This is a genomic window from Stenotrophomonas beteli (assembly GCF_001431665.1).
Lineage (GTDB): Bacteria > Pseudomonadota > Gammaproteobacteria > Xanthomonadales > Xanthomonadaceae > Stenotrophomonas > Stenotrophomonas beteli.
Map to the genome: position 1 here is coordinate 1 of NZ_LLXV01000018.1, position 45,762 is coordinate 45,762.

Below are 45,762 nucleotides of genomic sequence, written 5' to 3' on the forward strand. Positions count from 1 at the left end.
TCCCAGCGCGGAAGGCTGCCGGCGGGTAGCGCGGCGGATTCATGGCCTTCGAGGAGATGTCCACGCTGCCTCGATCGAGGTCGCCGGGGCCGGCGGCGCCGGAGGCGACGGCGGGGGGACGATGTCGTTCGGGCGCGGGTCCGGCACGTCCACGACCGGCGGCGGCGGGGGCGGCGGGGCATCGACGATGGTCACCATGACGTTGCGCTCCTTCTCCGCGACGGCCTTGGGAGCCACGGCGGGAATGAGGAGCATCATGAAGGCGGCCAGATGCAGGGCAATTACAAACGCGATGCCGACGATGCGAGGCCAGCTCAGCCCCTTGTCATCGGGTTGTTCGTACCGGTGAACGACTAGTTGTTCCGTCATGCGCCAAGAGCTCAATAGTGGGGCCGGGATGCCGGGGGCGGAATCCCTGATCAGCGGTGCATGACACCGCAGGAACCTCCAAGCTTATACCAATCCTGAGCGCCTGCGCATCAACTGAGCAGGCGTTCAGGCGTTATTCCTACTTACTTCAGGTTGATGATTTTTTTGGCATCAGCCTGGTTCTTCACGCCCTTCGCCAGCGCCTGCTGGGCGGCCTGCTTGGCCTCGGGGACGCGACCTTCGGCATGCAGGACGCGTGCCAGGTTCAGGTAGGTCTCACCGTCCTTGGACAGCGGGGCAGCCTTCTGCCACGCCTCGATCGCCTGCGGCACCTGGTCGGAGTAGTAGTAGGACTGGGCCAGCGCCAGGTAGACCTGGTAATCCGGCTTCAGGATGCCCTTCTGCAACCCCTCGTTGATGACCGCGATGACGTCCTTTTCCTTGTTCTCGGTGTTGGCATAGATCGAGTACAGCTGCTTGTACTCGCGCTCTTCGGTGAGCTGGCCGCTGCTGCGCAGCTTGTCCATCACCGCGGCAGCCTTGGGCATCTGGTCGGCCTGCATATACATATTGGCCAGGTTCAGCTGCGCCTTCTTGTCGCCCGGATTCTTCGCCGCCAGTGCTTCTGCGGTCTTCAGTGCCTCGCCGGTCTGGCCGGACTCGGACAGCGCCGCCATCAGCAGCTGGTTCCAGCTGTCCTTCGGCTCGGTGGCGCCGGCAATCGCCTGCTGCAGCACCGGCACCGCTTCCTGGTAGCGCTCCAGCTGGTACAGCGCCTGGCCCTTGGCGACCAGTTCTTCCGGCTTGGTCGACTTGCTCTCGGCGAAGTACTTGTCCAGGGTGGCCAAGCCTTCGGCGGTCTGGTCTTCCTGCAGCTGCAGCTGGCCCAGCATCAGCATCGACTGGAAGTGGCCGTTGTTGTCCAGGCCGTTGAACTGCAGGACCTGCTTCAGGTAGGCAATGGCACCCGGGGTATCGTCGGTCTGGTAGGCGGCCTGCGAGGCCAGCTGCGCGGCCAGCGACTTGTCGTATTCGTTCGCGGCGCTGTCAGCCAGGATCGCGTCAGCCTGCGTACGCGTCTCCGGGAACTTTTCGTTGTTGTAGCTGTCGATCATTTTCTGCAGCTTGCTGCCCATCTTGGCCGAGGCCTTGACGGTCGGCTCCTGGCGGGTCGCGTTCGGGTAGAGCGCTTCGGCCTTGGCCTGCTTGCTGCTGCCGCCACGGTTGCTGCGGTCGGAGGAGCGCGAGGACTGCGCGAAGGCATCGGTGACCACGGCGCCGGTCAGGGCGGTCGCGACGAGGACGGAAAGCACAGCTTTGTGGTTACGGAAAATCATCGTTCACCTCGATCGAACCGCCGGATAGCGGCAAAGTCGGACTGTCAGAAAAATCTGAGCCGCCAAACGTATCAGAAACAGATGGCGTGAGAAATCGTTTTATGTGCTGCACTACAGCATGAAACTGCGCACTCATCCGCACTTTGGCCGCAGTCCGGCCGCCTGCGCCTGCTGGTAGACCGGGGTCAGGCCCGGCGCATCACGGCGCAGCTCCTGGATCCGGTTGGCTGGATCGGGGTGGGTGGACAGCCATTGCGGGCTGCGGCCACCGCTGGCGGCCATCATGTTCTGCCACAGATCCACGGCCTGGGCGGGGTTGAAACCGGCCTGGGCCATGAGTCGCTGGCCGATCACGTCGGCCTCGCTTTCCTGGGTCCGCGAGCCAGGCAACAGGAAGGCGGTCTGCGCCCCCATGCCACCGAGCTGATTGACCGTGCTGGCGGCGCCTTCACCGTAGGCGGCCCCGGCCAGCGCGCCGAGCACGGCCAGGCCGGTCTGCGCGCCCATCTGGCGGGTGATACGCTCTTCGTGGTGGCGGGCGATGACGTGGCCGATCTCATGGCCGATCACGGCGGCCAGCTGGTCCTGGTTCTTCGCCACGGTGAAGATGCCGGTGTTCACGCCCACCTTGCCGCCGGGCAGGGCAAAGGCATTGGGTTCCTTGTCCACGAACACCGCCGTCTCCCACCGTACGCCACGGTACTGAGGCGGCAGCTGGGCGACCAGTGCATTGACCACGCACTGGACGTAGCCGTTCTGGCGGCCATCGGTGCTGATCTTTTCCTTCTGTTTGGTTTCGGCGAACGCCTGCGCGCCCAGCTGGTCCAGCTGCGCCTGCGACACGCCGCCGACCATCTGCCGGCGTCCGGTCGGGGATGTGGTCGTTGCGCAGGCGCTGACCAGGGTGGTGATGACAAGGGCCAACAGCAGTTGCTTCATGGAAAGATCCCCCGTGTTCATGTGCGCAGTGTCCAACGTGGCGGCTTAATCTTTCGTCAAGCGGACACGGCGTTACGTTGACCCCAGCAATACCATCGCGGCAAGCGCGACGGCATTGTTCAGCGCATGCGCCACGATGGCCGCCCACAGCGTGCCGGTGCGGCGATACAGCCAGCAGAAGGCCGCGCCCATGCTGCCGTAGACCAGCCACAACTGCGCCATGCCCAGCCAGGAATTCTTGCTCACGCCCGGGACTTCGTGGACCAGGGCGAAGGCCAGGCTGCTGAGGATGAGCCCCAGCCACGGCCGGCCGGCCTGCCACAGGCGCCCGAACAGGACGCGGCGGAACAGCAGTTCTTCGTAGGCCGGCGCCAGCACCACGGCAAACAGCACCAGGAACAGGGGGAATCGCGCGATCGCGCTCTGCATCAGTTCCACGTTGGTCGGCACCGGTTCGATGCCGAACTGCCGGGCCAGGAAGGCAATGCCGTTGCTGCCCAGCACGATCAGGGTGGCCACCAGCAGGGTCCAGCCCCAGGTCGACGGCCGCCGCAGCGCCTGCCGCGATGCCAGGCGTTCGGCCGCGTCGGCCGGACGGCGCCAGAAGTACAGCAGCAGCGCCGCGCCACCGGTGGCGATCAATGCCATCAGGATCTGCGCCAGCGCGCCGGGCTGGCCGACGGCCGTGGTGGCCGCGGCCGCCGTCATGGCACCACCGTTGGCCTCGGCATTCGCATAGCCGACCACGATGGCCCGGTAGAAGCCCCAGAACAGGCCGGTCACCATGCTCAGGCCGACCAGCGCCACGGCGGCGATGCCGAGATCGATGAAGAAACCTGCCAGCGGTGGCACGGCACGCGGGGCGGCAGAGGCCGGGGGAACCGGCGGCGGGGCGGAGACCGGGGCGGAAGCGGACATCAGGTACCTGTGTTCAAGGATGAAGGCCGGCACACCTCCCCGTGCACCGGCCATGCCCGATTGTGTCAGATATCCAGGTTGGCGACCTTCAGCGCATTGTCTTCGATGAAGTCGCGACGCGGTTCGACGACATCGCCCATCAGGGTGCTGAAGATCTGGTCGGCAGCGACTGCATCTTCAATACGCACCTGCAGCAGGCGACGGGTCTCCGGGTTCACCGTGGTATCCCACAACTGCTCCGGATTCATTTCACCCAGACCCTTGAATCGCTGGATCTGACGGCCGCGCTTGGCCTCCTCGAGCAGCCAGTTCTGCGCCTTGGCGAAGCTGTCGACTTCGATCGACTTGGCGCCACGGGAGATGGTGGCGCCTTCGCGCACCAGGCCGTGCAGCAGTTTGGAGGCCTGGTGGATCGCACGCAGTTCACCGCTTTCGAACGCCGACATCGGCAGCACCTGGATGTGCTGTTCGCCCATATGGCGACGGGTCACCAGCACGGCGGCCGGGCGCTCGTCGTTGGGTTCCTGCAGTTCCAGGCTGAAGCGCGGGCTGCCCAGGCTGCCCTGGTTGAGGCGCTTGGCCAGCGCATCCAGGCCTTCGCCTTCGCCGGCATTGCGCAGGCTGTCCAGGTCCATCGGTACGAAATCAACCAGCGCTTCAAGCAGGTTGCGGTCGTAACGGTGGGCGTTGCGCTCGATCGAATCCAGCGCTGCAGCGTAGGCCAGCAGCAGCTTTTCCAGGGCCAGGCCTTCGATGCCCGGCTCGCCGGTGGCCGGCACCAGCGCTGCGTTTTCCACTGCACTGCTGGCCAGGTAGCTGTCCAGCGCCGGGTCGTCCTTCAGGTACAGCTCCTGCTTGCCCTGCTTGATCTTGTAGAGCGGCGGCAGGCCGATGTAGACGTAGCCACGCTCGATCAGCTCCGGCATCTGACGGTAGAAGAACGTCAGCAGCAGGGTGCGGATGTGGGCGCCGTCGACGTCGGCGTCGGTCATGATGATGATCTTGTGGTAGCGCAGCTTGTCCGGGTTGTACTCGTCGCGGCCGATGCCGGTACCCAGTGCGGTGATCAGCGTACCGACCTGGTCGGAGGACAGCATGCGGTCGAAGCGCGCGCGTTCCACGTTGAGAATCTTGCCGCGCAGCGGCAGCACCGCCTGGTTCTTGCGGTTGCGGCCCTGCTTGGCCGAGCCACCTGCCGAGTCACCCTCGACGATGAACAGTTCGGACAGCGCCGGGTCCTTTTCCTGGCAGTCGGCCAGCTTGCCCGGCAGGCCGGCGATGTCCAGCGCGCCCTTGCGGCGGGTCAGGTCGCGGGCCTTGCGCGCGGCTTCACGTGCACGCGCGGCATCAACGATCTTGCCGGCGATCGCCTTGGCTTCGTTGGGGTTTTCCTGCAGGAACTCTTCCAGGCGCGCGCCGAAGGCGTTTTCCACTGCCGGGCGCACGTCGGAGCTGACCAGCTTTTCCTTGGTCTGGCTGGAGAAGCTCGGGTCCGGCACTTTCACCGACAGCACTGCGATCATGCCTTCGCGCATGTCGTCGCCGGTCAGGTTGATCTTGGCCTGCTTGGCGATGCCGTTCTGCTCGATGTAGTTGTTGAGCACGCGGGTCAGCGCACCGCGGAAACCGGCCAGGTGGGTGCCGCCGTCCTTCTGCGGAATGTTGTTGGTGAAGCAGTACATCGTCTCCTGGTAGGAGTCGGTCCACTGCAGCGCCACGTCCACCACGATGCCGTTGTGCTCGCCGGTGACCGAAATCACGTTCGGGTGCAGCGGGGTCTTCAGCTGCGCCAGATGCTCCACGAAGCTGCGGATGCCGCCTTCGTAATGGAAGTCATCGCGACGGCCTTCGCCGCGCTCGTCGGCCAGGACAATCTTGACCCCGGAGTTCAGGAACGACAGTTCGCGCAGGCGACGGGCCAGGATGTCGTAGTGGAACTCCACGTTGTCGTGGAACGCAACGGTCGACGGCCAGAAGCGCACGGTGGTGCCGCGCTTGGTGGTGGCTTCCAGCTTTGCCAGCGCGGTTACGGCGGCGCCATTGCTGAATTCCTGCTGGTAGTGGAACCCGTTCTGGAACACATCCACCAGCAGCTTCTGCGACAGTGCGTTGACCACGCTGACGCCGACGCCGTGCAGGCCACCGGAAACCTTGTAGCTGTTGTCGTCGAACTTGCCGCCTGCATGCAGGACGGTCATCACCACCTCGGCGGCGGACACTTCGCGGCCGAGCTTGGCGCTCATCTGCTCGTGCTTACCGGTCGGGATACCGCGGCCGTTGTCGGATACCGAGACCGAGCCATCGACGTGGATCGTCACCGCCACGTGATCGGCATGGCCGGCCAGCGCTTCGTCGATCGAGTTGTCGACGACCTCGAACACCATGTGGTGCAGACCGGTGCCGTCATGCACGTCACCGATGTACATGCCGGGACGCTTGCGGACAGCCTCCAGGCCTTCCAGGGCGGTAATGCTGTTGGCGTCGTAATTGCCGTTGTTTGCCGGGGTGTTCTGTTCGTCGCTCATTGCGCTTGCCGTAGGCTCCGCAGGTCGGCCACCACTGGGAGTGGTGCGCCGAGAATGAAAGGATTCCAACCCGAATTATACCAGCCGGGGTCGAGCGGCCCTGGTGTGCCCACTATGGCACAGCCACGATCTGTGCATGTTCCACGTGGAACCGGGCGATGTGCGTCAAATCCTGCAGCGCTGCCGGCGTTTCGGTGGCAGTGATGAAGATCTGCGCCGGGCCAGTGAGCAGGCGCTCCAGTACCCGGCCCTGGTGGGTGCGATCCAGCTCGGATGCCAGATCATCCAGCGCGATCACCGGCCATTCGCCCCGTTGCTCCGCATAGTCTTCGGCCTGGGCCAGCAGGCAGGCCAAGGCCGTCAGCTTGGCCTGGCCACGGGACAGCGCGTCGCGGCCGGGAATGCTGTGGAAATCGACGCTCCAGTCCGCTCGGTGCGGACCCACCGAGGTATAGCCGGCCTGACGGTCGCGTTCCCGCGCCAGCAGCAGGGCATCGGCCAGAGGCAGTTCATGCCGGCGCCACCCGGGGCTCAGTTGCATGCCCTGGATGCCGAGTTGTGGTGCCAGGCTGGCAGCCAATGCGACAGTGCGCTGCTGCAGGCGCTCCAGGTAGTGCTGGCGTCGACTGGTCAGCGGCTCGCCGGCTTCAGCCAGCTCGTGATCCCATGTGTCCAGCATCCGCGAGGGCCCGCCCTGCTTGAGCAGGGCGTTGCGCTGCTTCAGTGCCCGCGAGTACCGGCGCCATAGGGAAAGAAAATCAGGTTCCACGTGGAACAAGCCCCAATCGAGGAAGCGGCGGCGCGGTTCGCCGCCACCGCTGACCAGCGCGTGGCTGCCAGGCTCGAAAGTCACCACGGCCAGCGCGGCACAGAGATTGCCGAGCTGAGCCACGTCTTCGCCATCCAGACGCCCCTTCCAGTCCTGCCCGCTGTGGCGCAAACCGGCCTTTCGACGGTGCGGCGGATGATTGGCCCGTTGCTCGTCCCATTCCACGAAGACCTCCAACGCCTCCTGGCCCTGACGGACCAGGCCATCGCGCACCCGTCCGCGGAAGCTGCGGCCATAGGCCATCAGATGCAGGGCCTCAAGCACACTGGTCTTTCCGGCGCCGTTGTCGCCAGTCAGCAGGTTCAAACCCGGCTGGGGCGACAGGTCCACCGCACTGAAACGACGCAGGTGATGCAAGGCGAGGCGGCGGATCTGCATGGGGCGCGAAAGACCATCCGCACGGAGCGGTCGAAGGGCAGGGAATCCATCAGCTTACTGCATCGGTCAAGCCGGACGCGGCGGTGCCGTCCTCCAGAGTGAACGCCTGCGTTCGCGGGTTCCACGTGGCACGCGGCCGCCGTCTTGGCCCGCCCGGGCTTGGAAGTGCGCGAAATTCCTTCAAATCTACCAAGGGGAGCGGGGTCCTGGCCCTCAGATTTCGCCGATTTCATTGGCCGTTTGACGATCTCATCGGCCGGTGTGGAGGTGCTGGGGCGGCCGAGGAGCCATCAAATTCTTCAAATCTGCGACCCCATCTACTGCGGGGTTCCACAGATTTCAAAGAATTCAAACCAGTCGTTCCACGCAGTCCACAGGAGGCCTGTATGACTTATACACAAGGTATGGGCAATCTGTGGATAAAAAAGGCCTTTTGCTTGGCCGGTGAAACTATCCACAGGTTCCCCCCCAGCCTGAGGGGTCTCTATACAGGGGGTTTCAGCTACATAAAACCCTTACAAATCATACACATAAATGGTTTTTCCACGAAATCTGGCCTTACCATCACCACCAGGCTTTAGATTTATACCCAGATTTAGAAGCTAGGCTCGGCTCGATTCGGCGCAGACCTGGGCTGTGGACAGACACGTTTGCACACACCGGGCCTCTGCAGCAGATACGTCAATCTGATCGGACACACAGCGACCGGACGTGCCTCCCGGACAACCAACGACGTATGCGATGGGATGAGACGAAGTCCGCGCCCACACCGACGTCCAACGCCCAAGCCAATACTGTCCGATAACGCGGCTGCAATCGGTTGGGATCCCTGCCCGGCAACCGATGCTCCACGTGGAACAAAAAAAACGCCCGGGAAATCCCGGGCGTCGTTCGGTTCCACGTGGAACAGCGCTGCTGTCAGAGGCGCAGCGGCATGACCACGTGACGCGACTTCTCACTGCTGGATTCACGCACCAGCGCCGACGAGTTGGAGTCGCGCAGCTGGATGATCACTTCCTCGTCGCGCAGAGCGGACAGGGCATCCAGCAGGTAGTTCACGTTGAAGCCGATGGCCAGGTCGCTGACCGTGGTGTCGGCTTCGATCTCTTCCTGGGCTTCTTCCTGCTCAGGGTTGTGCGCGCTGATCTTCAGGTTGCCCGGCGAAACTTCCACGCGGATACCGCGGTACTTCTCGTTGGACAGAATCGCGGCACGCTGCAACGAGGCGCGCAGCGCTTCGCGATCCACCTTCACCTCGCGATCGGCACCGATCGGGATTACCGCTTCGTAATCCGGGAAGCGACCGTCGATCAACTTCGAGGTGAAGGTGACATCGTCGCGCTTGACGCGGACGTGGCTGCGGCCAACTTCCAGCTCGATCTCGCGATCGCCGCTTTCCAGCAGGCGCTGCAGTTCGGTCACGCCCTTGCGCGGCACGATGATCTGGCGCTTCGAACCGCTGGGCTTGGCCAGGTCGGTTTCACACAGGGCCAGGCGGTGACCGTCGGTGGCGACGGTACGCAGCGCATCACCGCGCAGGTCGAACAGCAGGCCGTTGAGGTAGTAGCGCACGTCCTGCTGGGCCATCGCGAACGCGGTGCGCTCGATCAGTTCCTTCAGGGTCGCTTCGCCAATGGCCACGCGCTCGGTGGCTTCCACCTCGTCCACCGACGGGAAGTCGTTGGAGGGCAGGGTGGCCAGGGTGAAGCGGCTGCGGCCTGCTTGTACGGTGATCTTGTCACCGGTCTGCGAGACGGTGATCCGGCTGCCGTCGGGCAGGGCGCGGATGATCTCGAACAGCTTGCGGGCGGGAATGGTGGTTTCGCCGTCCTGGGCATCTTCAACCGCGATCCGCGACACCATCTCCACTTCCAGGTCGGTACCGGTCAGCGACAGCTGGCCGTTCTGCACCTGGACCAGGAAATTGGCCAGAACCGGAAGGGTCTGGCGGCGTTCGACCACGTTGACGACCTGTGCCAACGGCTTGAGAAAGGCTTCGCGCTGCAGTGTGAAACGCATGTGGTTCCGTGCCCCTATGCTTTAAAAAATGTGGAATAAATCAAAAGCTTGGTGGTGCTGGTAGAGACAGAATCGCTGGAAAACAACGCTAAGTCTTTGTAAATAAAAGAATTTCAGACCTCGAAACCCTCTGTATTACCGACCCCCAGGGGGTGGGGAAAGCTGTGGATAAAACCGACGCGATTTCAGACGCCATTTTTATCCACAACGTGTCCCGCGCTTGCTACCGGATTCTGCACCGTTTTGTGCGATGACGCCTCATCGGCATCCGTGCATCATTCGCTCAGCTTCCGGATCAGCTTGTCCCAGTCCTCGCGGAGCTTGCCGTCGGTTTCCATCAGGGTCCGGATCTGGCGGCAGGCATGCAGCACCGTGGTGTGATCGCGACCGGCAAAGGCATCGCCGATCTCGGGCAGGCTGTGCTCGGTCAGTTCCTTGGTCAGGGCCATGGCAACCTGGCGCGGGCGGGCCAGCGAGCGGGTCCGACGCTTCGACAACAGATCCTTGATCTGCAGGCCGTAGTAGTCGGCAACGGTTTTCTGGATGTTGGGAATGCTGATCGCCTGCTGCTGGGCGCGCAGCAGGTCGCGCAGGGTTTCCTGGGCGAATTCGGTGGTGATCGCGCGGCCGGTGAAATTGGCGCGGGCGGTCAGGGTATTCAGCGCACCCTCGAGGTCGCGCACGTTGGAGCGCATTTTCTTGGCGATCAGGAATGCAACATCATCGGGAATCTCGGCACCGCGTTCGCGCGCCTTGGCCAGCACGATCGCGGCGCGGGTCTCGAAGTCCGGCGGTTCGATCGCGACCGACAGGCCCCAGGCAAGCCGCGACTTCAGGCGCGCTTCCAGGCCTTCGACCTCGCGCGGATAGCGGTCGCAGGTCAGGATGATCTGCTGCTTGCCATCGAAGAGTGCGTTGAAGGTGTGGAAGAACTCTTCCTGGGTGCGGTCCTTGCCGGCGAAGAACTGGATGTCATCGATCAGCAGCGCGTCCACCTGCTGGAACTGGCGCTTGAACTGATCCATGGTCTTTTCCTGCAGGGCCCGGATCATCGCGCTGAAGAACTGCTCCGAACGCAGGTACAGCACCTTCGCGCCCGGATTGGCCTGGCGCATGGCATTGCCGGCGGCGAACATCAGGTGGGTCTTGCCCAGGCCGGTGCCTCCGTACAGCAGCAGCGGGTTGTGCGCGCGGTCGCCCGGCTTCTGCGCTGCCTGGAAGGCCGCGGCCAGGCCCAGCTGGTTACTGCGGCCTTCGACGAAGTTGGCGAAGGTGTAGTGGTTGTCCAGGTTGCCGGCAAAGGGCACCTGCGGTTCGCTGGAAACCTGCGCCGACGGCGTGGAAACCGGTGCGTTCTGCGCCTCCACGGGCCGCGGGCGCGAGCCGATTTCAAGAAAAACGTCGCTGAAACCGGCGAAATGGGCCAGCAGCTCGCGGATCCGCGCCAGGTACAGCTCGCGGACCTGATCGACGATGAAGGCATTCGGTGCATACAGCACCAGGCTGTCCACGCGCAGATCGGCCTGCAGCGGCTTCAACCAGGTGTGAACGTCTTCCGGCGGGAACTCCGCTTCGAGGCGCTCGAGACTACGGGACCAGGCATCCATCAGCAATAATCGTCCGGTGGCCGGGGCATGGACGCGACAAGGCGCCCAAACACAGGCCGGAAAGGGGGGAAATGGATGGCTCAGACTACCACCGAGCGCCCGCCTTCGGAATGCTTGTCCCCTACTTATTCACAAAAACATCCACAGCTATTGCACAGGCCGGTGAATTCGCGTAGCTGCCAGGGCTTGACGCGGGGTAGGGTACCTCTCTAGAATTTCCGGTTCTTTCCGTCCCATTCATACGAGAGGCCCCCAATGGCCACGAAGCGCACCTACCAGCCCAGCAACCTCAAGCGTAAGCGCGACCACGGCTTCCGTGCCCGTATGAAGACCGCTGACGGCCGCAAGATCCTGTCGCGTCGCCGCGCCAAGGGCCGCAAAGTCCTGAGCGCCTGATTGCCATGCCGCACCTTGCGGCAGACGCAATCCCTTCGACAGTGAATACTGCAGACCCGCGCAAGCGATTCCCTCGCTCTGCGCGGGTTCGCACGCGTGCCGAATACTCAACGGTCTTCAACGGCGCCCGCCGTGTGTCCGATCCGCTGATGACCCTGCACTGGCTGCCGGCCGACCGGCCGGCCAGGCTGGGTCTGGCGGTTTCCCGCAAGGTCGATCCGAACGCCGTGGGGCGTAACCGGATCAAGCGCGTCCTGCGCGACATCCTGCGTCAGACACGTACCGAAATCCAGCCAGGCGACTTCGTCGTCGTGGCCCGTAGTGCTGCGCGTTCCGCCAGCAACGACGAGATCCGCCAGGCCTTCCTGCGCCTGCTGCGGCGCCTGCGTGCATTGCCCGCGCCGGGCGTGGACGGCACAATGCCGCCGCCTGATGGCATCGCAATTCCTTCTTTGACCGAGCCGGCATCGCGTCCCGGCCCCGCCGAGCCTGTCCGCTGATGAACCAGACCCGCGTATTTCTCATTTTTGCCTGGCTGATGGTGGCCGTGCTGCTGTGGATGGAGTGGAGCCGTGAAAAGGCTGCTCCGACCCCGGCACCGACGACCACGTCGGCCCCGGCCGCCGCACAGAGTGTTCCGGGCGCCGCTCCGGGCGCGATCCCCAACGCCCAGGTACCGGGTGCTCCGGGCCAGGCCGCCACGCAGGCCCAGGCCAGCGCCACCCCCGCCGCCCAGCGCGTGACCGTCACCACCGACGTGCTGCGCCTGGTGCTTGATGGTGGCCGCGTGCTCGACGCCGAGCTGCTGCAGTTCCCGCAGACCAAGGACGAAGGCAGCCCGCCGGTCCGCCTGCTGACTGAAGATCCCGCACATCCGTACAGCGCGATCAGCGGCTGGGCCAGCGAAGACAAGAACACTCCGGTTCCCGGCGCCGACGGCTTCAAGCTGGTGGGTGACACCAAGGACTTCGTGCTGGCCAAGGGCCAGGACGAACTGCAGGTCCCGTTCGTGTGGACCGCCGACAACGGCGTGACCATCAAGCGCACCCTGACCGTCTCGCGCAATGAGTACGCCGTGCGCTTCAAGGATGAAGTCAGCAACGCCGGCACCGCACCGTGGAACGGCTACGTCTACCGCACCCTGGACCGCACCCCGACCATCCTGTCGCGGAGCATGACCAACCCGGATTCGTTCAGCTTCAACGGCGCCACCTGGTACGACAACGACAAGAAGTACCAGCGTCGTGCGTTCAAGGATTACCTGGAAGACGGCACGCTGAACCAGAACATCACCGGCGGCTGGCTGGCGATGCTGCAGCACCACTTCTTCACCGCCTGGATCCCGCAGAAGGACCAGACCTCGCACTATGTGCTGTCGCAGGTGGCCGGTCGTGACCTGATCGAAGCGCGTGGTCCGGCCTTCACCGTGGCCCCGGGCCAGTCCACCAGCACCGAAGCGCGCCTGTGGGTGGGCCCGAAGCTGGTGAACCTGATTGCCAAGGAAGACGTGCCGGGCCTGGACCGCGTGGTCGACTACAGCCGCTTCTCGATGATGGCGGTGATCGGCCAGGGCCTGTTCTGGGTGCTCAACCAGGTGCACAAGCTGGTCGGCAACTGGGGCTGGGCGATCGTCGGCCTGGTGGTGCTGCTGAAGCTGGTGCTGTACCCGCTGTCGGCCGTGCAGTACAAGAGCGGCGCCAAGATGCGTCGCTTCCAGCCGCGGATCGCGCAGTTGAAGGAACGCTATGGCGACGACCGCCAGAAGTTCCAGACCGCGATGATGGAGCTGTACAAGAAGGAAAAGATCAATCCGATGGGCGGCTGCCTGCCGATCCTCATCCAGATGCCGATCTTCTTCGCCCTGTACTGGGTGCTGGTGGAGTCGGTCGAGCTGCGCCAGGCGCCGTGGCTGGGCTGGATCCAGGATCTGACCGCGCGCGACCCGTACTTCATCCTGCCGGTGATCAACGTGGCGGTGATGTGGTTCACCCAGAAGCTGACCCCGGCACCGGGCATGGACCCGATGCAGCAGAAGATGATGCAGTTCATGCCGCTGGTGTTCGGCGTCATGATGGCCTTCATGCCGTCCGGCCTGGTCCTGTACTGGGTGGTCAACGGCGGCCTGGGCCTGCTGCAGCAGTGGTGGATGACCAAGCGTCATGGCGGCGAGCCGGTCCCGGCCACCACCGCTCCGGCCCCGGTCAAGAAGAAGTAACCGGTAGAGCCGGCCGCTGGCCGGCTGACCTCAGCAGAAGCCCGCCGCAAGGCGGGCTTTTCGCATGCGGCGTTAGAATCGCCGGCACACCGTTTCTCCCACCTCCGAGTCCGCCATGCCGCGTGCGTCGTCGTTCCGCTTGTTCCTGCCCTCGCTGCTGTTGACCCTGGCCGTAGCGGGCTGTGGCGACAAGGACGCGAAGGCGCCGGCGAGCACGGTCACCCAGCCCAGTGCGCAGGCCGCCGCCGCTGCCGATCCGGCCGCCGCGCCGTTGCTGGCCGCGCTGCAGAAGCAGCTCGACGGCTACCGCCGGATCATCGTGCTGCTGGCCGACGAAGCACAGCAGAGCGCCGCCGACCGCGGCACCTCCACGCGCGTGGGCCAGCAGCTGTTCCACGATGGCCTGGAACAGCGCGCGGCCATCGCCGCGCAGTTCGACACCTTGCTGCGCGGCGCCAGTCCGCAGCGCTTCGCCACCCTCGGCATCGTGCTGGACTACATCGAGTCGGCGCCGGAACTGTTCGACGCCGACCGCCTGGCCTTCCGCGAAGTGCTGCGTGACCTGCATGAGCGGGTCGGCACCGATTCGTCGCTGCCGGCGGTGAAGCTGCACCAGCGCATCGGTGAGGACCTGGAAGCGCTTGATGAGATCGAGCGCAACTACAACCAGGAGCTGACCCGTATCTTCAGCCGCTTCGAGCGCACCCGCGCCATCGAGTTGAAGCGTGAGAAGTGGGACGACTACATCGCCCACCTGCACAAGGACTACAGCCGCGAAGCGATCCTGCGCGACTACGGCGTGATCGAGCCATACCCGATGTCGATGAAGGACAGCGACCGCGAGATCTTCGGCCGCGACCTGCCGGCCAGGACCGTGGTGCTGACTTTCGACGATGGCCCGCACAAGGCCTATACCGATGAAGTGGTGGCCATCCTCAAGCGCTACGACGTGCCGGGCGTGTTCTTCGAAGTGGGCCGCAACCTGGGCACGGTCGAGGCCGATGGCAAGGTCAGCCTCGGCCCGATGGCGAAGATCAGCCGCAACCTGATGGAAGAAGGCTATGCGGTCGGCAACCACAGCCTGACCCACGCCCAGCTGTCGCGCACCACCGGTGACGCGCTGCGCCAGCAGGTGCTCGACACCGACACGCTGCTGAAGGATGTCGACAGCAAGCGCGCGCCGCTGTTCCGCTTCCCGTACGGTGCGCGCAACGCCGAAGGCCTGCAGCTGCTCAACGAGGCCGGGCTGAAGTCGATCATGTGGAACATCGACTCGATGGACTGGGCCGATCCGGTGCCGGAATCGATCGTGCAGCGCGTGCTCGACCAGGTGAACAAGGAACAGCGCGGCATCATCCTGTTCCACGACATCCACGACCGTGCGGTGAAGGCGCTGCCGCAGATCCTGGACCGGCTGATCGCCGAGGGTTACCAGTTCGCCGGCTGGAACGGCCGCGATTTCACCGTCGCCCGTGCGCGCAAGGGCGATGCCGGTGCCGCCACCGTCACCACCGGCTATGAAAAGTCGTGGGCGATCGTGGTCGGCATCGACACCTACGCCAAGTGGCCGAAGCTGGAATACGCCAGCCATGACGCGCAGGCGGTGGCCGATACGCTGACCGGGCAGTTCGGCTTCCCGTCCTCGCAGGTGATCGTGCTGAAGAACGAGCAGGCCACCCGCAACAACATCCTGGCCGCGTTCCACGACCGCTTGGCTGATGACCGCACCGGCAAGAACGACCGCGTGTTCGTGTTCTTCGCCGGCCATGGTGCGACCCGCCAGCTCGCGTCCGGGCGCGACCTCGGCTACATCATCCCCGTCGATTCGGACCCGAAGGAATTCGCCACCGACGCCATCGCAATGACCGACATCCAGAACATTGCCGAGAGCATGCAGGCCAAGCATGTGATGTTCGTGATGGATGCCTGCTACAGCGGCCTGGGCCTGACCCGCGGTGGCCCGTCGTCGTCCTCGTTCCTGCGCGAGAACGCGCGCCGCAGCGCGCGGCAGATGCTGACCGCTGGCGGTGCCGACCAGCAGGTGGCCGATGCCGGGCCCAATGGCCACTCGGTGTTCACCTGGGTGCTGCTGCAGGCATTGGCCGGCAAGGGCGACCTCAACGGCGATGGGCTGATCACCGGTACCGAATTGGCCGCCTACGTTGCGCCGGCCGTCTCAGCCGTTTCACACCAGACCCCGGCGTTCGGCAGCCTGCCCGGTTCGCAGGGCGGCGAGTTCGTGTTCCAGGTGCCGGACAGCCAGGAGTTCCTCAATGCCGATACGCGCCAGTTGACCGCCGATGCGATCGCACTGAACAACAAGGTTGAAGCCGCCAGCGAAGCCAAGGGCAGCCAGGCGCCGGTGACGGTGGCCGACCTGCAGGGCGGCAAGGCCAAGCTGGTGGTGCCCACTGCGGGCCCGGCGTCGGATCGCCAGCGCGCGCAGCAGGCCAACGACCGCGGCCTGCAGCTGTACCGCGAGAAGCAGTACGACGAGGCGGTGGCGCAGTTCACCGAGGCACTGAAGCTGCGTCCGGACTTCGCCCAGGCCGCCAACAACCTCGGCTTCGTCTACTACCGCCAGCAGCGCTATGCCGAAGCGGCGCGCTGGCTGGAGAACACGCTGAAGATCGACCCCTCGCGTGCAGTGGCCTATCTCAACCTGGGTGATGCCTACTTCAACGCCGGCGACAAGGCCAAGGCCAAGCAGGCCTACACCACCTACCTGGCCTTGCAGCCGCAGGGCAGTGGCGCGGCCCAGGCGCGCGCACAGCTGGAGAAGCTCTGAGCCATGAACGACGCGATCCGCACCGACACCATCGTCGCCATCGCCAGCGCCCCTGGTGCCGGCGGTGTCGGCCTGCTGCGCCTGTCCGGCCCGCGTGCTGCAGCCATCGCCAATGCACTGGGCGCACCTGCACTGCGTCCGCGCCACGCGCACTACGCGCGCCTGCGTGATGCCGACGGCGAGGTCATCGACGATGGCATCGTGCTGTGGTTCCCGGCACCGAACAGCTTCACCGGAGAGGAAGTGGTGGAACTGCAGGGCCATGGCAGCCCGGTGCTGCTGCAGCAGCTGGTCGCGCGCTGCATCGCGCTCGGCGCGCGCCAGGCGCGGCCGGGTGAGTTCAGTGAACGGGCATTCCTCAACGGCAAGCTCGACCTGGCCCAGGCCGAGGCCATCGCCGACCTGATCGCCGCGGGCGACAACCGCGCCGCGCGCGCAGCACGTCGCTCGCTGGATGGCGTGTTCTCGCGCCGCATCGACGCCGTGGTCGAGCAGCTGGTGCTGCTGCGCATCCACGTGGAAGCGGCCATCGATTTTGCCGACGAACCGCTGGATACGCTCGGTGGCGCGCAGGTGCGGCGTGGGCTGGAACAGGCGCGCAGCGATCTGGCCCTGCTGCGCCGCGATGCCGAACGCGGCCGTCGCCTGCGCGATGGCCTGCACGCGGTGCTGATCGGTCCGCCGAACGCCGGCAAGAGTTCACTGCTCAACGCGCTGGCCGGCAGCGAACGCGCCATCGTCACCGACATCGCCGGTACCACCCGCGACACCCTGCGCGAAACCATCCGCCTGGACGGCCTGGAGCTGACCCTGGTCGACACCGCTGGCCTGCGCGACGGCGGCGACGCCATCGAGCGCGAAGGCATGCGCCGCGCGCATGTGGAAATCGAGCGCACCGACCTGGCGTTGATCGTGCTGGATGCGCGCGATCCCGCCGCCGGTGAAGCTGCACTGGGCGATGCCGTGGCGGCGGTGCCGCACAAGGTCTACATCCACAACAAGTCGGATCTGCTGGATGCGCTGCCGTCGCTGGATGATCCGGATCGGGTGCATGTATCGGCCGCCACCGGCGCCGGGCTCGACGATCTGCACGCGCGCCTGCGCAACATCGCCAGCGCCGGGGCAGGGGAGCAGGTGGATGGCGAGTTCTCCGCCCGCACCCGCCACGTGGATGCGATCGAGCGCGCGCAGGAGCATGCGCAGCGCGCCGATGGCGAGCTGGCGCACGAGCACCTGGAACTGGCCGCCGAGGAACTACGGCTGGCGCATGACGCGCTGGGCGAGATCACCGGGCAGATGAGTGCCGATGACCTGCTGGGCAGGATCTTCTCCAGTTTCTGCATCGGCAAGTAACACGGGGTCAGATCCCCAAAGGGGCTCTGAACCTGCACGGTTCCGCCACGGGGTCGGAGCCCCTGCGCGGATCCGACCCCAGGTCCCCCACCTGTCACATTGCCGCCGCATACTGACGCCCATCACATACCGCTTGGGGAAGTCGCAGTGAAGTCGTGGGGTTGTGCGTTGCTGTTGTCGCTGGCCGTGGCACCATCGGTGGCCATGAGTGCTGAATCCTCCACCCCGGCCGCACCCAGGGTATCGGTCTACGGCCATCGCGGCGCAAGCGCGCTGCTGCCCGAGCACACCCTGGCGTCGTACGCGCAGGCGATCGCCGATGGCGCCGACTACATCGAACCGGACCTGGTGATGACCAAGGACGGGGTGATGGTGGCGCGCCATGAGAACGAGATCGGTGGCACCACCGACGTCGCCTCGCATCCGGAGTTCGCCAACCGCCGCACCCGCAAGGTCATTGATGGGCAGCAGGTCGAGGGCTGGTTCACCGAAGACTTCACCCTGGCCGAGCTGAAGACCCTGTACGCCCGTGAGCGCCTGCCGGAGCTGCGCAGCACCGCCTATGACGGGCAGTTCCGCATCGCCAGCCTGGACGAGATCCTGGCCTTCCTGGTGCAGCAGGCCGGACGTGCCAACCGCGGCATCGGCCTGGTGCCGGAGATCAAGCACCCGACCTACTTCCAGTCCATCGGCTTGCCGATGGAAGACAAACTGCTGGCCGCGCTGCGTGGCAATGCCTATACCAACGTCGGCCCGGTCACCGTCCAGTCCTTCGAGACCGCCAACCTGCGCTACCTGCGCGGCAAGATCGGCCGCGACAGCAACATCCGCCTGCTGCAGCTGCTGTGGAAGGGAGATACCCAGCCGGCCGACATCGCCAAGGCCGGCGGCACGCTGACCTACGCGCAGATGATGACCCCGGCGGGCCTGAAGGATATCGCCACCTACGCTGATGGCATCGGCCCGGAGCTGCGTTCGATCATTCCGCTCGATGCCAAGGGGGCGCTGGGCGTGCCGACCTCGCTGGTCGGTGATGCACACGCTGCCGGCCTGATGGTGATCCCGTACACGTTCCGCCCGGAGAACCACTTCCAGGCCAGCAACCTGCGCAACGGCGCCGACACCGTGCGCAATGCCGAGGGGTCGATTGCCGAGATGCGCGCCTATCTGGCCACCGGCATCGATGCGTTCTTCACCGATGACCCGGCGTTGGGCCGGCAGGCGGTGGATGGGATGGGCGCTGCGGGGAACGCGGCGGACTGATCTGCAGAGGTCCGCGCGCCCGGGTAGGTGCCAACCTTGGTTGGCATGCAGCAGGAGCGCCGACCAGGGTCGGCCACTACCGGTTCATGAGGTTGCCGGCCAGCGGCCGGCACCACCGTGACCTCAGCCGCGCGGCTCGTCCGGGCGGCGGAACGGAATCACCACGTAGTCCTGACCCTCGCGCGGCTGCCACAGCACCGGCACGCGCTGCGGTGACGGCGGCTCCAGCTCGTCGTCGGGCAGCGGCCCGATCGATTCTTCTTCATCTTCCCAGCTGTAGCGCTGGCGCGGCGGCAGCGGGTCGGCGTTGCGGAACAGCAGCGCGGCGATGATGCCGGCGAAGGCGCCGCCCATATGGGACTGCCAGGACACGCCATCGGCGTGCGGCAGGATGGTCATCAGCATGCCGCCATAGAACAGCATGCCGATCAGGCCGGTGGCGATGGCCGCGCGGTCGCGGCGCAGCAGGCCAAGGCTGGCCAGCAGGAACATCAGGCCATGGGTCACGCCGCTGGCGCCCAGATGCACGCTGCCGGGGTTGCCCAGCATCCATGCGCCGAGGCCCGAACCCAGCCACAGCAGGGGCAGGGCGCGCACGGTGGCCTTCGGGTAGACGCTGCCGGCCAGCGTGCCCAGGATCAGGATCGCGATGCTGTTGGCGGCGATGTGCTCGACCGAGGCATGCAGCAGCGGGCCACCGATCAGGCCGAGCAGGCCCTTGGCGTCCAGCGGCGCCACCGCCCAGGGGCGCCAGTCGAACGTGCCCTGCAGGGCGAACACGACCACCAGTACCAGCACGGCGGCCAGGCTGACGTTGAACGCCCGCAGGATGCGCGAGCGGTCATTGCGGGGGGCCGGCGCATCGCCGGCGGGCAGGGGCGCGTTGTTGTCCATACCTCAAGCAATGGCGGTGGCCGGCGCGAAACCAAGGCCACTGTTGCGGGAGAGTGGGTGCGGCCGACGGGACAATCCCGCCGGCCGCGTCTTCCCGCCGCCCAGGCTCAGGCGTGGCCCGAGCCTTCCTTCGGCGGGTACTTCAGGCTCAGCACCACGGTGGCGGCGATGATCACCGCGACCACGCCCAGCGAGACCGGAGTCGGGATCTTGAACAGGTCGATGATCATCATCTTGATGCCGATGAAGCCCAGCACCAGCGCCAGGCCGTACGGCAGCAGGTGGAAGCGGTCGGCCATGCCGGCCAGCAGGAAGAACATCGCACGCAGGCCCAGCACCGCGAACACGTTGGAGGTAAGCACGATGAACGGGTCGGTGGTGATCGCGAAAATCGCCGGGATGCTGTCCACCGCGAAGATCACGTCGGTGACTGCGATCAGGATCAGCACCGCGAACAGCGGGGTGAACCAGCGCACGCCATCACGCGTCACGCTCAGCGCGTTGCCTTCGTAGTTCGGCAGCAGGCGCAGGTGCTTGCGCATCCAGCGCAGGGCCGGGTTGCTCTCAAGATCCGGCTCCTGGCCGGCGGCGAACCACATCTTCCAGCCGGTGAACAGAAGGAAGGCGCCGAACACGTAGAGCAGCCAATGGAACTGGCTGATCAGCACGCTGCCAGCGAAGATCATGATCGTACGCAGCACGATCGCACCCAGGATGCCGATGATCAGCACCTTCTGGCGCTGCTCCTCCGGCACCGCGAAGTAGCTCATGATCATCAGGAAGACGAAGATGTTGTCTACCGCCAGTGCCTTCTCGACCAGGTAGCCGGTCAGGAACTCCAGGCCGACCTTGTTGGCCACCACCTGGCCGGCGGTCTCGTTGAGGTAGTACCAGAGACCGGCGTTGAACAGCAGGGCCAGCGCGACCCAGCCGATGGACCACCACAGGGCCTCCTTGAAAGTGACCTTGTGCGGGCCACCGTGGCGCATCAAGACGAGGTCGACCAGCAGGGCGATGACCACCACCGCTGCGAAGCCGCCCCACAACCACACGTTACCGATCGTCTGCATTGGGAATGTCCGTTGGAAAAGTGAATGCCAGGCCGGACGGCGAGGATCTGCAACGGAGGATCGGGAGGGGGATCCAGGGACAGAGCTTCGCCGGTACGGCGAAGGTCTCGCTCGCAGTTCCAGTCGGCTGGAACTGCCGTTGCACCGGAGCCTGCGGGCTCGAAATGACGGCGACAACGTCTGGGAGCTACTCCCCTTCTGGCGCCGATTCTGCCGTCTGCCCGGGCCGCCGTCAAATGGGGAGGCCAGGGGTCGGATCCCCAAAGGGGCTCCGACCCCATCGTCGCCACACTGGGGTCAGTGCCCCTGCGGGGATCTGACCCCGGCGCCCGGTTTACAATAGGTGGATGAATACCCCCCTTCCGATTGTCCGCCTCAAGAACGCGTGGCGTTCCAGCCACCCGTGGATATTCCAGAAACTGGTCGAGAAGCCGACCGTCCGGCCCAAGCCCGGTTCCATCGTCGACGTGGTCGGCATCGATGGCGAGTTCATTGGCCGGGGGTTCTACAACGGGCACTCGCGCATTGCCGTGCGCATCCTTGAAACCGATCAGCACGTGCCGGTCGATGCCGGCTGGTTCTCGCGCAAGATCGCCCAGGCGGTGTCGCTGCGCCGTGAGGTGCTCAAGCTCGATGCGGTCTCCGATGCCTGGCGCGTGGTGCACAGCGAAGGCGATGGCCTGTCCGGCCTGGTGGTGGATCGCTACGGCGACCTGGTGGTGGTGGAGTTCTTCGCCGCCGGCATGTTCCGCCACCGCGAGTGGATCTACGACGCGCTGCGCGAGCAGTTCCCGGGCTGCCGTTTCCACAGCTTCGCCGACGAGCACGTGCAGAAGCAGGAGAGCTTCGACTTCCACGGCAACACCACCACCGAAGCGGCGGTGATCACCGAGTACGGCATCAGGTTCCGTGCCGACCCGGCCGGCGCGCACAAGACCGGCTTCTTTGCCGACCAGCGCGAAAACCGCCAATGGCTGAGCCAGCAGGTGGAAGGCAAGAGCGTGCTGGACCTGTGCTGCAACACCGGCGGCTTCGCCGTGTACGCAGCAGCGCGTGGCGCTTCGGACGTGGTCGGCATCGACATCGATGAGGACGTCATCCAGATCGCCAAGGGCAATTCGCGCCTGAACAACGTGCGCCCGAAATTCGTCCAGTCCGACATCTTCCCGTGGCTGCGCGACGCTGCCAACCGTGGTGAGCAGTACGACGTGGTGATCCTGGACCCGGCGAAGATGACCCGCGACCGTGACCAGGTGATCACCGCGCTGAAGAAGTACCTGGACATGAACAAGCTGGCGCTGGGCGTGGTCAAGCCCGGTGGCCTGTTCGCCACGTTCTCCTGCACCGGCCTGGTGGCCGAGGATCAGTTCCTCGACATGCTGCGCCGCGCGGCGTACTTCTCCGGCCGCACGATCCAGATCCTGAAGGTGGCCGGTGCCGGTCCGGACCATCCGTTCATGGCCCACGTGCAGGAATCGCGTTACCTCAAGGCCGTGTTCTGCCGCGTGGTCGACTGATTCGCCGATACCTGTAGAGCCGAGCCCACGCTCGGCTGATCTGCCCGGCGGAGATGCGCCGGGCATGAATCATCTCCACTGCCCGGCGGCAAGCTTCCCGCGCATTGCGATGCGTAGGTGAAAATGGCGCCCCATTGATCAGGGGGCGCGGCTCGGCTCTACAAATTGGCCGGGCTCGGCGCTATGGTCGGCTCTTCCCAACACCGGTAAGAGCCCATGCCATCGTTGCGCCACCTGTCCGTCGTGCTTGCCGTGGCGCTGTGCGCACCGCTGTCGGCCCACGCCATCGAGTTCAGCACGCAGGAACTGGCCCGCGCCAAGTCCCTGCAGCAGCGCCTGGTCACGCTCGACAGCCATCTGGATACGCCGGCCAACTTCGGCCGCAGCGGCTTTGACATCGAGCAGCGTCACGACCGCAACGCCCTTTCGCAGGTGGATTACCCGCGCATGGTCGAAGGCGCGCTGGACGGCGGCTTCTGGGCGATCTACACCGATCAGGGCGACCGCAGCGCCGCCGCGCATCTGGCCGAGCGTGACCATGGCCTGCAGCGGCTGATGCAGATCCGCGAAATGCTGGCCGCCAACCCCGAGCGTTTCGCGCTGGCATTGACCGCCGATGATGCGGCGCGGATCAAGGCGGCTGGCAAGCGCGTGGTCTACATCAGCATGGAAAACGCCAGCCCGCTGGTGGCCGACCCCAGCCTGCTCTCGTTCTACCATCGCGCCGGCCTGCGCCTGCTCAGCACCGTGCACTTCGCCAACAACGAGTTCGCCGATTCGGCCACCGACCCCAAGGGGGCGGAGTGGAAAGGCTTGAGTCCGGCCGGAAAGGACCTGGTGCGGCAGGCGGTGAAGCTGGGCATCGTCATCGACCAGTCGCATGCCTCTGATGCGGTGTTCGATGACCTGCTGGCAATGATGCCGGTGCCGTTCGTGCTCTCGCACAGCTCGGCCAAGGCCATCTACGACCACCCGCGCAACCTCGACGATGCGCGCCTGCGCAAGCTGGCCAAGGCCGGTGGCGTGATCCAGGTCAATGCCTATGGGGGTTACCTGATCGACACGGCCAAGACCCCCGAGCGCAAGCAGGCCGAGGAAGCGCTCAGCAAGCAGCTGGGCGGCTGGGAAGGCATGGGCATCGAGCAGGGCGTCGCGCTGCTCAAGGCCGAGCAGGCGCTGGACCACGAGCACCCGGTGCGCCACGCCAGCCTGGACGACTTCTTCGCCCACTTCGAGCACATCCTCAAGGTGGCCGGCCCCGAACACGTGGGCATCGGCCTGGACTGGGATGGCGGCGGCGGCCTGAGCGATCTGCCTGATGTCAGCCAGCTGCCGAAGATTACCGCCTGGCTGCTGCGCAAGGGCTACACCGAGCAGCAGATTGCCGGCATCTGGGGCGGCAACCTGCTGCGGGTGATGCGTCAGGCGCAGGAGTACGCCGCTGCTCCGTAGAGTCGAGCCATGCTCGACTGCTTTCGATAGGCACCGCGTGAGTCGAGCATGGCTCGACTCCACAGAGGGGCGCCGGGCCATGCCCGGCGGCGCCCTTATTTCGCGATCAGCGCATGGCGGCGGCTGTACAGGAAATACAGCACCAGGCCGGCCAGGTTCCACAGCAGGAAGTACAGCTGGGTGCTGTGCGGCAGGCTGATGAACAGGTAGATGCAGCCCAGCGCGGCCAGCGGGCCGACCACGAAGGCCAGCGGCGTGCGGAAGGTGCGCTCGCGGTTCGGCTCGCGCAGGCGCAGCACCACCAGGCAGATGCCCACTGCGGTGAACGCGGCCAGGGTACCGGCGTTGGCCAGCGCGGCGATCTCGTCCAGGCGCGCCACACCGGCCAGCGCCGACACCACCACCGCGGTGAACAGCGTGGTCGCCACCGGCGTGCCGGTGCGTGCGTTGACCTTGGACAGGCCACGCGGCAGCAGGCCGTCGCGGCTCATCACGAAGAAGATGCGGCTCTGGCCGTACAGGAAGGCCAGCAGCACCGTCGGCAGCGCGATGATCGCGATCACGCCGATCACCATCGCGGCGGTCGGATGGCCCAGCTGGCGCATGATCAGCGCCAGCGGCTCGGCGCTGTGGCCGAACACGGCGTAGCTCATCGCACCCACGGCGGCCAGCGCCACCAGCACGTAGACGATGGTGCAGCCGATCATCGAACCGATGATGCCGATCGACAGGTCACGGCCCGGGTTCTTGGTTTCCTCGGCAGCGGTGGAGATCGCATCGAAGCCGTAGAAGGCGAAGAAGATGATCGCCGCCGCGGCCATCACGCCATGCTCGACGCCATCGGGGCCGATCGACTTGGCGAAGCCATAGGGCATGAACGGCTGCAGGTTGCTGCTGTCGAACGCCGGCAGGGCCACCGCCACGAAGATCGCCAGCGCGATCAGCTTGAACACCACCAGGATGGCATTGAGCGTCGCGCTTTCCTTGGTACCGGCCATCAGCATGCCGGCCACCAGCCAGGTGATGATGATGGCGGGCAGGTTGATCATGCCGCCTTCCACGTGCGGGCCGGCCGCAAGCCACGCCGGCAGGTGCACGTTCCAGCCGAACTGGGTGTGCACCCATTCAAGGAAGCCGACGAAATAGCCCGACCAGCCCACCGCCACCGTACTCACCACCAGCGAGTACTCCAGGATCAGGCTCCAGCCCACCACCCAGGCGAACACCTCGCCCAGCGCGCTGTAGCTGTAGGTGTAGGCACTGCCGGCGGCCGGCATCATGGTCGACAGCTCGGCGTAGGACAGCGCCGCGCAGGCACACACTGCGCCGGCGATGGCAAAGGAGATCAACACGGCCGGGCCGGCCAGGTTGGCACCGACGCCGATCAGCGTATAGATGCCGGTACCGACGATGGCGCCAATGCCCAGCGCGATCAGGTGCGGCCAGCTGAGCGTGGGAACCAGGCGCCTGCCGGCTTCATGGACGGTGACGGAATCTAGGGACTTGCGCCGGAGCAGGGACATGCAGGCCTCGGAAGGGGTGACTGAGAACGACAAGTCCCCGAGTGTGACCGAACGCAGCGCAGCATTGCCACTGACGGGTGTCATGCCCGACATGCCGCGCGCTGCACTGCGACCAGGCTGCCGGAATCGGCATAAAGCAGGCCGGACCCGTGCACCGGGCGAGGTCAGGGCGTGCCGGGCCAGTGGCAGCCGTCTTCCTGCCAGGCTTCGACGTCATCGTGGAAAGAGGTCCTGCGCCCGTCACGGGCACGCTCATAGCTCAGCTCCAGCACCAGCGCGCCCTGGGTACTCAGCAGATAGCGGCCGTTGAGGCGCCCGTCGATGCGCTCTTCCCACACGCTGTCGAACTGGTAGGGGCGATCTTCGGCCAGCACCGTGGTCTCCATCGAAACCTGGCGCAGCCTCAGGCGGTCACGTTGTCCTGCGTAGCGCACGTCGGCGCCGCCGCCCGCCAGCCAGCGCCATTCCAGATGGATGCGGTCATCGCGACCGCCGCTCAGGCAGCGATGGTCGTGCACGGGCGCGGCGGACGCAGCACCGGCCGTCAACAGCAACGCACCGAACGCCGCCTGCCGGGCCTTCATCCGTTCAGCCCCAGGCGGATGCCGAAGCCGACCAGGAACAGGCCGGCCACGCGGCGCAGCGCATCGCTGATCCGCGGGTGCTGGATCAACCGGCGACGGGCCAGGTTGCCCACGCCGATCAGCATCGAGCAGTAAGCGATGCTGACCACCAGGATGATGCCGGCCAGCGCGGCGAAGGTGGCGATGCCCTGGTGCGCCTTCGGGTCGATGAACAACGGCAGGAACGCCATGTAGAACAGGATGGCCTTCGGGTTGAGCAGGCTGACCAGGATCGCCTGCTGGAAGTAGCGGCCCGGCTGCATGCGGATCGGACCGGCGTCACCGCCCTCGTGCTTCGGCGTGCGCAGCAGGCTGATGCCCACCCACACCAGGTAGGCCGCACCGAGGTACTGCACGGCGTGGAACACCAGCGGGTTGGCCTTCAGCAGCGCCGCCACACCGGCCAGGGCCAGCCACATCAGGATCTGGTCGCCGACCAGCAGGCCGGCCAGTGCGGTGTAGCCACCGCGCACGCCGCCACGACCGGTGGCGGTCAGCAGAGTGAACGTGCCGGGGCCGGGCAGGGCGAGAAACACCAGCACGGCGACCAGAAACGTCCACAGATCCTGGATGCCCATCCACGGCATGGCGGCGTTCTCTGTTACGGGGGGCCGCCATTGTCGGTCAGCGCCGGGGTTGGCGACAGGGGGCCGGCAGGCCCTTCGGGCATGCCGGACAGCAGCGGTTGCAGGTGCTGGCGCAGCTGAGCGTGCAACTGCCGAACCGCGGGCGAGAACTGCTTGCGGTGCGGGCACACCAGCTGCAGCGGAATGTGGCTGCCGACGCCATCGAGCAGCAGCTGCAGGCGCCCGGCCAGCACGTCCTCGCGCAGGTCCAGCCAGGATTTGTAGGTGATGCCTTCGCCGGCTACGGCCCAGCGCCGCACCACATCGGCGTCATCGCAGACCAGGGGGCCGCGCACCGGGATCACCACCCGGCGCCCGTCGACGTCGAACGACCAGCGATCGTAGGCGCGGCCACTGAGCTGGTAGACCAGGCAATCCTGCTCGCGCAGATCGTCCAGGCGCGCAGGCGTGCCGCGCCGCCGCAGGTAATCGGGCGAGGCGGCCAGCACGCGGCGGTTGCCCTCCAGCAGTGGCAGGGCGACATAGCTGGCGTCATCGAAGTGGCCGATGCGGATCGCCACGTCCACCGGGTCGCGGAACACATCGGCCACTTCATCAGACAGGCGCAGGTGCAGGCGCAACCGCGGGTGCGCAGCACGGAACGCAGTCAGCCACGGCAGCAGCAGGTTGCGGCCGAAGTCCGACGGTGCCGACAGCTGCAGGGTGCCATGCAGTTCGGCGTCCTCGCCCTGCACCCGGGCCTGGCCTTCGCGCAGGGTGGCCAGCACCTCCTGCGCATAGGGCAGGTACAGCGCGCCCTCGCCGGTCAGGCGCAGGCTGCGGGTGGTGCGCACGAACAGGCGCAGGTCGAGTTCGCGTTCCAACCGCGCTACCGCAGCGGCCACCTGCCCGGGCAGCAGGTCGGCCTCGCGCGCGGCCTGCGAGAAGCTGCCCAGCGCAGCGGTGCGGACGAACAGCTGCAGGTCGTCGAAGCGGATCATCTTCATCGCCGGAGTGAAAGTGATGCCCGATTCTGCGCCTTTCTGAAGGTCTGTGCGTGGCGCAACCTGTCGCCTCCTCCCTACTGGACCGCCACCATGCGCGCCATTGCCTACACCCACGCCGGCCTGCCGATCGAAGATGCCCAGGCCCTGATCGACATCGAACTGGAACTGCCGCAGCCCGGCCCGCGCGACCTGCGCGTGGCGGTGCGCGCGGTGGCGGTGAACCCGGTCGACACCAAGGTCCGCCGCGGCGTGGCCACCGACGGCCCGCGCGTGCTGGGCTGGGATGCGGTGGGCATCGTCGACGCGGTGGGCAGCGAGGTGACCCTGTTCAAGCCCGGCGACGCGGTCTACTACGCCGGCGTCATTGATCGCCCGGGCAGCAATGCCGAGTACCAGCTGGTGGACGAGCGCAGCGTCGGCCGCAAGCCGGCCAGCCTCGACGATGCCGCCGCCGCCGCTTTGCCGCTGACCGCGATCACCGCCTGGGAGCTGCTGTTCGACCGCCTGCGCATCCCCGAAGGCGGTGGCGAGGGCCAGACCCTGCTGGTGATCGGCGCCGCTGGTGGGGTTGGTTCAATCCTGGTGCAGCTGGCGCGGAAGCTGACCAGGTTGACCGTGATCGGCACCGCCTCGCGTCCGGATACCCAGGACTGGGTGTACGCGATGGGCGCCCACCACGTCATCGACCACAGCCAGCCACTGGCCGAGGGCCTGGCACGGTTGGGCATCAGTGAGGTGCAGCACGTGGCCAGCCTGACCCATTCCGACCAGCACTACGCACAGATCGTGGAGCTGCTGGCGCCGCAGGGCCAGTTCGGTCTGATCGATGATCCGGGCCAGGTGGACGTGATGGCGCTCAAGCGCAAGGCGCTGTCGCTGCACTGGGAATCGATGTTCACCCGTCCGCTGTACAGGACGGCGGACATGCAGCGCCAGCACGACCTGCTGAACCGGGTGGCCGAGCTGATCGATGCCGGTGTGCTGCAGACCACCCTCGGCGAGCACTTCGGCCGCATCGACGCGGCCAACCTGCGGCGCGCGCACGCGCTGCTGGAGAGCCACCGCGCCAAGGGCAAGATCGTGCTGGAAGGCTGGTAAGCCCGGGTCGTTCCCGCGCACTTGGGGTCCGCGCCACTTGGGGTCAGATCCCTTTTCCCCGGGAAAAGGATCCGACCCCCGCCTCAGGCCACGCCATTGTCGACGTGGGTGGTGAAACCCGGCTGCTGTCGCAGGCGTTCGAACCACGCCGCGAGGTGTGGCAGCACGGGCTTGTTGCCGGGCGTGCTGCGCCAGCGTTGGGTCGACAGGCCAAGTACGATGTCGGCGAGGCTGAAGCCCGGACCGGAGACGTAGGCGTGGCCAGCGCCGAGATGGTCGTCTAGCACCGCCATCAGCCGGTTCCACTGCGCCAGGCTGGCCTCGGCACGGGCATCATCGGGGTAGTCCGGGTGCTGCCGCACGCGGGCCATGAACGCATGCCGCCAGGCGCTGTTGAGGTCGCTGGCCTGCCAATCCATCCACTGCTCCACCCGCGCACGCGCCTGCAGCGCAACCGGCAGCAGGTCATCGCGGCCGGCGCGGGTGGCCAGGTAGCGGCAGATGCTGTTGGATTCCCACAGCACGAAGTCGCCGTCGCGCAGCACCGGTACCTGCCGGTTCGGATTCAGCGCGGCCAGCAGGTCCGGTGGCGGTGCCGGTTCGTGCTGCACTGGCTGATCCAGCCCGGCGCACAGCCACAGCACCTTGCGCACGTTGATCGAGGTCGGCTTTCCGTACAGTTCCAGCATGGCCCGGCGCAGCGTTTGAGACGGTGCCAGCCTACACTTGTCCCATGCAAACCGAATCCCTGCTCATCGGCGGCCTTCTATTGGCCGTGCTCATCCTGCAGCTGGTCACCCTGCTGCGGCGCCCGCCCCATGACCGCCTGGAACAGGCGGTGCGCGAGGAGGCGCGGGCCGGGCGCAGCGAACTGCGCGAACAGCTGGACACCTTTGCGCGCGCGCTGACCGATCTGTCCACGCGTACCGACCAGCGGCTGGACCTGCTGCGCGAGGCCCTGGGCGAGGACGCCCGCAAGGCACGTACCGAGTCCGCCGAAAGCCAGCAGCGCGGCGCTGCGTTGATGGGCCAGCGCCTGCAGGAACTGCGTGGCCAGCTGGATACCTTTGGCCAGCAGCAGGAGGCGCGCATCCATGCCTTCGGCCAGCAGTTGCAGGAACTGACCACGCGCACCGACAGCCAGCTCGGTGCCCTGCGCCAGAGCCAGGTGGACGATGCACGCAAAGGCCGCGAGGAGGGGGCGCAGTCGCAGCAGCGCCTGACCGAGAACCTGGGCCAGCGGCTGCAGGAACTGACCCAGCGCAACGAGCAACGGATCGCCGAAATGCGCACCACGCTGGAAGAACAGCTGCGCGCCCTGCAGAGCGACAATGCCCAGAAGCTGGAACAGATGCGCGTGACCGTGGACGAGAAGCTGCAGTCCACCCTGGAAACCCGCCTGGGCCAGTCCTTCAAGCTGGTTTCCGAGCGCCTGGAGCAGGTCCAGCGTGGCCTCGGCGAGATGCAGCAGCTGGCCACCGGCGTGGGCGACCTCAAGCGCGTGCTGACCAACGTCAAGACGCGCGGCAGCTGGGGTGAAGTGCAGCTGGAGAACATCCTCGAGCAGACCCTGATCCAGGAGCAGTACGCGCGTGCGGTGAAGGTGCGCCCGGACAGCGGGGAAATGGTCGATATCGCCGTGCGCCTGCCGGGACGCAGCAGCGACGACACGCCGGTGTGGCTGCCGATCGACTCCAAGTTCCCGCGCGAAGACTATGAGCGGCTTCTGGACGCGCAGGAGCAGGGCGACGCAGAACTGGTGCGCGTGCAGGGCGCACAGCTGGAGCGCGCGGTGAAGGTGCAGGCCAAGTCCATCTGCGAGAAGTACATCGTGCCGCCGCATACCACCGATTTCGCGGTGATGTTCCTGCCGACCGAAGGGCTGTACGCCGAGGTGATCCGCCGCCCCGGCCTGGTGGACCTGCTGCAGCGCGACCACCGCGTGGTGGTCGCCGGGCCGACCACCATCACCGCGCTGCTCAACAGCCTGCAGATGGGATTCCGCACCCTGGCCATCGAGAAGCGGTCCAGCGAAGTGTGGAGCCTGCTGGGCGCGGTGAAGACCGAGTTCGGCAAGTTCGGCGACGTGCTCGACAATGTGAAGGCCAAGCTCGATCAGGCCAGCAAGCAGATCGACCAGACCGGCGTACGCACCCGCGCGATCGCCCGCAAGCTGCGCGATGTCGAATCGCTGCCGGTGGAGCAGAGCCGGCAGCTGCTGCCCGATGCGCTGTCGGCCGACGACAATGGCGACGGTGAAGAAACCTGAGCCACGCTGACACGCTGCCTGCATCGTCCATGCGTATGCTGGCGGCCTGTCCGTCGTGATCGGGTGCCCCATGCGTTCTCGCCTCTGTATCAGCCTGCTCCTGGCCGTAGTGCTCGCCGCCTGCAGCAGTGCACCCCCGGCCCCGCCCGCTGCGGTCGCAGCCGACAGCCCGCAGGCTGCCGAGGCCTACCAGGAGGCACGTGATGTCGACTGCCAGGCTGCAGGCGGTACGTTGCAACGGCTTGGCCGCCTGCAGCGGCTGCAGTGCGTGATGCCCTATGCCGACGCCGGCAAGGCCTGCAGCCGCAGGAGCGATTGCACGGGCCAGTGCCTGGCCACCGGCGAAGTGGCTGCGGGCACTTCCACCACCGGCACCTGCCAGCGCGATGCCAGCCAGAACTTCGGCTGCCGCCAGCGCATTGATGAGGGCAAAGCGCAGGGCACGATCTGCGTGGATTGACGGTGGCGCCGGTCGCTGGCTGGCAACCGCACGAACGTTCGCGACCGCGCGTGAATTCCGTCGAGCACGTTCGGCGCGACGGGCAGCGCACAGCGCTATGCTGGTGGACCATTCCCCGCCGTAGCCGGAGCCCCGCGTGAGCACCCCGATCCAGGACATTTCCCTCACCACCATCGACGGCCAGCCGTCCTCGCTTGCCGACTACCAGGGCAAGGTCCTGCTGCTGGTCAACGTCGCCTCCAAGTGCGGCCTGACCCCGCAGTACGAAGGCCTGCAGGCGCTGTATGCGGAAAAGCACGCGCAGGGCCTGGAAGTGCTGGGCTTCCCCGCCAACAACTTCCTGGGCCAGGAACCGGGCAGCGAGGCGGAGATCCAGCAGTTCTGCCAGCTTACCTACGATGTCACCTTCCCGATGTTCTCCAAGATCAGCGTGGCCGGCCAAGACACTCACCCGCTGTACCAGCAGCTGACCGCGGCGCAGCCGCAGTCGATCGGTGAAGGTCCGCTGCGCGAACGCCTGGCCAGCAAGGAGATTCCGATCCACGCCGCGCCGGCGGTGCTGTGGAACTTCGAGAAGTTCCTGGTCGGTCGCGATGGCAAGGTGATCGCCCGCTTCGCCCCGGACGTGGCCGCCGATGATGCGCGCCTGCGCGAGGCCATCGAGGCTGCGCTGGCCGCCTGAGCAATGCGTGCCAACCCAGGTTGGCGCGCACCCATGGCGCCAAAGAAAAACCCCGCCGAGGCGGGGTTTTTCATGTACCGATGAGTGGCCTCAGTGGGTCCACTGCGGCATCGGCATCGCATCGACCGGGATCGGCGAGTTGGCATCATCGTGGCCGCGCTCGCGCTTGCTGCGCAGATCGTTCTCGATCTGGTAATTGCGGCGCTGCATCCACGCATCGCGCACCAGCGAGTACTCGTCCACCGCAGTGTCGCGCAGATCGTCGATCGCCAGCAGCTGTGCGCGCGTATCGACCAGCTGCAGGCCCTGCAGGCCGATGCGCAGCTTGTCTTCCTCAATGCGGCGCATCGGCGACAACGGGATGTCACCGGCCAGGCCGAACACATCGCGCACGGTCCGCGGGCCGAAGAACGGCAGTTCCACGTAACGCGAACGACGCCAGCCCCAGGCACCCAGGGTCTGGCCGAAGTCTTCGTTGCGGCGCGGCACCATCGCCTTGCTGGCCGGATCGAACAGGCCGCCGATGCCCAGCGTGCTGTTCATCAGGAAGCGGCCCAGGCTGTCCCACGCATCGGCGCCACGGCCCTGCAGCAGCTGGTTGGTGATGGTCACCGGTGCGCGCAGGTTGCTGAAGAAGTTGCTGACGCCGGTACGCGCGAAGCGTGGCACCACGTGGGTGTAGGCCGTGGCCAGCGGGCGGGCGATGCCACGGTCGACTGCGTTGTTGAACTTGTGCACCTTGCGGTTGAACGGTTCCCACGGGTCATAGGCGGCCGCACTGCCGGTGTTGCTGGCACCACCGTACAGGGCATCGAAATCATCATCACCGCCCGGTGCAGTGGCCGCGGCAGTCTTGGCCGCTTCGGCATCGGCATCGGCACTGGCTGCGGGCGGGGTCGGCGCCGCAGCGGTGGCGATCGGCGGGTTAGCCACTGGGGCCACCTCGGTCACGCCGGTATCGGCGGGCGCCGCTTCGGCGGGAGCGCCGGCCGGGACCACGGTGCTGGCGGCCGGTGCATCGCTGCGTGCGGGCTTGCCGGCACAGGCGGTCAGCGCGGTGGCCAGGACGATCAGGGGAAGAGCGCGTACGACGTTCATGTCAGCTCGCAGCAGAAGTTGCATTGAAATCCAGGTCGGGCGACAGCCGGTAGGCCGCGCTCAGCTCGTTGAAGCCTGCCGGTGCGCCGGAAATCGCCAGCGGGTGCCCGGCCTTGCGTGCGCGCGCCGAAAGCTCGGCGAGCAGGGCCAGGCCGGCGCTGTCCACGCGCTCGACCTCGCCCAGCTCCAGCCGCGCCAGCTTCGCCGGCAGCGCCTGCAGCTGCGGCCACAGCGCGATCACCGCGGCACGGTCAAGCAGACCGCGCAGGCGCAGGGTATCGCCCTCCAGCAGCGCCAATGCGTTACTTGCCATTGCCCGTCGGCCCGGCCTGCATGCTGCCGCTGCGCAGGTCGCTGGCCACCTGCTTGATACCCTTCTGGCGCAGCGGGGTGTCGAACTGGTTGCGGAAGGTCTGCACGTAGGAAATCCCTTCGATGTTCACATCGAAGATCTTCCACTGGCCGTTCACGTTGCGCATCCAGTATTCGACCGGGGTCGGCTCGTTGGCTGCGCGCACCAGCTCGGTGCTCACGCGCACGCCGCGGTTGCCCGGCAGCGGGCTCTCACCCTTCAGGCGGAAGCTGGGCTTGCCCTGGATGTTGAGCAGGGTCGAGCCGTAGCGCTGCATCAGGCTGTCGGCCATCGCATCGGCAAACAGCTTGATGTCCGCGTCTGAAGCGCCGCGGGCATGCGGGCCCAGCACCAGGCGCGCGGCATAGTCGCGGTCGAAGGTGCGGGTCAGTTCGCTGTCGATGTAGCTGCGCAGGCTGGCCGGGTTGCTGCTGAACTCGCTCTTGCGCTGCTGCAGGGTGGCCAGGATGCGGCTGCTGGCATCGATCACCACCTTGCCGGCCTGGCCCTGGGTCGCGGCTGCGGCGGGCGCGGCCGCCTGGGCCTGGGCGAGGAACGGGGTAGCCACCAGCAGCGCCGAGGCGAGCAGGGCCGGGATCAGTTTCATCTTCATGGTTGCGGTTCCGTTGCAGGCGCCTGCGCGCCATCGTTGGGCTTCTGAGCAGCGCCGCCACCGGCGCCGCCACTGAACATGTACTTGCCGACCAGCTGGATCAGGTCGACCGCCGGCTGGGTGAAGACGATCTCGTCGCCGGCCTTCAGCACCTCCGGATCACCGCCCGGCTGCAGACCGATATAGCTCTCGCCGAGCAAACCACTGGTGAAGATGCCGGCCGAGGTATCCGCCGGCAGGTCCTTGACCTTGCTGTCCATGCGCAGGGTCACGATGGATTCGAACTTCACCGGGTCCAGGTCGATCGCGGCGACCTGGCCGACGGTGACACCGCCGATCTTGACCGGCGCCTGCTTGCGCAGCTGGCCGACCTGGGAAAAGCGAGCCTTCAGCTCATAGCCGTCGCTGCCCCAGCTCCAGCGCTGGTTGGTCGAGGCCACGGCCAGCACCATCAGCGAGGCCAGGGCCAGCAGCAGGAAGGCGCCGACGGAGAATTCGAGTCTGGGACCGCGGATGGCCATGTGGATTACCTGATCGAGTCGTTGTGGCCGCGCGCGCCTGCGCACCGCCGGTGGAGGGGGTTAGGTGAACAACATTGCCGACAGCACGAAGTTGAACATCAGCACCAGCAGCGAGGCGTTGACCACCGCCCGGGTGGTCGCCACCGAGGTGCCCTCGATGGTCGGCTCGGCGTGGAAACCGACGTAGGCGGCAACCAGTGCGGCGGTGCCGCCGAAGATCGCCGACTTCAGCATCGCCACGCCGAAGTCGTCCCAGAAGTCCACGCTGTTGCGCAGCGCCGACCAGAACACGCCGTTGTCCAGGCCCAGCACGTGCACCGCTTCGAAGTAGCTGGCACTGATCGCCAGCGAACAGAAGATGCCGGTCAGCAGCGGCACGGTCAGCACCGCCGCCCAGAAGCGCGGTGCCACGGCCTTGGCTACCGGGTCGATCGCCATCAGCTCCAGCGCCTTGATCTGGTCGGTGGCGCGCATCAGGCCCAGTTCGGCGGCGATCGAACTGCCGGCGCGGCCGATGAACAGCAGGGCGGTCAGCACCGGCGCCAGCTCGCGGTACAGCGACAGGCCGAGTAGGGTCGACAGCGCGTCGGCCGCACCGAAGGTGGTCAGCGTGCGGTAGCCCTGCAGGGTCAGTACCAGGCCGACGAAGGCACCGCCGACGGCGATGATCGGCAGCGAGCGCGCGCCGATCTTGTAGATCTCGCGGGTCAGCTCGGCCAGGAAGTCGCGCGTGGGCAAGGAACCCCGCAGGACGGTCAGCGAGAACAGGCCGGCGCGGCCCAGCGAGCGGGTGGCTTGCACGAACGGCATCAGGCAACCCTCGCACGCGGTGCGGCGTCGAACGGAATGGGACCATCGGGCTGGCCATGCAGGAACTGCCGCAGCAGCGGGTCCTGGCTGGACTGCAGCGCATCGGGGGTACCCTGGAACACGATGCCGCCATTGGCGATCGCGATCACCTGGTCGCAGATCGGCAGGGTCTCGTGCACGTGGTGGCTGACGATGATGCTGGTCAGGCCCAGGCTGTGGTTGAGGCGCTGGATCAGGCTCATGATCACCCCGGAGGCGATCGGGTCCAGCCCGGTCAGCGGCTCGTCGTAGATCATCAGCGGCGGGTCCAGGGCCAGTGCACGGGCCAGCGCCACGCGGCGCGCCATGCCGCCGGACAGCTCGCGTGGCCAGGCATCGGCGGCCGCCAGCAGGCCCACCGCATGCAGCTTCATCTCCACCAGCCGGCGCAGCACGGCCCTCGGCAGGCGGGTATGCGTGCGCAGCGGCAGCTCGACGTTCTCAGCCACGGTGAGGTCGGTCAGCAGGCCGTTGCCCTGCAGCAGCACGCCCACGCTCTTGCGCATCTCCAGCAGTGCGCCGCTGTCGTGCGGGATGGGCTTGCCGAACAGTGCGACCTCGCCGGCGACCGGGCGCAGCTCGCCGGTCAACGCAGCCAGCAGGGTCGACTTGCCGCTGCCGGACGGACCGAGCACAGCGGTGATGCTGCCCGCGGGCACCTGCAGCGACACGTCGCGCAGGATCGTGCGCCCGCTCCGGTCGATGCGGACGTTGGATAACTGCACCAGACTGGAGGCGGAAGCCGACATGGGCACCATTAACGTTTTTTAGACATCGAAGGATCAGGTCAGCCGGCTGAACAAAAGCAGACTGGACGGTGCAGTATTGTTGCACGACAAGGGCTCGCCCGGCCCGGGACAATCGGCGGGTGCGCCGGAACAATCCGTGCCGATGACAGCATCGGCCATTGAATACGGCCTGCGGTACTGCACACTGTGCACGATGAGTGACCCGGGCAGCGACTTCCGCCTCTACCATTCCAACTCCCTGGACGTGCTGGCTGCGCTGCTGGCGCGCAATGTGCGTGCGCCGGTTCCGGGCCAGTCGCTGCTCGCGCCGGAAGTGGTGCTGATCCCGCAGGTGGCGATGCGGCGTTGGCTGCAGGCGACACTGGCTGCCGAGTACGGCGTGGCCGCCAATCTTGAGTTCCTCACGCCCGGTGAGTTCGTTGCGCGTGCACTCAACGCCAATGTGCCGGGCGAGCACGATGACCTGGATGCCGCCGGCCTGCACTGGAAGCTGTACCAGGCGCTGCGCGATCGGTCCCTGCTGGCGCAACCGCCGATGCGCGCGCTGCAGAGCTACCTCGCCGGCGACGATGCACTCAAGCCCTGGGCGCTGGCCGGGGAGCTGGCGTCGGTGTTCGAGAAGTACCAGGCCTGGCGCCGCGACTGGCTGCTGCGCTGGGAGGCCGGCGCCGACCCCGCCGATCCGCAGGCGATCCTCTGGCGCACCATCGCCGAGGGGCGCGACTACCGCGCGCGCCGCATCCAGGCCTACCTGGACCGCTTTGAAGGGCCGGGGCAACCCCTGCCGCAGGGCTTGCCGCTGCGCATGTCCGCGTTCGCAACGCTCAACATCTCACCCGACGTGCTGCGGGTGATGGCGACCCAGGCACGGGTCGGTGAACTCCACTTCTACATGCCCACCCCCGTGCAGTCGTACTGGGGCGACCTGCAGACGCTGGCCGAGCGCCTGCGCAGCGGCGCGCCCGACCCCTTCGGCGAGGCCGCCGGCGAGAACCGCCTGCTGGAAGCCTGGGGCGCGGCAGGCCGCGACTTCATGGCCGTACTGGGCAGTTACGAGGTGGTGCACCCGGCCGGCGAGATCGCCGCCTATTCCGACCCGGAAGACGACACCCGGCCAGGCCTGGACGACGGCGGCCTGGCCGACAGCCTGCTGCACCGGCTGCAGCGCGACCTGTTCCACCGCCGTGCGCTGCCCTCGGGCGCGCTGCGCGACGGGCTGCGCAGCGACGACCCCAGCCTGCAGGTACACGCCTGCCACACCCGCCTGCGCGAACTGCAGGTGCTGCATGACCAGCTGCGCAGCCTGCTGCAGGACCCGCGCTTCGACCCGCCGCTGCAGGCACGCGAGATTGCGGTGCTGGCGCCGGATATCGACCCGTACGTGCCCTACCTGGAAGCGGTGTTCGGTGGTCGCGCCGGCGAGGACGAGCACATTCCGTATGCGTTGGCCGACAGCAGCCCGCTGGCCGGCGAGCCGCTGGCCGATGTGTTCGTGCACCTGCTGGGCCTGCCGGTCTCGCGCTTCGGCCTGAACGAGGTGCTGGACCTGCTGGCCAGCGCGCCACTGGCCGAAGCGGCCGGGCTGGAAGCGGTGGACTTCGACCGCCTGCATGGCTGGCTGCAGCAGGCCGGCGCGCGCTGGGGCCTGGATGCCAGGCACCGCCACCAGCACCAGGCGCCGGCCGACGATGCCTACACCTGGCAGTTCGCCCTGGACCGGTTGCTGCTGGGCCATGCCACCGGCAGCGAGGCCGACCTGGCCGGGGTGGCGCCGTGGATCGAGCTGGAAGGCGGCGCGCTGGAGGCGCTGGACCGGTTGCTGCGGCTGCTGCGCGTGCTGGCCGTGTACCAGCGACGCCTCGGCGAACGGCTGACCCCGGCGCAGTGGCGGCAGCGCCTGCTGTCGCTGCTCGATGCGCTGCTGCCGGTCGCGCCCAGCTCGCCCAACAGCCAGCGTGCGCTGGAGCGCCTGCGCAAGCTGCTCAACCAGTTTGCCGAAGACGCCGCCAAGGCCGGCTTCGACGACGGCGTGCCGCCGGAGGTGGTGCGTGCGCACTTTGCCGGCGCGCTGGGCGAAGCCGATACGCGCGCGCCGCTGCTGACCGGTGGCATCAGCTTCGGCCGCATGGTGCCGATGCGCCTGCTGCCGTTCCGCGTGATCTGCGTGCTGGGGCTCAACGATGGCGATTTCCCGCGCCGCGATCCGGCCGCGGGCCTCAACCAGCTCACCGCCGAACTGGACACACCGCGTCGTCGTCCAGGCGACCGCTCCACCCGCGAGGATGACCGCTTCCTGTTCCTGCAGCTGTTCGCCGCCGCACAGGAGGTGTTCTATCTCAGCTACCTCGGCGCAGATCCCCGCGATGGCAGCGTGCGCGAACCGTCGGTGCTGGTCAGCGAACTGATTGATGCCGCCGCCGCGTATCATCTCGATCCGGCGGCGGCCGTGGATGATTTCACCGTGCGCCACGCGCTGCAGCCGTTCTCGCCGGCGGCGTTCGGCGATGGCGATCCGCGCCGCTTCAGCTATCGCCGCCAATGGCATCCGGCGGCAGGGCGCCTGACTGGCCAGCGCGGCGGCCTGCTGCCGTGGTTCGATGCGCCGCTGCCACCGCCGCTGGACGATGCGGTGGAAGACGAACTCGCGCTTGATACCCTGCGCCGCTTCCTGTGCGACCCGGCCGGGCAGTTCCTCGCACAGTCGCTGGGCCTGCGCCTGGCCGACGAGGTCGAAGATGTCGATGACCTGGAGCCGCTGGTGCTGTCGCCGCGCGGGCCGGAAAAGCACAGCGTGCAGGCGGCGGTGGTGCGCGCAACGCTCAGTGGAGATACCGAGCCGCTGTACCCGCGGCTGCGCGCGCGTGGGCTGTTGCCGTCCGGGGCGCTGGGCCAGCGCCAGTTCGAGCTGGAGCAGCTGAAGACCCGCCCGTATGCCAGCGCGCTGCTGGGCTGGATGCAGGGCGAACCCCTGGAGAGCCGGCGCTACGACGTTCAGATCGACGGCGTGCGCCTTCACGGCCGGGTCGCCGATCGGCATGCCGGTGGCCTGGTGCGATTGCGCGCCGGTCCCCTCAATGGCAACGCGGTGATCCGCCACGGCCTGGACTGGCTGCTGGCCAACGCCGCCGGCGATGCCTTGCCGCTGGTGCAGTTCCACGACGGCGGTGATGCCGGTCCCGGCCCGCACGTGCTGCCGGCATTGAGCGTGCCGACAGCGCGCGCGGCGCTGCGTGCGCTGTTGCAGCTGCGCCAGCGTGGCCTGCGCGAACCACTGCGGTTTGCGCCCTACACCGGTTGGGTGCTGTACAGCACCCCGGGCGAGAAGCAACGCAGCGAAGGCTGGAAGCAGTGGCACGGCAGCGACCGCAGCTGGGGTGAATCCAGCAGTGATGCCTGGCAGCTGCTGCTGCGCGGCGCCGACCCGTTCGCCACCGATGCCGGTTATGCCGACCTGCTGCGCAACAGCCAGGTGGTCTTCAGCGCGGTGCGTGAAGGCCGCGCCCTCGGCATCGACGCTTCCCCGGAGGGCGGAGCATGAACACTGCCAATGCAGGCGACGGCATCGGCCGCGATCCCTACCTGGCCCTGCCGCTGCACGGCATCCGCCTGATCGAGGCCAGCGCCGGCACCGGCAAGACCTTCACCCTGGCCACGCTGTTCACCCGGCTGGTGGTCGAGCAGGGCCTGCGCATCAGCCAGATCCTGGCGGTGACCTTCACCGATGCCGCTACCCAGGAGTTGCGCAAGCGCATCCGCGAGCGCCTGGCGCTGGCCGCCCGGCTGGTGGATCTGGCGCCGGCCGAGGGCGAGGCGCCGGACGTGCGGCTGACCCGCGAGGTGTTGCAGCGGCATCTGCAACTGGGTAGCGAAAGCACGGTTGCCCTGAAGCGACGCCTGCAGGTGGCCGCCGACGAGATCGACCTGGCGTCGATCTTCACCATCCACGGTTTCTGCACCCGCGTGCTGCGCGAACACGCGCTGGAAAGCGGCCACACCTTCGACCCGCCGGAGTTGCTGGCCAGCGATCGTGAGTTGCTGGAAGAGCTGGCCGCGGACCTGTGGCGCGTGCATGCCAATGACCCGGCCACACTGGAGCCACTGACCTGGCTGTGGTCGAACCCGGACGCGCTGGCCACCGATCTGCGCGCGCTGCTTGCTGCGCCGCCACTGCATCCCTTGCCGCAGCCGGTGGCGCTGGCCGATCCGCGCGTGGCCCTGCAGGGCGCGGCGGAAGCGCTGTCTGCAAGCGTGCGCGAGCACGGCGAGCAGTTCTTCATCGACCTGTGCGATGCGGTCGACCACAAGTGGCTCAACGGCGTGTCCTACAAGCTGGGCTGGCTGCACCCGCTGGGCCGGCAGCTGCTGGCCTGGGCCGAGCGTGGCGACGCGGGCGAACTGCTGGCCAGCGAGCGCCTGCCGGCGCTGTTGCCGCAGGCGCTGGCCGACAAGACCAACAAGAAGTTCCCCGACCGCACGCCGTCGTCGCCGTTGCAGGCACCGCTGGCGCGCTACCTCGCGCTGCTGGCCGAACGCGAGACCTGGCTGCGCGCCACCGCGCTGAATTTCCTGCACGCGCTTCGCGACGAAGCCACGCAGCGCCTGCGGGCGCTCAAACGCACGCGTCGGGTGCAGACCTACGATGACCTGATCGACGGTGTGGCACAGGCGCTGGAAGGCCCGCAGCGGATGGCACTGGTGCAGCAGCTGCGCGCGCAGTACCGCATTGCGCTGGTCGATGAGTTCCAGGATACCGACGACCGACAGTGGGGCATCTTCCACACCGTGTTCGGCGATTCGCCGGAGGTGCGCGAACTCGGCCTGGCGCCGGCGCTGTTCCTGATCGGTGACCCCAAGCAGGCGATCTACGGTTTCCGCGGCGGTGATATCCACACCTACCTGAAGGCCAAGCAGGTGGCGCAGCAGGCGCCGGTGCTGGACCAGAACTTCCGCTCGCGACCGGCTGTGCTGCGCGCGTTGCAGGCGCTGTACGACAACGGTGGCGAAGACGCCTTCCTCGAACGCGACATCCAGTTCGAGCCGGTGCGGCCCGGTGGCGTGCGCAGCGATGCGGACTACCTGCGCGACGGCCAGGCCGCCAAGGCACTCACCCTGCGCGTGCTGCGCAGCGGCGGCGACAAGGCAATGAGCGCCGATGCCTCGCGCGAGGCGGCCACCCGGGCCTGCGTCGCCGCCATCCACCAGACCCTGATCGACGCGCGCGCCGGTACGGCCATGCTGCGAGGGCGACCGGTGCAGCCGGGCGACATCGCGGTACTGGTGCGTTCGCACCGCGAGGCCACCCTGGTACAGCGCGCGCTGGCCGCGGTCGGTATTCCTGCGGTGGCGGCCGGAAAACAGAGCCTGTTCGCCACTGCTGAAGCCCGCGATCTGCGCGCGCTGCTGCTGGCACTGCTGCAACCGGCCGATGAAGGCCGCCTGCGTGCAGCGCTGGCCACTGTACTGCTCGGTCAACGCGCCAGCGCGATCGCTGCGATGGAGCGCGAGGGCGACCTGCAACGCGAATTCCAGGCACAGCTGCTGCAGTGGCGCGAGCGCTGGCAACGCGGCGGACCGTTCGCAGTGATTGCCGATGTCTGTGCCGCACAGGGTGAACGCCTGCTGGCGCTGATCGATGGCGAGCGCCGCCTGACCAACTACCTGCAGCTGGGCGAACTGCTGCAGGAAGCATCGGCACAGGCGCTGGGCATGCATGGCCTGCTGGACTGGCTGCAGGGCCAGATGGCCAGCGCCGACCAGGATGACGAGCAGCAGCTGCTGCGCCTGGAATCGGATGCGCGCCGCGTGCAGATCATCACCCTGCACAAGAGCAAGGGCCTGGAGTATCCACTGGTGTTCCTGCCCTTCGTCGGCATCGACGGCGGCGCACCGAACACCGCCTCGCATTGCACCGTGCACTCTGGCGGCCAGCGCCAGCTGCACTGGAAGCTGGACAGGAACGAGGCCTGGGACGCGGCCACTGCGCAGCGCGACCGCGAGCAGCGTGCCGAGGACGCACGCCTGCTGTATGTCGGCCTGACCCGTGCCGAGCACGCGCTGTGGATTGCCGTGGGCGATCTCGCCGGGCTTGGAAAAACGCGCCTGGCACCGCTGCTGGGCGACCTGCAGGGATTGCGTGCGCAGGCCGATGTGAACATCGATGACAGCGAAGTGCCGGCCGTCCTGCCGCCCCTGGCCGCCGAGGTGGAAGGCCACCTTCCGGCCGTGCGTGCACTGACCCGGCGCGTGCCGCACGACTGGTGGGTGTACAGCTTCACCCAGCTGGCCCACGCAGACGCCGGTGCCGGCAGCGATATCGAAGCGGCCGCCACCGAGCTGCCGGCACCGGCCGCCGACGAACCGTCCGGCCCGGAGCTGCCACTGGAACCGGCGCTGCCCGAACCCGCCGCCGTCGTCGAAGACAGCGCGCCGATCGACCCGCGCTTCATGGGCAGCCGCTTCGGCAATGTGCTGCACGAGGCGATGGAGAACGTCGACTTCGCCGCATGGGGTGACTGGCAGCCAGGCCTGGAAGCCCCGGAGGGCCAGGCCGAGGTGCTGCGCAAGGCGCTGCACGACGAAGGCTATGCCGATGTCGACCTGGACGATGGCGTGGCCGTGCTGGTGCCGCTGGTCGGCCACACGCTGACCGAGCCGCTGCCCGAAGGCGGCGCCCTGCACAGCCTCGGCGAGGGCGAGCGCCGCGCGGAGATCGACTTCCATTTCGCCATCGAACCGACCACGGTACCGGTGCTGTTGCAGGTGCTGCATGCACATGGGGTTTCCAGTACGCGTCGCGGCTTCGGCCAGCGCCGCCGGCTGGAAGGGCTGATGACCGGCATGATCGACCTGACCTACGTGCGCGATGGGCGCTGGTACGTGCTCGACTACAAGTCCAATCGCCTGCCCGGCTACAGCCCGGACCTGTTGGCCATTGCCATGCGCCATAGCGAGTACGATCTGCAGGCGCTGATCTACACCGTGGCCTTGCATCGCTGGCTGCGCTTCCGGCTGGGCGCGGCCTACGACTACGAGCGCGACATGGGCGGTATCCGCTACCTGTTCTGCCGTGGCCTAGACGGCACCGGCAACGGCGTGCACGTGGATCGCTTCCCGTTCGCGCTGGTGGATGCGCTGGATGCGTTGTTCGCCGGTGGCGAACAGGCCCAGGCCGAACTGGCCGCACGTGCCCGTGGAGCCAGCGCATGAGCCTGCTGAAGGAACTGCACCAGAAGGGCCAGCTGCGCACCCTCGACCACGCGTTGGCGACCAGCCTGATGCGGCTGCGCGGCGACACGCCCGAGAGCGTGGCGCTGGCGGCGGCGCTGGCCTCGCTGGCGGTGTCGCAGGGCCACGCCGGGTTTGATCCGGCACAGCCGCAGCGGTTGCTGGAAGGCGTGCCCGAGTGGCCTGCCGCGCAGGACTGGCTGGCGCAGCTGCGCGCATCGCCCTGGGTGGCGACGCCGGAGCAGGCCGATGCCATCGCCGGGGATGCGCCGCTGGTGCTGGAAAACGGCCTGCTCTACCTGCGCCGCTACCGCGAGTACGAGCGTCAGCTGGCCGCCGGCCTGCAGCGTATCGGCCGGCATCCATTGCCGCCGCCGGACATGGCAGCGCTGGCACCGTTGTTCGCGCAGCTGTTCCCGCAGGCATCGGGCAGTGAAGATCACCAGGCACGCGCCGCCGGCGTGACCCTGCGCCATCCGCTGGCGCTGGTCACCGGCGGCCCCGGCACCGGCAAGACCACCACCATCGCGCGCCTGTTGCTGCTGCTGGCTGCACAGGCCCGGCACGCTGGCCAGCCGCTGCCCGAGGTAGCGCTGGCCGCGCCTACCGGGCGCGCCGCCGAGCGCATGGCTGAGAGCCTGCGTCTGGCCGTGCAGCGCCTGCAGGAGCACGGCGTGGACCCGGCGCTGTGCGCGGCACTGCCCAGTACCGGCACCACCCTGCATCGCCTGCTCGGGGTGATTCCTGATTCACCGCGCTTCCGCCACCACGCCGACAATCCGCTGCCGGTGGACGTGGTGGTGGTCGACGAAGCCTCGATGATCGATCTGCCGATGATGGCCAAGCTGGTCGACGCGATCGCCAGCGGCACCCGGCTGATCCTGCTTGGCGATCCCGACCAGCTCCCGTCGGTCGAGGCCGGCGACGTGCTCAGCGCGATCCTGCGCGCCAGCGGTGATGGCATCGGTACCCGCACCGACGACGCACAGGCGCTGCACGGATTGCTGGCGCCGTCCACGCTGCAGCCCCAGGCCGCACCACGCGCCTTCGCCGGCCGCCGCGTGCAGCTGCAACGTGGTTACCGGCAAAGCGATGCGCTGGACCTGGCACCGCTGGCGAATGCCGTGCGCGAGGGCGACACCGGTACCGCACTGCCGCTGCTGCGCAACGGTTCACTGGCTGGCGTGCATTTCCACGAAGGCGAAGCCGATCCGCTGCGTGGCCAGCGCGAGCATCTGCTCGGTCACTGGCGTGCGCTGGCCGACGCGGCCGATCCAGTGCTTGCCCTGCAGCAGGCCGGGCGCCTGCGCGTGCTGACTGCGCTGCGCGAAGGCCCGCAGGGTGCGCGCGGGCTCAACAGCCGTATCGAGCAGTTGCTGGCGGGCAACACGCCTGGCTACTTCCAGGGCCGCCTGCTGCTGGTCACCGAGAACAGCTACCGGCACCGCCTGTTCAACGGCGATATCGGCATCTGCCTGCGCGACAGCAGCGGCGCGATGGTGGCCTGGTTCCCCGGCGACACCGTCGAGCAGCCGCGCGCCTTCCACCCGGCGGCACTACCCGCGCACGAAAGCGCCTTTGCGATGACCGTGCACAAGGCACAGGGCTCGGAGTTCGATGAAGTGTGGTTGCAGCTGCCACGCCAGGACAGCCGCGTGCTGTCACGTGAACTGGTCTACACCGGCCTGACCCGTGCCCGCCAGGTACTGCATGTGGCCGCCAGCGCCGACGTGCTGCAGGCCGCGTTGAAGCGCCACGCCAGCCGATTGGGTGGCCTGGCCTGGCGGCTGGGTGCGGAAGCGGTGGCCGAAGCACCGGCGCGCATCGAACAGCCCACGGTGCAGGGCACGTTGTTCTGAATCGGGGTCGGATCCCGTTCCCACCGGGAGCGGGCTCTGACCCCCGTCGTCCCGATGTCGCATTTGCCGATTGATGACGCCGTTGGCGCTACCTATCCTGCGTTGCTATCCCACGACACAGGAACCGGGCGCATGGCCCTTATCGCTCTGGATGACCCACGCTGGGCCGAACTACAGCATGCCTATGGCTGCGGATGACATTCCGGAGCTGCTGGCCAATCTCAGTATCCCGAAAAACGGAAGATCGGAAGACGATCCGATTGAAGACACCTGGGGAGAATGAATCGCTAGCCAGAAGCAGTCGAGCATGGCTCGACTCTACAAAAGCGTACTTCGATCATTTCCACGTTCATCCACGCATGGCGTGGATACACCGGCCAACTGTCGAAGGCGGGGTGGG

Annotated in this window: 35 protein-coding genes and 1 pseudogene; 15 read left to right on the top strand and 21 right to left on the bottom strand. The window is 67.1% G+C overall.

Features of this window, described 5'->3' with window-relative positions:
- The 8 genes and pseudogenes from ARC23_RS03410 to dnaA all read right to left on the bottom strand — a co-directional run.
- Window positions 1-369: pseudogene (locus ARC23_RS03410) on the bottom strand (energy transducer TonB); the annotation flags it as partial.
- A gap of 143 nt (window positions 370-512) precedes the next feature.
- The gene (locus tag ARC23_RS03415; RefSeq protein ID WP_057495934.1) at window positions 513-1,706 is read right to left on the bottom strand and encodes a tetratricopeptide repeat protein; all 1,194 of its coding nucleotides are present in this window, start codon (window positions 1,704-1,706) and stop codon (window positions 513-515) included.
- A gap of 132 nt (window positions 1,707-1,838) precedes the next feature.
- Window positions 1,839-2,645, bottom strand: a complete 807-nt coding sequence (locus ARC23_RS03420) for a M48 family metallopeptidase (RefSeq protein ID WP_032128510.1) — start codon at window positions 2,643-2,645, stop codon at window positions 1,839-1,841.
- Between the two features lie 72 nt (window positions 2,646-2,717).
- Window positions 2,718-3,563, bottom strand: coding sequence for a CPBP family intramembrane glutamic endopeptidase (locus ARC23_RS03425; RefSeq protein WP_057495935.1), 846 nt, complete (start codon window positions 3,561-3,563; stop codon window positions 2,718-2,720).
- Between the two features lie 65 nt (window positions 3,564-3,628).
- Window positions 3,629-6,088: a DNA topoisomerase (ATP-hydrolyzing) subunit B gene (gene gyrB / locus ARC23_RS03430; protein ID WP_057495936.1), complete on the bottom strand. Its 2,460-nt coding sequence runs from the start codon at window positions 6,086-6,088 to the stop codon at window positions 3,629-3,631.
- Between the two features lie 112 nt (window positions 6,089-6,200).
- Window positions 6,201-7,295: a DNA replication/repair protein RecF gene (gene recF, locus ARC23_RS03435; RefSeq protein WP_057495937.1), complete on the bottom strand. Its 1,095-nt coding sequence runs from the start codon at window positions 7,293-7,295 to the stop codon at window positions 6,201-6,203.
- 918 nt (window positions 7,296-8,213) lie between these two features.
- Window positions 8,214-9,314 (bottom strand): DNA polymerase III subunit beta, encoded by a 1,101-nt coding sequence (gene dnaN, locus ARC23_RS03440; RefSeq protein WP_005411731.1) that lies wholly within the window; start codon window positions 9,312-9,314, stop codon window positions 8,214-8,216.
- 275 nt (window positions 9,315-9,589) lie between these two features.
- Window positions 9,590-10,921 (bottom strand): chromosomal replication initiator protein DnaA, encoded by a 1,332-nt coding sequence (dnaA, locus tag ARC23_RS03445; protein ID WP_057495961.1) that lies wholly within the window; start codon window positions 10,919-10,921, stop codon window positions 9,590-9,592.
- A 255-nt stretch (window positions 10,922-11,176) separates the two neighbouring features.
- Between dnaA and rpmH the strand changes: the two genes are divergently transcribed.
- From rpmH to ARC23_RS03475, 6 genes are all read left to right on the top strand, one after another.
- A complete protein-coding gene (gene rpmH, locus ARC23_RS03450; RefSeq protein ID WP_005411729.1) occupies window positions 11,177-11,317 on the top strand; it encodes a 50S ribosomal protein L34 in 141 nt (46 codons plus the stop codon).
- 5 nt (window positions 11,318-11,322) lie between these two features.
- Window positions 11,323-11,817 (top strand): ribonuclease P protein component, encoded by a 495-nt coding sequence (gene rnpA, locus ARC23_RS03455; protein ID WP_080393005.1) that lies wholly within the window; start codon window positions 11,323-11,325, stop codon window positions 11,815-11,817.
- A complete protein-coding gene (gene yidC, locus ARC23_RS03460) occupies window positions 11,817-13,532 on the top strand; it encodes a membrane protein insertase YidC (protein WP_057495938.1) in 1,716 nt (571 codons plus the stop codon). Before rnpA ends, yidC begins: the two co-directional genes overlap by 1 nt.
- A 115-nt stretch (window positions 13,533-13,647) precedes the next feature.
- On the top strand, window positions 13,648-16,320 hold the full coding sequence (locus tag ARC23_RS03465; protein WP_057495939.1) for a polysaccharide deacetylase family protein: 2,673 nt from the start codon (window positions 13,648-13,650) through the stop codon (window positions 16,318-16,320).
- 3 nt (window positions 16,321-16,323) lie between these two features.
- On the top strand, window positions 16,324-17,673 hold the full coding sequence (mnmE, locus tag ARC23_RS03470; RefSeq protein WP_057495940.1) for a tRNA uridine-5-carboxymethylaminomethyl(34) synthesis GTPase MnmE: 1,350 nt from the start codon (window positions 16,324-16,326) through the stop codon (window positions 17,671-17,673).
- Between the two features lie 147 nt (window positions 17,674-17,820).
- The gene (locus ARC23_RS03475; protein WP_057495941.1) at window positions 17,821-18,936 is read left to right on the top strand and encodes a glycerophosphodiester phosphodiesterase; all 1,116 of its coding nucleotides are present in this window, start codon (window positions 17,821-17,823) and stop codon (window positions 18,934-18,936) included.
- Between the two features lie 123 nt (window positions 18,937-19,059).
- Here the strand turns inward: ARC23_RS03475 and ARC23_RS03480 are convergent, their stop codons facing one another.
- Together ARC23_RS03480 and ARC23_RS03485 are read right to left on the bottom strand one after the other, a co-directional pair.
- A complete protein-coding gene (locus ARC23_RS03480; RefSeq protein ID WP_057495942.1) occupies window positions 19,060-19,830 on the bottom strand; it encodes a rhomboid family intramembrane serine protease in 771 nt (256 codons plus the stop codon).
- Between the two features lie 107 nt (window positions 19,831-19,937).
- Window positions 19,938-20,900 (bottom strand): TerC family protein, encoded by a 963-nt coding sequence (locus ARC23_RS03485; RefSeq protein ID WP_057495943.1) that lies wholly within the window; start codon window positions 20,898-20,900, stop codon window positions 19,938-19,940.
- Window positions 20,901-21,247: 347 nt separating this feature from the next.
- Between ARC23_RS03485 and ARC23_RS03490 the strand changes: the two genes are divergently transcribed.
- Together ARC23_RS03490 and ARC23_RS03495 are read left to right on the top strand one after the other, a co-directional pair.
- A complete protein-coding gene (locus tag ARC23_RS03490) occupies window positions 21,248-22,417 on the top strand; it encodes a class I SAM-dependent rRNA methyltransferase (protein ID WP_057495944.1) in 1,170 nt (389 codons plus the stop codon).
- A gap of 216 nt (window positions 22,418-22,633) precedes the next feature.
- Window positions 22,634-23,869, top strand: a complete 1,236-nt coding sequence (locus ARC23_RS03495) for a dipeptidase (protein WP_057495945.1) — start codon at window positions 22,634-22,636, stop codon at window positions 23,867-23,869.
- A 95-nt stretch (window positions 23,870-23,964) separates the two neighbouring features.
- Here ARC23_RS03495 and ARC23_RS03500 read toward each other — a convergent pair whose 3' ends face one another.
- The 4 genes from ARC23_RS03500 to ARC23_RS03515 form a co-directional block, all read right to left on the bottom strand.
- Window positions 23,965-25,392, bottom strand: coding sequence for an amino acid permease (locus ARC23_RS03500; protein WP_057495946.1), 1,428 nt, complete (start codon window positions 25,390-25,392; stop codon window positions 23,965-23,967).
- 164 nt (window positions 25,393-25,556) lie between these two features.
- Window positions 25,557-25,976: a hypothetical protein gene (locus tag ARC23_RS03505; protein ID WP_057495947.1), complete on the bottom strand. Its 420-nt coding sequence runs from the start codon at window positions 25,974-25,976 to the stop codon at window positions 25,557-25,559.
- A complete protein-coding gene (leuE, locus tag ARC23_RS03510) occupies window positions 25,973-26,602 on the bottom strand; it encodes a leucine efflux protein LeuE (RefSeq protein WP_005411716.1) in 630 nt (209 codons plus the stop codon). The genes ARC23_RS03505 and leuE overlap by 4 nt, the downstream gene beginning before the upstream one ends.
- Window positions 26,603-26,616: 14 nt before the next feature.
- Window positions 26,617-27,588, bottom strand: coding sequence for a LysR family transcriptional regulator (locus ARC23_RS03515; RefSeq protein WP_057495948.1), 972 nt, complete (start codon window positions 27,586-27,588; stop codon window positions 26,617-26,619).
- Between the two features lie 90 nt (window positions 27,589-27,678).
- Here ARC23_RS03515 and ARC23_RS03520 point away from each other — a divergent pair, with 90 nt between their 5' ends.
- The gene (locus tag ARC23_RS03520) at window positions 27,679-28,686 is read left to right on the top strand and encodes a zinc-binding alcohol dehydrogenase family protein (protein WP_057495949.1); all 1,008 of its coding nucleotides are present in this window, start codon (window positions 27,679-27,681) and stop codon (window positions 28,684-28,686) included.
- A gap of 83 nt (window positions 28,687-28,769) precedes the next feature.
- Here ARC23_RS03520 and ARC23_RS03525 read toward each other — a convergent pair whose 3' ends face one another.
- Complete coding sequence (locus tag ARC23_RS03525) at window positions 28,770-29,375, bottom strand: glutathione S-transferase family protein (RefSeq protein WP_057495950.1); 606 nt, start codon at window positions 29,373-29,375, stop codon at window positions 28,770-28,772.
- 44 nt (window positions 29,376-29,419) lie between these two features.
- Between ARC23_RS03525 and ARC23_RS03530 the strand changes: the two genes are divergently transcribed.
- The 3 genes from ARC23_RS03530 (at window position 29,420) to ARC23_RS03540 (ending at window position 32,097) form a co-directional block, all read left to right on the top strand.
- Window positions 29,420-30,955: a DNA recombination protein RmuC gene (locus ARC23_RS03530; RefSeq protein ID WP_057495951.1), complete on the top strand. Its 1,536-nt coding sequence runs from the start codon at window positions 29,420-29,422 to the stop codon at window positions 30,953-30,955.
- A 70-nt stretch (window positions 30,956-31,025) separates the two neighbouring features.
- The gene (locus ARC23_RS03535) at window positions 31,026-31,415 is read left to right on the top strand and encodes a hypothetical protein (RefSeq protein WP_057495952.1); all 390 of its coding nucleotides are present in this window, start codon (window positions 31,026-31,028) and stop codon (window positions 31,413-31,415) included.
- A gap of 136 nt (window positions 31,416-31,551) precedes the next feature.
- Complete coding sequence (locus ARC23_RS03540) at window positions 31,552-32,097, top strand: glutathione peroxidase (protein WP_057495953.1); 546 nt, start codon at window positions 31,552-31,554, stop codon at window positions 32,095-32,097.
- 90 nt (window positions 32,098-32,187) lie between these two features.
- On the opposite strand, the gene ARC23_RS03545 is transcribed toward ARC23_RS03540, so the two are convergent.
- The 6 genes from ARC23_RS03545 to ARC23_RS03570 are packed head-to-tail and all read right to left on the bottom strand — an operon-like array spanning window position 32,188 to window position 36,279.
- Complete coding sequence (locus ARC23_RS03545; protein WP_057495954.1) at window positions 32,188-33,195, bottom strand: MlaA family lipoprotein; 1,008 nt, start codon at window positions 33,193-33,195, stop codon at window positions 32,188-32,190.
- A 1-nt stretch (window position 33,196) separates the two neighbouring features.
- Window positions 33,197-33,508, bottom strand: coding sequence for an STAS domain-containing protein (locus ARC23_RS03550; RefSeq protein WP_057495955.1), 312 nt, complete (start codon window positions 33,506-33,508; stop codon window positions 33,197-33,199).
- Complete coding sequence (locus tag ARC23_RS03555; protein WP_057495956.1) at window positions 33,498-34,160, bottom strand: MlaC/ttg2D family ABC transporter substrate-binding protein; 663 nt, start codon at window positions 34,158-34,160, stop codon at window positions 33,498-33,500. Before ARC23_RS03555 ends, ARC23_RS03550 begins: the two co-directional genes overlap by 11 nt.
- On the bottom strand, window positions 34,157-34,681 hold the full coding sequence (mlaD, locus tag ARC23_RS03560) for an outer membrane lipid asymmetry maintenance protein MlaD (RefSeq protein ID WP_057495957.1): 525 nt from the start codon (window positions 34,679-34,681) through the stop codon (window positions 34,157-34,159). Before mlaD ends, ARC23_RS03555 begins: the two co-directional genes overlap by 4 nt.
- Before the next feature lie 60 nt (window positions 34,682-34,741).
- On the bottom strand, window positions 34,742-35,491 hold the full coding sequence (locus ARC23_RS03565; RefSeq protein ID WP_005414955.1) for an MlaE family lipid ABC transporter permease subunit: 750 nt from the start codon (window positions 35,489-35,491) through the stop codon (window positions 34,742-34,744).
- Window positions 35,491-36,279 carry an ABC transporter ATP-binding protein gene (locus tag ARC23_RS03570; protein WP_057495963.1) on the bottom strand — a complete coding sequence of 263 codons (789 nt, stop codon included), beginning with the start codon at window positions 36,277-36,279 and terminating at the stop codon, window positions 35,491-35,493. Before ARC23_RS03570 ends, ARC23_RS03565 begins: the two co-directional genes overlap by 1 nt.
- A 193-nt stretch (window positions 36,280-36,472) precedes the next feature.
- On the opposite strand from ARC23_RS03570, the gene recC reads away from it, so the two are divergent.
- Genes recC through recD form a run of 3 tightly spaced genes read left to right on the top strand, consistent with a single transcriptional unit; the run spans window position 36,473 to window position 45,362 of the window.
- Window positions 36,473-39,817, top strand: coding sequence for an exodeoxyribonuclease V subunit gamma (gene recC / locus ARC23_RS03575; RefSeq protein ID WP_057495958.1), 3,345 nt, complete (start codon window positions 36,473-36,475; stop codon window positions 39,815-39,817).
- A complete protein-coding gene (gene recB / locus ARC23_RS03580; protein ID WP_057495959.1) occupies window positions 39,814-43,485 on the top strand; it encodes an exodeoxyribonuclease V subunit beta in 3,672 nt (1,223 codons plus the stop codon). The genes recC and recB overlap by 4 nt, the downstream gene beginning before the upstream one ends.
- Window positions 43,482-45,362 (top strand): exodeoxyribonuclease V subunit alpha, encoded by a 1,881-nt coding sequence (recD, locus tag ARC23_RS03585; RefSeq protein WP_057495960.1) that lies wholly within the window; start codon window positions 43,482-43,484, stop codon window positions 45,360-45,362. Before recB ends, recD begins: the two co-directional genes overlap by 4 nt.
- Window positions 45,363-45,762 lie beyond the last annotated feature (400 nt).

Coding starts and splice junctions, on each gene's coding strand:
- ARC23_RS03415 (WP_057495934.1), bottom strand. CDS start 1,706: ATGATTTTCCGTAACCACAAAGCTGTGCTTTCCGTCCTCGTCGCGACC.
- ARC23_RS03420 (WP_032128510.1), bottom strand. CDS start 2,645: ATGAAGCAACTGCTGTTGGCCCTTGTCATCACCACCCTGGTCAGCGCC.
- ARC23_RS03425 (WP_057495935.1), bottom strand. CDS start 3,563: ATGTCCGCTTCCGCCCCGGTCTCCGCCCCGCCGCCGGTTCCCCCGGCC.
- gyrB (WP_057495936.1), bottom strand. CDS start 6,088: ATGAGCGACGAACAGAACACCCCGGCAAACAACGGCAATTACGACGCC.
- recF (WP_057495937.1), bottom strand. CDS start 7,295: ATGCAGATCCGCCGCCTCGCCTTGCATCACCTGCGTCGTTTCAGTGCG.
- dnaN (WP_005411731.1), bottom strand. CDS start 9,314: ATGCGTTTCACACTGCAGCGCGAAGCCTTTCTCAAGCCGTTGGCACAG.
- dnaA (WP_057495961.1), bottom strand. CDS start 10,921: ATGGATGCCTGGTCCCGTAGTCTCGAGCGCCTCGAAGCGGAGTTCCCG.
- rpmH (WP_005411729.1), top strand. CDS start 11,177: ATGGCCACGAAGCGCACCTACCAGCCCAGCAACCTCAAGCGTAAGCGC.
- rnpA (WP_080393005.1), top strand. CDS start 11,323: ATGCCGCACCTTGCGGCAGACGCAATCCCTTCGACAGTGAATACTGCA.
- yidC (WP_057495938.1), top strand. CDS start 11,817: ATGAACCAGACCCGCGTATTTCTCATTTTTGCCTGGCTGATGGTGGCC.
- ARC23_RS03465 (WP_057495939.1), top strand. CDS start 13,648: ATGCCGCGTGCGTCGTCGTTCCGCTTGTTCCTGCCCTCGCTGCTGTTG.
- mnmE (WP_057495940.1), top strand. CDS start 16,324: ATGAACGACGCGATCCGCACCGACACCATCGTCGCCATCGCCAGCGCC.
- ARC23_RS03480 (WP_057495942.1), bottom strand. CDS start 19,830: ATGGACAACAACGCGCCCCTGCCCGCCGGCGATGCGCCGGCCCCCCGC.
- ARC23_RS03485 (WP_057495943.1), bottom strand. CDS start 20,900: ATGCAGACGATCGGTAACGTGTGGTTGTGGGGCGGCTTCGCAGCGGTG.
- ARC23_RS03490 (WP_057495944.1), top strand. CDS start 21,248: ATGAATACCCCCCTTCCGATTGTCCGCCTCAAGAACGCGTGGCGTTCC.
- ARC23_RS03495 (WP_057495945.1), top strand. CDS start 22,634: ATGCCATCGTTGCGCCACCTGTCCGTCGTGCTTGCCGTGGCGCTGTGC.
- ARC23_RS03500 (WP_057495946.1), bottom strand. CDS start 25,392: ATGTCCCTGCTCCGGCGCAAGTCCCTAGATTCCGTCACCGTCCATGAA.
- ARC23_RS03505 (WP_057495947.1), bottom strand. CDS start 25,976: ATGAAGGCCCGGCAGGCGGCGTTCGGTGCGTTGCTGTTGACGGCCGGT.
- leuE (WP_005411716.1), bottom strand. CDS start 26,602: ATGCCGTGGATGGGCATCCAGGATCTGTGGACGTTTCTGGTCGCCGTG.
- ARC23_RS03515 (WP_057495948.1), bottom strand. CDS start 27,588: ATGAAGATGATCCGCTTCGACGACCTGCAGCTGTTCGTCCGCACCGCT.
- ARC23_RS03520 (WP_057495949.1), top strand. CDS start 27,679: ATGCGCGCCATTGCCTACACCCACGCCGGCCTGCCGATCGAAGATGCC.
- ARC23_RS03525 (WP_057495950.1), bottom strand. CDS start 29,375: ATGCTGGAACTGTACGGAAAGCCGACCTCGATCAACGTGCGCAAGGTG.
- ARC23_RS03530 (WP_057495951.1), top strand. CDS start 29,420: ATGCAAACCGAATCCCTGCTCATCGGCGGCCTTCTATTGGCCGTGCTC.
- ARC23_RS03535 (WP_057495952.1), top strand. CDS start 31,026: ATGCGTTCTCGCCTCTGTATCAGCCTGCTCCTGGCCGTAGTGCTCGCC.
- ARC23_RS03545 (WP_057495954.1), bottom strand. CDS start 33,195: ATGAACGTCGTACGCGCTCTTCCCCTGATCGTCCTGGCCACCGCGCTG.
- ARC23_RS03550 (WP_057495955.1), bottom strand. CDS start 33,508: ATGGCAAGTAACGCATTGGCGCTGCTGGAGGGCGATACCCTGCGCCTG.
- ARC23_RS03555 (WP_057495956.1), bottom strand. CDS start 34,160: ATGAAGATGAAACTGATCCCGGCCCTGCTCGCCTCGGCGCTGCTGGTG.
- mlaD (WP_057495957.1), bottom strand. CDS start 34,681: ATGGCCATCCGCGGTCCCAGACTCGAATTCTCCGTCGGCGCCTTCCTG.
- ARC23_RS03565 (WP_005414955.1), bottom strand. CDS start 35,491: ATGCCGTTCGTGCAAGCCACCCGCTCGCTGGGCCGCGCCGGCCTGTTC.
- ARC23_RS03570 (WP_057495963.1), bottom strand. CDS start 36,279: ATGTCGGCTTCCGCCTCCAGTCTGGTGCAGTTATCCAACGTCCGCATC.
- recC (WP_057495958.1), top strand. CDS start 36,473: ATGAGTGACCCGGGCAGCGACTTCCGCCTCTACCATTCCAACTCCCTG.
- recB (WP_057495959.1), top strand. CDS start 39,814: ATGAACACTGCCAATGCAGGCGACGGCATCGGCCGCGATCCCTACCTG.
- recD (WP_057495960.1), top strand. CDS start 43,482: ATGAGCCTGCTGAAGGAACTGCACCAGAAGGGCCAGCTGCGCACCCTC.